General features: G+C 38.8%; 49 protein-coding genes and 1 pseudogene (1 of these 50 running past the window's edge). 30 read left to right on the top strand and 20 right to left on the bottom strand.

The window, feature by feature from the left end; all coding sequences use genetic code 11:
- On the bottom strand, nt 1-473 hold the 5' portion of the coding sequence (locus ACFIJ7_RS00250) for a TlpA disulfide reductase family protein (protein WP_375644330.1). The gene continues 223 nt to the left of window position 1, outside the view; only the first 473 of its 696 coding nucleotides appear in the window; its start codon is at nt 471-473; its stop codon lies beyond the left edge, outside the window.
- A gap of 32 nt (nt 474-505) precedes the next feature.
- Here ACFIJ7_RS00250 and argH point away from each other — a divergent pair, with 32 nt between their 5' ends.
- The 5 genes from argH to ACFIJ7_RS00225 all read left to right on the top strand — a co-directional run bounded on the left by argH (nt 506) and on the right by ACFIJ7_RS00225 (nt 6960).
- Entirely contained in the window at nt 506-1906 is a 1401-nt protein-coding gene (gene argH, locus ACFIJ7_RS00245; protein ID WP_375644329.1) for an argininosuccinate lyase, read from the top strand.
- Nucleotides 1907-1957: 51 nt separating this feature from the next.
- Nucleotides 1958-2137, top strand: a complete 180-nt coding sequence (locus tag ACFIJ7_RS00240) for an LPS translocon maturation chaperone LptM (RefSeq protein WP_375635319.1) — start codon at nt 1958-1960, stop codon at nt 2135-2137.
- A gap of 9 nt (nt 2138-2146) precedes the next feature.
- Nucleotides 2147-3421: a diaminopimelate decarboxylase gene (gene lysA, locus ACFIJ7_RS00235; protein ID WP_375644328.1), complete on the top strand. Its 1275-nt coding sequence runs from the start codon at nt 2147-2149 to the stop codon at nt 3419-3421.
- Nucleotides 3422-3537: 116 nt separating this feature from the next.
- A complete protein-coding gene (locus tag ACFIJ7_RS00230; protein ID WP_375644327.1) occupies nt 3538-5967 on the top strand; it encodes a TIGR02302 family protein in 2430 nt (809 codons plus the stop codon).
- A gap of 222 nt (nt 5968-6189) precedes the next feature.
- The gene (locus ACFIJ7_RS00225) at nt 6190-6960 is read left to right on the top strand and encodes a class I SAM-dependent methyltransferase (protein WP_375635316.1); all 771 of its coding nucleotides are present in this window, start codon (nt 6190-6192) and stop codon (nt 6958-6960) included.
- A 154-nt stretch (nt 6961-7114) separates the two neighbouring features.
- On the opposite strand, the gene ACFIJ7_RS00220 is transcribed toward ACFIJ7_RS00225, so the two are convergent.
- The 3 genes from ACFIJ7_RS00220 to tsaD all read right to left on the bottom strand — a co-directional run bounded on the left by ACFIJ7_RS00220 (nt 7115) and on the right by tsaD (nt 10736).
- Nucleotides 7115-7795 (bottom strand): response regulator transcription factor, encoded by a 681-nt coding sequence (locus ACFIJ7_RS00220; RefSeq protein ID WP_375644326.1) that lies wholly within the window; start codon nt 7793-7795, stop codon nt 7115-7117.
- An 802-nt stretch (nt 7796-8597) separates the two neighbouring features.
- Nucleotides 8598-9032 carry an EVE domain-containing protein gene (locus ACFIJ7_RS00215; protein WP_375635314.1) on the bottom strand — a complete coding sequence of 145 codons (435 nt, stop codon included), beginning with the start codon at nt 9030-9032 and terminating at the stop codon, nt 8598-8600.
- A gap of 609 nt (nt 9033-9641) precedes the next feature.
- The gene (tsaD, locus tag ACFIJ7_RS00210; protein ID WP_015857065.1) at nt 9642-10736 is read right to left on the bottom strand and encodes a tRNA (adenosine(37)-N6)-threonylcarbamoyltransferase complex transferase subunit TsaD; all 1095 of its coding nucleotides are present in this window, start codon (nt 10734-10736) and stop codon (nt 9642-9644) included.
- 385 nt (nt 10737-11121) lie between these two features.
- On the opposite strand from tsaD, the gene ACFIJ7_RS00205 reads away from it, so the two are divergent.
- The 4 genes from ACFIJ7_RS00205 (at nt 11122) to ACFIJ7_RS00190 (ending at nt 16247) form a co-directional block, all read left to right on the top strand.
- Nucleotides 11122-12306, top strand: coding sequence for a mitofilin family membrane protein (locus tag ACFIJ7_RS00205; protein WP_375635313.1), 1185 nt, complete (start codon nt 11122-11124; stop codon nt 12304-12306).
- A gap of 11 nt (nt 12307-12317) precedes the next feature.
- Nucleotides 12318-13877 (top strand): heme biosynthesis protein HemY, encoded by a 1560-nt coding sequence (locus tag ACFIJ7_RS00200; RefSeq protein ID WP_375635312.1) that lies wholly within the window; start codon nt 12318-12320, stop codon nt 13875-13877.
- A gap of 145 nt (nt 13878-14022) precedes the next feature.
- A complete protein-coding gene (locus ACFIJ7_RS00195; RefSeq protein WP_375635311.1) occupies nt 14023-14769 on the top strand; it encodes a glutamine amidotransferase in 747 nt (248 codons plus the stop codon).
- Between the two features lie 422 nt (nt 14770-15191).
- Nucleotides 15192-16247, top strand: coding sequence for a DUF2125 domain-containing protein (locus ACFIJ7_RS00190; RefSeq protein WP_375644414.1), 1056 nt, complete (start codon nt 15192-15194; stop codon nt 16245-16247).
- A gap of 860 nt (nt 16248-17107) precedes the next feature.
- On the opposite strand, the gene ACFIJ7_RS00185 is transcribed toward ACFIJ7_RS00190, so the two are convergent.
- The gene (locus tag ACFIJ7_RS00185) at nt 17108-21817 is read right to left on the bottom strand and encodes an NAD-glutamate dehydrogenase (protein WP_375644325.1); all 4710 of its coding nucleotides are present in this window, start codon (nt 21815-21817) and stop codon (nt 17108-17110) included.
- Between the two features lie 275 nt (nt 21818-22092).
- On the opposite strand from ACFIJ7_RS00185, the gene ACFIJ7_RS00180 reads away from it, so the two are divergent.
- From ACFIJ7_RS00180 to rpsP, 4 genes are all read left to right on the top strand, one after another.
- Entirely contained in the window at nt 22093-22749 is a 657-nt protein-coding gene (locus ACFIJ7_RS00180; protein ID WP_208439374.1) for a carbonic anhydrase, read from the top strand.
- Nucleotides 22750-22979: 230 nt separating this feature from the next.
- A complete protein-coding gene (ffh, locus tag ACFIJ7_RS00175) occupies nt 22980-24548 on the top strand; it encodes a signal recognition particle protein (protein ID WP_375644413.1) in 1569 nt (522 codons plus the stop codon).
- 24 nt (nt 24549-24572) lie between these two features.
- Nucleotides 24573-24902 carry a chorismate mutase gene (locus tag ACFIJ7_RS00170; RefSeq protein WP_273787741.1) on the top strand — a complete coding sequence of 110 codons (330 nt, stop codon included), beginning with the start codon at nt 24573-24575 and terminating at the stop codon, nt 24900-24902.
- 16 nt (nt 24903-24918) lie between these two features.
- Complete coding sequence (gene rpsP, locus ACFIJ7_RS00165) at nt 24919-25293, top strand: 30S ribosomal protein S16 (RefSeq protein ID WP_273787601.1); 375 nt, start codon at nt 24919-24921, stop codon at nt 25291-25293.
- Between the two features lie 136 nt (nt 25294-25429).
- On the opposite strand, the gene ACFIJ7_RS00160 is transcribed toward rpsP, so the two are convergent.
- The gene (locus tag ACFIJ7_RS00160) at nt 25430-25645 is read right to left on the bottom strand and encodes a DUF1674 domain-containing protein (RefSeq protein ID WP_375644324.1); all 216 of its coding nucleotides are present in this window, start codon (nt 25643-25645) and stop codon (nt 25430-25432) included.
- Between the two features lie 83 nt (nt 25646-25728).
- Between ACFIJ7_RS00160 and htpX the strand changes: the two genes are divergently transcribed.
- The 3 genes from htpX to ACFIJ7_RS00145 all read left to right on the top strand — a co-directional run bounded on the left by htpX (nt 25729) and on the right by ACFIJ7_RS00145 (nt 29997).
- Nucleotides 25729-26775: a zinc metalloprotease HtpX gene (htpX, locus tag ACFIJ7_RS00155; RefSeq protein WP_375644323.1), complete on the top strand. Its 1047-nt coding sequence runs from the start codon at nt 25729-25731 to the stop codon at nt 26773-26775.
- A 47-nt stretch (nt 26776-26822) separates the two neighbouring features.
- Complete coding sequence (locus ACFIJ7_RS00150; protein WP_375644322.1) at nt 26823-28187, top strand: RsmB/NOP family class I SAM-dependent RNA methyltransferase; 1365 nt, start codon at nt 26823-26825, stop codon at nt 28185-28187.
- A 64-nt stretch (nt 28188-28251) separates the two neighbouring features.
- The gene (locus ACFIJ7_RS00145; RefSeq protein WP_273787605.1) at nt 28252-29997 is read left to right on the top strand and encodes a heparinase II/III family protein; all 1746 of its coding nucleotides are present in this window, start codon (nt 28252-28254) and stop codon (nt 29995-29997) included.
- Nucleotides 29998-30908: 911 nt separating this feature from the next.
- Here the strand turns inward: ACFIJ7_RS00145 and ACFIJ7_RS00140 are convergent.
- From ACFIJ7_RS00140 to ACFIJ7_RS00130, 3 genes are all read right to left on the bottom strand, one after another.
- A complete protein-coding gene (locus ACFIJ7_RS00140; RefSeq protein ID WP_375635308.1) occupies nt 30909-31061 on the bottom strand; it encodes a DUF1127 domain-containing protein in 153 nt (50 codons plus the stop codon).
- A gap of 349 nt (nt 31062-31410) precedes the next feature.
- Nucleotides 31411-33030 carry a bifunctional phosphoribosylaminoimidazolecarboxamide formyltransferase/IMP cyclohydrolase gene (purH, locus tag ACFIJ7_RS00135; protein ID WP_375644321.1) on the bottom strand — a complete coding sequence of 540 codons (1620 nt, stop codon included), beginning with the start codon at nt 33028-33030 and terminating at the stop codon, nt 31411-31413.
- Between the two features lie 729 nt (nt 33031-33759).
- Complete coding sequence (locus tag ACFIJ7_RS00130; RefSeq protein ID WP_375644320.1) at nt 33760-34542, bottom strand: SURF1 family protein; 783 nt, start codon at nt 34540-34542, stop codon at nt 33760-33762.
- 297 nt (nt 34543-34839) lie between these two features.
- Between ACFIJ7_RS00130 and rpmB the strand changes: the two genes are divergently transcribed.
- The 6 genes from rpmB (at nt 34840) to ACFIJ7_RS00100 (ending at nt 38275) form a co-directional block, all read left to right on the top strand.
- On the top strand, nt 34840-35157 hold the full coding sequence (gene rpmB / locus ACFIJ7_RS00125; protein ID WP_015857048.1) for a 50S ribosomal protein L28: 318 nt from the start codon (nt 34840-34842) through the stop codon (nt 35155-35157).
- A gap of 118 nt (nt 35158-35275) precedes the next feature.
- On the top strand, nt 35276-35959 hold the full coding sequence (locus ACFIJ7_RS00120) for a VUT family protein (protein WP_375644319.1): 684 nt from the start codon (nt 35276-35278) through the stop codon (nt 35957-35959).
- A gap of 337 nt (nt 35960-36296) precedes the next feature.
- Nucleotides 36297-36476: a transposase gene (locus ACFIJ7_RS00115; RefSeq protein WP_375644412.1), complete on the top strand. Its 180-nt coding sequence runs from the start codon at nt 36297-36299 to the stop codon at nt 36474-36476.
- A 453-nt stretch (nt 36477-36929) separates the two neighbouring features.
- Nucleotides 36930-37268: a DNA adenine methylase gene (locus ACFIJ7_RS00110; protein ID WP_375644318.1), complete on the top strand. Its 339-nt coding sequence runs from the start codon at nt 36930-36932 to the stop codon at nt 37266-37268.
- 271 nt (nt 37269-37539) lie between these two features.
- Nucleotides 37540-37752: a HaeIII family restriction endonuclease gene (locus tag ACFIJ7_RS00105; protein ID WP_375635461.1), complete on the top strand. Its 213-nt coding sequence runs from the start codon at nt 37540-37542 to the stop codon at nt 37750-37752.
- A complete protein-coding gene (locus ACFIJ7_RS00100) occupies nt 37739-38275 on the top strand; it encodes a HaeIII family restriction endonuclease (RefSeq protein WP_375644317.1) in 537 nt (178 codons plus the stop codon). The genes ACFIJ7_RS00105 and ACFIJ7_RS00100 overlap by 14 nt, the downstream gene beginning before the upstream one ends.
- A gap of 50 nt (nt 38276-38325) precedes the next feature.
- On the opposite strand, the gene cobT is transcribed toward ACFIJ7_RS00100, so the two are convergent.
- From cobT to ACFIJ7_RS00085, 3 genes are all read right to left on the bottom strand, one after another.
- Nucleotides 38326-40221 carry a cobaltochelatase subunit CobT gene (cobT, locus tag ACFIJ7_RS00095; protein WP_375644316.1) on the bottom strand — a complete coding sequence of 632 codons (1896 nt, stop codon included), beginning with the start codon at nt 40219-40221 and terminating at the stop codon, nt 38326-38328.
- Between the two features lie 14 nt (nt 40222-40235).
- Nucleotides 40236-41216 carry a cobaltochelatase subunit CobS gene (gene cobS, locus ACFIJ7_RS00090; protein WP_375635300.1) on the bottom strand — a complete coding sequence of 327 codons (981 nt, stop codon included), beginning with the start codon at nt 41214-41216 and terminating at the stop codon, nt 40236-40238.
- Nucleotides 41217-41414: 198 nt separating this feature from the next.
- Nucleotides 41415-42035 carry a J domain-containing protein gene (locus ACFIJ7_RS00085; protein ID WP_375635299.1) on the bottom strand — a complete coding sequence of 207 codons (621 nt, stop codon included), beginning with the start codon at nt 42033-42035 and terminating at the stop codon, nt 41415-41417.
- A 124-nt stretch (nt 42036-42159) separates the two neighbouring features.
- Between ACFIJ7_RS00085 and ACFIJ7_RS00080 the strand changes: the two genes are divergently transcribed.
- A complete protein-coding gene (locus tag ACFIJ7_RS00080) occupies nt 42160-42432 on the top strand; it encodes a BolA family protein (protein WP_375635298.1) in 273 nt (90 codons plus the stop codon).
- Between the two features lie 20 nt (nt 42433-42452).
- Here ACFIJ7_RS00080 and ACFIJ7_RS00075 read toward each other — a convergent pair whose 3' ends face one another.
- Nucleotides 42453-43421, bottom strand: a complete 969-nt coding sequence (locus ACFIJ7_RS00075; RefSeq protein ID WP_375635297.1) for a tyrosine recombinase XerC — start codon at nt 43419-43421, stop codon at nt 42453-42455.
- Between the two features lie 3 nt (nt 43422-43424).
- Nucleotides 43425-44246: a SapC family protein gene (locus ACFIJ7_RS00070; RefSeq protein WP_015857041.1), complete on the bottom strand. Its 822-nt coding sequence runs from the start codon at nt 44244-44246 to the stop codon at nt 43425-43427.
- A 132-nt stretch (nt 44247-44378) separates the two neighbouring features.
- Here ACFIJ7_RS00070 and rimM point away from each other — a divergent pair, with 132 nt between their 5' ends.
- The 7 genes from rimM to ACFIJ7_RS00035 all read left to right on the top strand — a co-directional run bounded on the left by rimM (nt 44379) and on the right by ACFIJ7_RS00035 (nt 50495).
- Entirely contained in the window at nt 44379-44936 is a 558-nt protein-coding gene (rimM, locus tag ACFIJ7_RS00065) for a ribosome maturation factor RimM (protein WP_375644315.1), read from the top strand.
- Nucleotides 44937-45221: 285 nt separating this feature from the next.
- The gene (gene trmD / locus ACFIJ7_RS00060) at nt 45222-45920 is read left to right on the top strand and encodes a tRNA (guanosine(37)-N1)-methyltransferase TrmD (RefSeq protein WP_015857039.1); all 699 of its coding nucleotides are present in this window, start codon (nt 45222-45224) and stop codon (nt 45918-45920) included.
- Nucleotides 45921-46129: 209 nt separating this feature from the next.
- Nucleotides 46130-46570 carry a 50S ribosomal protein L19 gene (gene rplS, locus ACFIJ7_RS00055; RefSeq protein ID WP_375635295.1) on the top strand — a complete coding sequence of 147 codons (441 nt, stop codon included), beginning with the start codon at nt 46130-46132 and terminating at the stop codon, nt 46568-46570.
- 472 nt (nt 46571-47042) lie between these two features.
- Nucleotides 47043-47444 (top strand): succinate dehydrogenase, cytochrome b556 subunit, encoded by a 402-nt coding sequence (gene sdhC, locus ACFIJ7_RS00050; RefSeq protein ID WP_015857037.1) that lies wholly within the window; start codon nt 47043-47045, stop codon nt 47442-47444.
- 18 nt (nt 47445-47462) lie between these two features.
- The gene (gene sdhD / locus ACFIJ7_RS00045; RefSeq protein WP_375624899.1) at nt 47463-47849 is read left to right on the top strand and encodes a succinate dehydrogenase, hydrophobic membrane anchor protein; all 387 of its coding nucleotides are present in this window, start codon (nt 47463-47465) and stop codon (nt 47847-47849) included.
- 6 nt (nt 47850-47855) lie between these two features.
- Nucleotides 47856-49700, top strand: a complete 1845-nt coding sequence (gene sdhA, locus ACFIJ7_RS00040; protein ID WP_375635294.1) for a succinate dehydrogenase flavoprotein subunit — start codon at nt 47856-47858, stop codon at nt 49698-49700.
- A gap of 15 nt (nt 49701-49715) precedes the next feature.
- Nucleotides 49716-50495 (top strand): succinate dehydrogenase iron-sulfur subunit, encoded by a 780-nt coding sequence (locus ACFIJ7_RS00035; RefSeq protein ID WP_375644314.1) that lies wholly within the window; start codon nt 49716-49718, stop codon nt 50493-50495.
- A gap of 1354 nt (nt 50496-51849) precedes the next feature.
- Here the strand turns inward: ACFIJ7_RS00035 and ACFIJ7_RS00030 are convergent.
- From ACFIJ7_RS00030 to ACFIJ7_RS00005, 6 genes and pseudogenes are all read right to left on the bottom strand, one after another.
- Nucleotides 51850-52730, bottom strand: a pseudogene (locus ACFIJ7_RS00030) (integrase); the annotation flags it as partial.
- A gap of 1077 nt (nt 52731-53807) precedes the next feature.
- The gene (virB11, locus tag ACFIJ7_RS00025) at nt 53808-54869 is read right to left on the bottom strand and encodes a P-type DNA transfer ATPase VirB11 (RefSeq protein WP_375635292.1); all 1062 of its coding nucleotides are present in this window, start codon (nt 54867-54869) and stop codon (nt 53808-53810) included.
- Nucleotides 54844-56001 (bottom strand): type IV secretion system protein VirB10, encoded by a 1158-nt coding sequence (gene virB10, locus ACFIJ7_RS00020; RefSeq protein WP_375644411.1) that lies wholly within the window; start codon nt 55999-56001, stop codon nt 54844-54846. Before virB10 ends, virB11 begins: the two co-directional genes overlap by 26 nt.
- Nucleotides 56001-56807, bottom strand: a complete 807-nt coding sequence (virB9, locus tag ACFIJ7_RS00015; protein WP_375635291.1) for a P-type conjugative transfer protein VirB9 — start codon at nt 56805-56807, stop codon at nt 56001-56003. Before virB9 ends, virB10 begins: the two co-directional genes overlap by 1 nt.
- 13 nt (nt 56808-56820) lie before the next feature.
- Nucleotides 56821-57522: a virB8 family protein gene (locus ACFIJ7_RS00010; protein ID WP_375644313.1), complete on the bottom strand. Its 702-nt coding sequence runs from the start codon at nt 57520-57522 to the stop codon at nt 56821-56823.
- Nucleotides 57519-57662, bottom strand: a complete 144-nt coding sequence (locus ACFIJ7_RS00005) for a TrwH protein (RefSeq protein ID WP_375635289.1) — start codon at nt 57660-57662, stop codon at nt 57519-57521. The genes ACFIJ7_RS00010 and ACFIJ7_RS00005 overlap by 4 nt, the downstream gene beginning before the upstream one ends.
- Between the last annotated feature and the right edge of the window lie 9 nt (nt 57663-57671).

The following is a 57671-nucleotide window of genomic DNA, read 5'->3' as shown; positions in this document are numbered from 1 at the left end:
TGAATTTTTTCAGGAGAAGCAGTTTTATCGATATTAATAGCTATGACATCAAAGTTTTCTCCACCTAATTCGTGTTTTAATTGCGCAAGTTCGGGCATTTCTGTGCGGCAAGGTGCACACCAAATAGCCCATAGATTGATCAGCATCGGTTTTCCAATAAATTCGCTGAGTGTGTGCTCTTTTCCTTGAATATCCTTGAAAGAGAGTTTCTTCATATCTGAGGGCGTATCAGCAAATCGTATGTGGCTAAAAAAGCCTTTTGCTGCTTTTCGGATTGCCATCATTTTTTCTTCTCGTGTTTTATCAATGTTTATTTTTTGTGCTTTTGCTGCTGAAATGAAATTGAAAAGGAAAGACTCTCTTTTGTTATCGTAGTTTATGGTTGCGTATAAACTCAATGCAATGATAAAGAATGCAAGGGAGAATTGCCTTTTTTTATTGTTTTTTTCGCTGATGAAAATTTGAGAAATCATAATTTTGTCCTTTGTATGGGTGTTTTCAGAATATGACAGATGAGATGTTAAAGAACCAAATGTGGGGTGGTCGGTTTGCGGCAGGTCCTTCTGCAATTATGGAAGAAATTAATGCCTCAATTGATTTTGATCAAAAACTTTATCGACAAGATATTGAAGGTTCCCTTTCTCATGCGGCTATGTTAGCGCAAACGAAAATCATTTCACAATCAGATTATAAAAAAATTGTTCATGGTTTGAAACTTATTCGCCAAGAAATTGAAGACGGTAAATTTGTTTTTTCACGAAAGCTTGAAGATATTCATATGAATATTGAAGCGCGGCTGAGCGAATTGATTGGTCCTGTAGCAGGGCGTTTGCATACGGCGCGTTCACGCAATGATCAAGTTGCTGTTGATTTTCGCTTGTGGGTGCGTGAAGCAACGCAAAAGATAGCACAAGCTTTAAAAGGATTGATAGAGCAATTGCTTATTCGAGCAGAACAACATGTTGATACCTTTATGCCAGGCTTTACGCATTTACAATCAGCACAACCGGTAACATTTGGCCATTATATGATGGCTTATGTTGAAATGTTTGGTCGAGATTTATCGCGGATGCGTGATGCTCTTGAGCGAATGAATGAATCGCCTTTAGGGGCGGCTGCTTTAGCAGGGACAGGCTTTCCAATTGACCGTTTTATGACAGCAAAAGCGCTAGGCTTTCGAGAACCAACACGCAATTCGATTGATAGTGTTTCAGATCGTGATTTTGCATTGGAATTTTTAAGCGCTGGCGCTCTTTGTGCAACACATCTTTCACGTTTAGCAGAAGAAATAATTCTTTGGTCAAGTGAACAGTTTTATTTTATTCGTTTATCAGATGCTTTTTCAACTGGTTCGTCTATCATGCCGCAAAAGCGAAATCCTGATGCTGCCGAACTTGTGCGGGCTAAAGTAGGACGGTTGAATGGCGCATTAATGGGGCTGTTAACGGTGATGAAAGGGTTACCCCTTGCTTATTCGAAGGATATGCAAGAAGATAAGGAATATGTCTTTGATGGGGCTTTGAGTTTGGAATTATCACTAGCAGCAATGACAGGGATGATTGCTGATTTGAAAGTTAATAAAGAAGCTATGAAACAAGCCGCTGATTCTGGCTATGCAACTGCAACCGATTTTGCTGATTGGCTTGTACGCGAATCAGGGATTCCTTTTCGCGAAGCACATCATATTACAGGGCGTGCTGTGGCATTAGCAGAAAAAAAACAGTGTCGCCTTCAGGATTTATCATTGGATGAACTTCAAGCAATTTGTCCTAATATCAATGCGACACTTTTTGATGTTTTGACCGTTGAAAAATCTGTTGAAAGTCGCAAAAGCTTTGGGGGAACAGCACCTTCAGAGGTTCTTCGGCAAATTACGTATTGGAAAAAGCGTCTTGTGAGCGCTTGAGTGATTGTATTTTAAAGGTAAAAAAGAGATCGAGATGAGGAAAGAGGACAGATGAAAATTATATTAAAGGGGTTAATGATTGTCCTTTTAGGAGGCGTTTGTGTCGCTGGGTGTGGGCGTAAAGGGTCATTGGAAATGCCTCTTACAAGTGTGGAAAAGTCTGTGCAAGGAACATCTGTTACTCAAAGTGAAGGTGATAAACCTTTTATTCTTGATCGTTTGATAAAGTAGGAGGAAAGTGTGGATTTTTTCTCTTACCATCAAGGTATGCTTCATGCTGAGGGTTGTTCACTTGCTGTTCTTGCGCAGGAGGTGGGGACTCCTTTTTATTGTTATTCCGCCAATGCATTGGTTACACGTTTTAAAGACTATAAAAAGGCATTTCAAGGGATGCCTAGTCTGCTTGCTTATGCGGTTAAAGCCAATTCTAATCAAGCAGTTTTACGGCTTTTAGCGAACAATGGAGCGGGAGCTGATGTGGTTTCAGAAGGGGAATTACGGCGCGCCCTTGCTGTTGGTATTCCGGCACATCGTATTGTTTATTCTGGTGTTGGTAAAACCATGAGAGAGATAGATTTTGCTCTTGCTCAGGATATTTATTGTTTTAACGTTGAATCAGAGCCGGAACTTGAACAGTTATCTCAACGTGCTGTTGCGCTTTCAAAGATAGCACGTGTTTCATTGCGCATTAATCCAGATGTTGATGCGAAGACCCATAAGAAAATTACAACAGGAAAATCTGAAAATAAATTTGGTATTCCATTGTTGTTGGCAAGAGAGGCTTATAAAAAAGCGGACTCTTTACCTGGATTGCAGGTTTGCGGTATTGATATGCATATTGGCAGTCAGATTTGTGACTTAAAGCCATTTGAAGAGGCATTCCTTCTTATTGCAGATTGTGTGCGTCAATTGTGGAGCGATGGCTATGCAATAACGCATATAGATATCGGTGGTGGGCTTGGTATTGCCTATGGTTGTGAACAACATACTGTACCTTCTCCTTTTGATTATGCTGCGCTGGTAAAGAAATATATTGCTCCTTTAGGGATTAATATTGTTGTGGAGCCGGGGCGGAGCATTGTGGGTCAAGCTGGTGTACTGATGACATCTGTTCTCTATTTAAAAAGGGGACAAGGGCGGAATTTTGTTATTGTAGATGCGGCGATGAATGATCTGATGCGTCCAACGCTTTATGATGCTTGGCAAAATGTCGTCCTTGTGAAAAAAGCAGCAAAAGACGCTCCCCTTATTCGTGCAGATATTGTTGGTTCTGTTTGTGAGACTGGCGATTATTTAGCATTAGATCGTTACTTGCCGATTTTGGCACCCGGTGATCTTTTAGCAATTACGCAAGCTGGAGCTTATGGTGCTGTGATGGCGAGTACTTATAATAGCCGACTTTTGGTCCCAGAAGTTCTCGTTCAAGATACGTGTTATGCGGTTATTCGTCCACGTCTTGATTATGCTCAATTGATGGGATGTGATCATATTCCTGATTGGATTGAGAATTCTTAAGTGTTTTTGGTCTTATTTTTACTAAACTTTGATGAAACAATTTATTTTCTAGAAATTGTCTTGTATGGGGTTTATGATCTTAATGCACCACGATAAAAGGGGATAAATGCTTGTTTATGAAAAATAAAAACATCAAAGGCTTTGCAATGAAGCTTTTGTGTGTGCGCATTTTGATGTGGGGAATCCTTTCATTTGAACGGATGTGGGTACGGTTGTTGCCATTTTTCCTCGTTGTTAGTCTCTTTTGTTCGTTTAGCTGGTTGGGACTTTTTGGCATTTTGGGCTATTGGTCACATTTGCTCTTACTTGGGGTTATGCTTGTTTGTGCTGGAGCGAGTTTATTTTTTCTTGTTCGTTTTCGGTTTCCCACAATACGGGAAGTGAATTGCCGTCTTGAACGCGTCAATGATTTTAGACATCAGCCTTTGAATATTCAGACAGATCGTTTATGTTCTGAAAATGATGAAGATTTTAGTGCTGTTATTTGGCGTGAACATCAACGCCGAATGGCAAAACAATTATACCATTTAAAAACTGGATTTATCTCTCTTAATAGTGCGGATTATGATCCTTTGGCTTTGAGGGCTTTGTGTGTTCTTCTTTTTGTTTGCGCTTTTAGTTTTTCTTTTGGTTCACAAGGGGGGCGTTTGGCTGATGCCTTTGATTTTCGTCCTGTTGTTGATGAAAAATTCATGCGGATTGATGCTTGGGTAACACCACCTGCTTATACCGGTGTGGCACCGATTTATTTGACAAAAGATGAGAAAACACAACTAGAAATCCCTGAAGGGAGTAATGTTGTTGTGCGTGTTGTCAATGGGGCTGGCGTTACAGTAAAAGCAAAGTCTGTAGAAGATGGGAGGGAAATTTCGTTTTCAGAGAAAACGGAACAAACAGCTTTGAATGATCCAATCGCTCATTTTGAAACACATTTAAATCATTCAATGAATTTATTTGTATCATCACGTCGTAAAAAACAGCAGTGGCATTTGCAGATGATCAAGGACACGCTTCCGACAATTCATTGGCTGGAAAAACCAGGGCGGATTTTAACGGGATCGTTAGAGTTACGATATGTGGTGGATGATGATTATGGTGTGACAAAGGCTTTTGTTGAAATAGAGCCTTTTCTTCCTCAGAATAAAAGTGCTTCTTCTCTTTATAATGCTCCGGAAATAGAGCTTCTTCTTCCGCGTGGTGGAAAGGGGAAAATGCGGATGGTGCAAGATATATCAGCGCATCCATGGGCGGGTTCGCAAGTCAAAATTACTTTGGTGGCAGAAGATGGTGCGGGGCAGAAAGGGCGTAGCAAAACTTTTGTTATGACATTACCGCAACACGTTTTTTCAAATCCTGTCGCGCGTGCGGTGAGTGAAACGCGTCGTTTATTAGCGCTTGATGCTTCTGCGAGAGAGCGTGTATTGGATATGCTTTCTGCTTTGCTTGTGCGTCCAGAAAGGGGGGTGCAAAATGTAATGCATTTTCTTGTTCTACAAAGTGCGTGGACAAGACTTTCTTTAGCACAAACAGAAGAGGATTTGCGTGGTGTGGTGGATTATTTATGGCAAATTGCTTTGGGTATTGAAGACAATCAGCTTGAATCCGTGCAAAAAAATTTAAAACAAGCACAAGCTGCTTTACGTGATGCATTGCGTTACGGTGCTTCAGCGGCAGAAATTGAACGCCTTATGGCAGATTTACGTCAAGCTATGGATGAGTATATTCGTGCTTTAGCTGAAAAAGCACCAGATAGTCAAGTTTCTAAAAATTCTAAAAGCTCAAAAAGCACCAATCTTTCTGAAGCTACACTACAAGAAAAGCTAAATTTAATTGAGGAAATGGCTAAAACGGGCTCTTCTTTAGCAGCTGAACAACTCTTGGCGGAAGTTGAACAGACGCTTGATCATTTGCATGTGCAAAAAGGCAATCAAAATGAGGGAGAAAAAAGCCAATCTGCACAAATGAAAGAAAAGATGGACCAGCTTGGAGATTTAATGCGTCGTCAGCAAGAAATTCTCAATGAAACACATCAGTTAGAGATGGAACAAAAACGCGGAGAAAATGTGCCGGAAACACAGAAAAAATCTTTAAAAAAACGTCAAGCTGAATTGCAGTCTGAATTATCAACATTAGAAAAAGAATTATCAGAACAAGGATTTGAAACAGGAGGCGCATTGAAAAGGGCAGAAGAAAAAATGAATTCTGCGGAAAATGCTCTTGATAATGGAAATCATCAGGTATCTATACAAAATCAGTCTGACGCTTTGGAATCTTTGAGGCAAGGTGCACAAAATGTTTTGAAAAAAATGCGCGAGACACTCAAAGAAACGGGAAATGATCAAAATGCTGATTCTGGTCCTAAAGATCCGTTAGGACGTCCACTTTCTTCAAAAACAGATGAAGGACAAGAAGGTGAGGCACTACCACAAAAAAGTGATCAAATGCGTACGCGGCAGATTTTGGATGAAATCCGCAAACGTCTTGGTAAAGAGCATATTCCAGAAGAAGAAAAAAACTATCTTGAAAGATTGCTTCATTTTAATTAACCAGTGTTGGCTTTTTTCTTAATTGATGTCAGAAACAGTGTATGAAGAACCTCTATGGGGTTCATCTCCAAGAAAATGATTAAAGCGCTTGTAACGCAATAATCATCCTTTTGTACTGATTTTTTAATCATTTAAGTTTAAAATATGAAATATTGAAATATTCGCTATTGCGGAAAAAGAGCAGAAGTCCATATAATTTGGGTATATGAAAATCTGTAATGTTTGGAATTTGTTTCTACATGGTATGTTGAATTGGATATCGTTACGCTGAAAGATTTTTATGCTTCTGCACTTGGGCTGCGTGTGCAAAAGACGCTGTGTGACCAATTGAATTTATGGTGGCCTAATCTTACGGATAAACGGATTATGGGGTTGGGTTATGCACTTCCTTATCTTTCTACATTGCGTGAACGTGCCCAACAATGTTTTGCTTTTATGCCAGCTTCCCAGGGTGCTTCGCCTTGGCCTTGTGCTGAGCAAGTTGCTACAGCGCTTGTTTTTGAAGAAGATTTGCCGCTTCCTGATGCGTCAGTTGATTGTATTTTATTGGTACATGCATTAGAATATACAGAAAATTCATTTGAAACGTTGAATGAAATATGGCGTGTTTTAGCACCCAATGGCCACTTGATCGTTATTGTACCTAATCGCTCTGGCTTTTGGGCGCGCAGTATTACTACGCCCTTTGGTTATGGCGAGCCTTATAGTCGGCAACAAATTACACGTTTGTTCGAAAAAACAAATTTTGTTTCTGGGCCAATACAAGAAATTGTACATTATATGCCCTCTACGGGTTATGTTTCGCGGTTGTTCTCATTTTTTTATGAGCCATTTGCACGCTATCTTTTGCCTTATTTTGGTGGACTCTTAATGTGTCAGGCACAAAAACGTGTTTATCAAGGTTTGCTGGTACAGCGTCGTCAATCGCGACGTGTTTTTATTCCTGCTTTATCACCACAAGTGCGAAATATTTTAATTTATAAAGATAATTAATCATTCTGCCATTGGCATAAGAACCGCAAATATAGAAGGCTTCCCTTATTTCAATTTTTGCACATTATATGTGAATTATATGTGAAGGTTTTTTCATCTCGTTTTTGTTTTCATTTAAGATATTAAAATTGTTTTTGAAATAGTAAATCTCGAATTAAAGATTTAAACGATAACCATTTTGATCTGTCATGAGAATTTGTGCATTGGAGGGATCTTTTTCGATTTTTTGTCGCAAACGATAGATATGGGTTTCTAAAGTATGGGTAACAATATTTTCATTATAACCCCAAACTTGTTCTAACAATGTTTCACGGCTGACAATTTTATCATTAGCATAATAGAGACATTTAAGAATTGCTGCTTCTTTTTCTGTGAGACAGATTTTATTGTTGCATTGATCAAGAAGAAGTTTTTGTCTTAGTTTAAAAGTATAGGGGCCAATATGAAAGGTTGCGTCTTCATTTTGTTCATATTGGCGCAACTGTGCTCGAATTCTCGCTAATAACACCGCAAAGCGAAAGGGTTTTGTCACATAATCATTGGCGCCTGTTTCAAGATCTAAAATATTATCGCAGTCTGTATCATGATTTGTTATCATGATAATGGGGGCACGAAATCCTTGGATGCGTAATTTTTTCACGGCTTTGAAACCATCAAGATCAGGAAGTTCAAGTCCCAAAATAGCGAGATCAATATTTTCTTCTTGGATTATTTTCATTCCCTCTTCTGCTGTTTTTGCTTGGAAAATTTCAAACTCTTGATGCATTTGCAATTGTTCTACTAAAATGGGGCGTAGATTATCGTCTTCAACAATTAAAAGAGTATAGTGGTTCATGTTTTTCCTTATAGGCATGTTGAGGCACTGATTGGTAAAGAGTAGTTTCATGAAAAATGAGATTTCATGCAAGAAAAATTAAAAGAGGAAAATTAAAAAAGAGCGTTTCTAAAAAATAAACTTTTATAATTTCTATGGTTGCTTGCCGAAAAGAAGGTATTTCCGTCTGCAGAGTATTTTACGTATTGGTTGGAAGCGTTTGTTTATGCTCTAGAACGTGTTTTAGCTATTGAGTGTTATCATCTTTACGCTTATGGAGATAAAGCCGGCACTATCATACACTTTGCCAGCTCGTGGGTGTTGCGGATAGTCCTTGGCACTTGAGACTCTTCATAAGAGGAATTTTTAGTCCTTTCTTTCACGTTTTTTATCCATACGGGACTTTTCCTGCTTGTAATGTGCAAGAAAATAGCTTTTGATTGATTTAATATAAACAGGTTGGGAATGAGAGAATCCTGCGGTATGAGGGGCTCTCATCCAACATGTAAAACAATGAACACTCAATATGATGCGTTTTTTAAGCGTTTTTTAAGCGTGAAGATAACTGTGCAACACCTTACACATATGCACTGTTTAGGAGAATTTCACGGTTATTTTTATTGTTTTTTATCCACGTTCAGTTTTGTTTTTTCGTTGCATTTGTGTGCGAAGGGGTCTGTGTGTGATGTTTGTGGTGTTGCTTATTATAATCGTTGAGTAAGCTTTGCCTTTAGCAATGCCGAAAAGATGCATCATAAAGAGGTTTTTTATGCAATGCTATGAAGCATCTTTTTATATGAGCTAATGAATAAAAATTATTGTTTTAAGATAAAAGCATTTCCATCTTAAGGTTGCCCATCAAACAAACTTCTTTCCATTCATCTTCTGTCACGGGTTGCACTGATAAGCGGCTGGCATTAACCAGTACCATATTTGCTAGCTTGGGATTGGCTTTAATTTGTTTTAATGAAACAGGTGTTGGCATGTCACAAAGTGCACGGATATCCACACATTCCCAGCGTGGATCAGAGCTTGTAGAATCAGGGTGTGCTTCAGCACATATTTCTACAATGCCTACAATTTCTAAACCTTTATTTGAGTGATAAAAAAAACCTTTATCGCCATATTTCATGGCGCGCATATTATTACGGGCTTGATAATTGCGTACACCATCCCATTGTTCGCCATCAGCTCCTTTTTTCTTTTGCATCTCCCATGACCATTTATGGGGTTCAGATTTAAAAAGCCAATAAGCCATGAGTTCTCCTTTTTCATAGACTGTTATGCATTCATCATGTGCATTTTTATAAGCATCTTTGTAACACCATCAACGATGATTTTTAAAATGGGGTAAAGAACGGGCATTATTTGTTTTTTCTTGTTTCAAAATAACGTGTAGCAGAGAAACGCGATTCATTGATATTTCATGTTGTATAAGGGTATTTTGCTCTTTGCTTATCTTTTCAGCTATGGTTTGAAATGCGGTCACTATAAGAGTTTTTTGGAGAAAATTAAGAAAATTGATTCTAAAAAGCTTCAAGATTACAACGGCAATGAAACGAATAGATGATCAAAGATGATGAGGTCAAAGAATGGTTTTCATATCTATACTTCGTGGGAGAGAATAGATCTTATTATGCCGTAAAATACCGTCATTTGAAGTGTAATGATATAAGGCAGTTTTTTGAAACATGAAATTTTTTAGAATGTGTGGTGCATATTTAGGTTTGCGTGTCGAGCTTTGGATTAAGTGAATTGTGTGAGTGGGAAGCAGGTGGAAGCCGCTCGATAGGGAATTCGGACTATCTACAGACCGGATTGAGTAGAAATCTTCGTTCTTTAAGATGTGTGTGGGGCGTCAGTGTTATTATGCTTTTGTTCCACGGCGCCCCATCCCGATCAAGGGCGTGGCTTTTTCATCTAATGGCCAGCGTGAACGGGGTGCAATGTCAAGAGAGCTTGTTTCTCCTCGTGCGAGTTTTTGTGCACCGGCAAAAGCAATCATTGCAGCATTATCGGTACACAAGGAAAGAGGAGGAGCTATAAATTCAAAACCATGTTGATAGGCAAGTTCTTGCAACGTAGAACGAATGGCTTGGTTTGCAGCAACACCGCCTGCGACAACCAAAGCAGGAGAACGCTTTCCTTGATCATGAGAGAGAGGATATTGGTGGGTAAAGTGTTGTAGGGCTAGGTGAATACGATCATGTACTGTATCGGTCACGGCGGCTTGAAAACTTGCGGCAATGTCAGCAATATCATTTTCTGTAAGAGGAGCTATGGCTGTTGCGGCTTGTCGAACAGCAGTTTTGAGTCCTGAAAAAGAAAAATCTAACCGTTTTTCACCTTTTAAAGGGCGTGGAAGGGGGATGCGATTTTTATCACCAAATAAAGCTGCTTTTTCAAGTGCTGGTCCACCAGGATAAGGAAGACCTAAAAGTTTTGCAGTTTTATCAAAGGCTTCTCCTAATGCATCATCAATGGTGGTTCCTAAACGTTGGTAGTTACCTACTCCATGAACAATGATTGTTTGTGTATGACCCCCTGAAACTAAAAGTAATAAATAAGGAAAGCTAACGTTGTGCGTTAACACAGCTGTTAAAGCATGTCCCTCTAAGTGATTTACCGCAATAAATGGTTTGCCAGTGGCAAGAGAGAGAGCTTTTGCGCTCATAACGCCTACCAACAATCCTCCTATCAAACCTGGTCCACTGGTGGCTGCAATGCCATCAATATCTTTTAATTTTGTGTTTGCTTCTGTTAGTGCTTGCAGAATTAAATGATCAAGAACTTCAACATGGGCACGAGCAGCAATTTCAGGAACAACACCGCCGTAAGGTGCATGGTGATCAATTTGGCTCCAAACAACATTGGAAAGAATTCGGCTGTTTGATTCATTGTTATATTCAATGACAGCCGCTGCCGTTTCATCACAACTTGTTTCTATTCCCAGCAGACGCATTTTAAACAAAACCTTATATTGAAGCTTCTTTCCTGCGTGCGTACCATGAACAGAAAAAGATGCAAAGTATTTCTCTCAGAATTGATTTTTCTATGAAAAAATATGTGTTTTGGCATTTTCTTTGAATTTCATGATATTGTTGATTAAAAAATAAAGCTGTATTTTTGAGTATAAAATGCAAATGTGTTTTTTAAAACTTGTCTATTAAAGTCTATAATTGTAAATATTATTGAAAAAAATGAGATTTGGAAAATCTCTATAAAGTTATACTCTTTATAAAAAGAATGTAAAACAAACGAAGATATTTGAGAAAAGCTTCATTTTTAAAACTTTTTTCATTTTATTATTTTATCATTAAAAAAAGTGTGCACAAAAAGTGACAGAGATGGTCGATTCTTCAAAACCAAAAGTTAAACCACATTATGCTGGTACGCGCCGTAAGAAACCAGTTATTGAACATGAAGCTGTTCCCCATGATTCAGAGGAAAAAATCCACGATTCTGTAGAGTCTCATGCGCGAGAAAAACAGAATATGCAAGGTCAGGATAAAAGTAGCTCTCGTACAACTTGGTTTTTCTTGTCCTTTTCTGGGATTTTGGGGGGATTCATTGCTTTGGGAATTTTTATGGGGCTTCAATGGGCTGGTTTTTTTCCTTCTTCTTTTGTGGAAAATTCTGCTGGAGGGGAAAAAGCTTTGCAGATTGCTGAAGCCGCAAAAAGTCAAGGTGAAGACACAAAGGAACAATTGAGACGGGTGTTTCAAGAAATCGATGCGTTAAAAACAGAGTTTTCTTCTTTTTCATCACAACAGTTTAAAACAACGAAAAACGATGAACTATCGAAAGAAGAAATCAAAAAAGCTTTTGCGATTTTAGAGGAAAAAGTAAAAGCTCTTGAAGAAACTATACAAACTTTTGTTAGAGAGTCGAAAGAGATAGAGACGGCTTTGTCTGTTGGGCAGAGCAATGCAAATGATCTTGCTGCGTTAAAACAACAGTTAGAAGCTATACAGGAAGAAACTGCTGTTAAAAATAGTGAGAAAAAAGAAATAGATACCGCGCTCTTTACTGCAATTAGTTCATTAAAAAATGCTATAGAGCGTGGTGGATCTTATAATAATGAATTAAAGCTGTTACAGCAATTATCGCCTTCGATTGATAGACTTGATGTGTTGCAAAAAACAGCTACTGTGGGTCTTCCAAGTTCAGCACAACTTTCTGTTGATTTTTCTCATGTTGCCGATGCAATTGTTGGTACGCAAAATATTGTTGCGTCAGATGCTGGTTTTTTTGACCGAATTTTAGCGTGGATAAAAGGGCTCATTGTTTCGCGACCGATTGGCAATGTTGAAGGGACGACGCTGGGGGCTATTGCGGCACGCATGGAAGTTGCCATTCAAGCTGGTGATTACGAAAAGGCTTTGAGCGAATGGCAATCATTGCCTCAAAGTGCAAAAGATGTTTCAATGGATTTTGTTAAGCAGCTTGAAAGACATATTGCTATTCAACAGTTGTTGCAGCAATTGTTATTGTCTGTGCAACAAGGATCTTTTAAGGCAACAAAGATGTAAATAGGCCCAAGATGATACGTGTTTTTATTTATATTTTTGTTGTTTGTATCCTCGGTTTAGCTTTCGCGTGGGTTGCTAATCACAATGGTATTTTTGTTCTTACATTTTTGCATTTCAGATTTTCTGCTTCATTGCTTACAGTGTTAAGTGTGCTTATTTTGCTTTTTGTAACGCTGGTGCTTTTATGGTGGTTATTGTCTTTCTTTTTTTCCTTACCGCGTGCTCTTTCCAATTATTTGTATAAACGCAATCAAAAGCGCGGTTATGAAGCTCTTTCAAAGGGGATTCTTGCAACTTTTGCTGGTGATAGTATGGTTGCGCAAAAAATGGAAGCACAGGTTGCTAAATATCTTGCAGGAAAACAAGAGCCATTGGTAAAACTCTTACAAGCGCAAACCTTGTCTTTACAAAATAACTCTGTTCGCGCCATCGGTCTTTATGAGGGGATGAGAAAGGAAGATTCGACAAAATTGGTTGGACTTTATGGTTTGTTTCGTGAAGCGATGAAGAGTAAAGCTTATGAGGCAGCGCAACAATATGCCGAAGAGGCGCTGACTTTATCGCCAGCACTTTTATGGGCGCATCAGGCGGTGCTTGATCGGTTAAGTACTGAGGGTAAATGGGATAAGGCACTTACTATTTTTGAAAGAGCGCAAAAAGCTCTTCCGCGTTCTGTTCGCGCGACTCCAGAGCGGCAGCATATACAGGTTTTACTATTAAGTGGGCAGGCACTTTCTTTGTTTGATACACATCCTGTACACGCACGTGAAGCCATTTTGAAAGCCCATAAATTGGCACCTGATTTTGTTCCAATAATAGTTATTGCTGCTGATATTCTTTATAAGTTAAATGAAACGCGTAAAGCGGATAAAATGATTATAGCGGCTTGGCAAAAGGATCCTCATCCTGATTTGGCGGCGCTTTATCTCGAAAGAGAAGAAGGAGCTATTGGGCGATTGAAAAGGGCTAGGACACTTGCTTCTTATAATAAAGATGCATTTGAATCGGCTTTCCTTATTGCTAAAGCAGCTTTAGATGCTGGTGAAACAGCATTAGCGAGAGAGCAGGCAAAAAAAGCATTACAATGTCATCCACGGGAAAGTGTTTATTTATTGTTGGCAGATATTGAAGAGGCACAGGGAAACAATCAAGGTGCTGTGCGTCAATGGCTTTCTTTAGCACTTCGTGCTGAACGTGATCCAGTATGGATGTGTGATGGGTCCATTTTTTCTTCTTGGTCAGCGGTTTCTCCAATCAGTGGACGTTTGGGCGGTTTTGAATGGAAGGCGCCTCCCTGTATGCCTTCTCTCACATTAGAGGCGGACAATATTGTGCCGAAAAAGCAAGGCAAAGAGTATGTTATGGGAAAAAGTGATGGTGTTGAAGATAAGAAGCTTGAAAAATTAACACCCATAGACGATTCTCTTTTGCATAATGTGCAGGTGGAGAAACAAGATATAAAAGAACAAGATGTAAAAATGTTCAGTCAAACTCACTTAAATGTTGATGATCCAGGGGTGAAAACAGAAGAAGAAACATCTTTATCGAGGAAAAAATTTCGTTTATTTTAAATTGCGCCAATGTGATATATGAGTGTTTTCTAAGAAGAAATAATTAACCTAGAAGAAAAAACATCATTAGTCTTGTCCAATAAAATTATTCTCTTATGCTTTAAAAATGAAGTTTTGCTTAGTTGCAGAGGTGATTGGTTAAAAAATGTTTTTAAATCAGAGATGTCTTGATAAAAAACAAAAAAATAACAAACCAAGGATTGCTGTTGTTATTCATCGGCGGTCTACCTATACTGGTCGTTTAGGAAAATTTTTACAACAAAATGGTTTTGTTCTTGATATTTATCGTCCTATTTTTGGACAAAAACTCCCTGATACATTAGAGCATTATGCCGGTGTTGTTATTTTAGGGGGACCGATGAGTGTGAATGACAGCGAAGCCTATATTGGTGAGGAAATTGATTGGATTTCGTTATCACTAAAGGAAAATAAGCCTTTTTTGGGTATTTGTCTTGGAGCACAAATGTTAGCGCGAAATCTAGGGGGGCGCGTTGGTACAAGAAGTGATGGGACTGTTGAAGTCGGCTGGTATCCACTAGAAGCAACCCCTCAAGGGAAGGAATTGATGAATTGGCCAGAAATGGTCTACCATTTCCATGAGGAAGGTATTTATGATTTACCGAAAGAGGCAATGCTTTTGGCAACAGGGCATACATATCCTACACAAGCTTTTCGTTATGGAAACAATGCATGGGGTTTGCAATTTCATGCTGAGTTTACACGTGCTATGATGCGGCGTTTGGTCGTGCGTTCGGCACATAAATTGACTGAAAAAGGTGCTCAACCTGCTTGTGCACATTTGAAAGGTCGTTTAATTTATGATCAAGCTTTAAGCCAATGGTTTGAAGGTGCATTACGACAGATTTTTTGTGTACCGCCCGCATTTGTGTGAGTGTTAGAAACACTATTCATTATCGTTCTTGTTGTGCTGTAAAACAGTATCGTTTAAGGTAGAGATAGAAAACTCATGTAAAACTTTACACATGAGGTATTTTTTGTTAGAAAGTGTAACGGATTTTCTTAAAAAGATCTTGGTGGGTGGACTTATGAGATACTGTACTTTAGAACGATGTATAGGAACTCCTTGAAGTGATCAGTAGATAAAATCCGGTCGATTAAGAAGTTGGATTGTTTATAAACTGACTGTGGTTAAGAATCTTTGTCCTTTTTAGGGTGGGGAGGAAGTTAAGAGATAAAGAAAGTTTTAATGTTGTCTAAATCCTTTCAAATACCGTCATCACAAAAGAGATTTTCTTTGAGCTATTTAATTTGTGGGCTCGTTTGTCTTGCTCTGATATTTATTTATAGCGCACTCTGGTTTTTTTTTCACGTAAAATAGAAGAGCAAGTTTCTGATATATTTGCAAAAGCGTCTTCCTATAATATGGTGGCGGTATGTGAGAATGTGCGCAAGGATGGTTATCCTTTACGTATCGGTGTTGTTTGCGACAATTTTCAATTTTCTTGGCCTTTACATGGGGTTTCTTTATCGACGGGGCGTTTGACGGCTGGTGCACCAATTTATGCACCTCATTTGGTCGAGTTTAATGTTCATTCTCCTGCATCCATTGTTTTTTCCGGACAAACTTCTATAGTATCGCGTTGGCGCAATTTGGTTATTGAAACAGAACCTTATTGGAAAACAGGTAAAACATTGAAGTTTATAGCTGAAGGGCTTGAAATTTCACCACTTTCCTCTTCCCTTGAAGATAAAAAACCTCAAGAAGCATTAGGAGCACAAACAACAGATAAAAAAACGACACAGGAAAATGTAGAAGATCAGGCATCTTTGCAAAATACGCATGACATGATTACTCAGCCGTTAGAGACAAAAGATACGCCTCAAAAAATAACGGCAGAATTTTTGCGCTTTGATCTGAAACATGAAAATAATGATTTATTGGGAAATATAACTTTTGACGGTTTTGATGTTTCTCTGGTTTTTACATCTTCTTTTGTTGATGTCCCAAAAATTGATGGTAACTTGAAAGTGATTTTAAATGACATCTCTTTTTTGTCTGAAGATGAAGGAAAAAATTGGCAACAGCGACTGTATGGAAAAAGTGGGCTTTTAAAGCAAGGTGAATTGACTTTTCATACAGGCGGTGGGTTACGTATTAGTGGACCTTTTTCTTTTGATGAAGAAGGATATTTGACAGCAGAATTCGAACTTGTCCATATTCAGCCCATGAAGCTTCTTAACACTTTGCAGCGCTTATTTCCCGCGCAGGACAATAATCTTCAAGCGTTATTTTTTATTTTGGGTGCACTGCCTAAAAATGCCGATGGCGCTCCCGTTCTCCCCTTGCTCATTAACAATGGGTGGGTAAAATTAGGTTTTTTAAAACTTGGTCGTCTCGCTCCACTTTAGGTTTTATATCCAAGCCTTTTTTTATTTTTACCACCAAATTTCGATTTTTTCTGATTTTCACACTTTTTTGCAATTTTAGAGTGTCAAAATCTATTTTAACAAAATGCGTATTTAATGGTAAAAAATAGCTGTAAAAATAAAAAATTACCACTTACTCCTAACTAATCCCACCTCTTTTCACTTAGTACAAAATCTTATGTCAAACTACATATAGCAACAGTGTTTGTGTGGAAAAAGTGGCATTTTAAAGTATGCTGAATTGCCTTTTTATACAGGTAGTGTGGTGCCGTGTTAGGAACCTTTTTTCTTTATGTATGGAATTTGAGTATATTGCATATGTCTGTTTAGGGTGACCTTTGAAATAGGTAAAACAGCCTAGTTGGATGAGAATATGAAGTTGTAAAGGGGAAAATGGACGTCCATCTTTTCATTTATGGAGTAAGAAGCTAAGGGGGGCACCATCATATTTATATTTTCCCACTCCTAATGTTTATACAGCTTTTGGCATTTGAGGTGGTTTATGAGGGGCATTTAGTTCTTTCTTTAATATTTTTTATCTATACGGTTTTCCCATTTGCAATATGCAAGGGGAAATGCGTTTAGTTGATTGAATATAAACAGATTTGAAATGAGACAAACTTAGAATATCAGCTTTTCCTTCAACATAAAAATAATAAAATTATGATTGTAAATCAATATATTATATTTTTATGTTGAAGGATGTTTGACAGTAAAATTTGAATTTATTTTTTATTTTAAGTGCTTTGTCTAAAAATGCGGGATAGCGCTTCCGTTCTTTCCTTACTGATTAGTCATGGATGGATAGAACGGGAGATTGAATGGGTCGTTTTGTATTTGCTTTAGGTTTGAAAGCCGGTATTTTGTAGTTGAGAAATCAATCCTGCTGCAAAAGTAAAACGAGAAATATTGAGATCATTTTCAATAAGGGCACTAATGTGGTTTGTAATTTTGTGAATATGATCTTCTTCTGTTTTTTTCCAAGTGTCAAAAGGATCTTTTTTCTTTCCATAATTTTTGAGGATTTTCATAACGATTTGCCGTAAGCTTTCAGAAACATTTTCTTTTGCTTGGCTTAAAGCCATACTATCATAATAATCTACTACAGGAATTATACGACTTGCTTCGTTAATGCGGTTTATACGAATGATTTGCGCAAGTGAAAAATAGATCTCTGCGGTTTTAATAAGATCACTGTTGCTTTTTTTTGCAATTAAAGAAATATCACAGATTGTTGAAGCAGCTTCTAAGAGAGCTAATTGTTTCGCTAATGCTTTTGGTGCTCCCTCTTCGCTGTAGTGTAATGCTTTTTCTTCAATTTTTTGCTTAATATCGTTGTCGTGAGAATGCATAAGCTCTTGTTCAATAACGCTACGGGCTTGCTTTATTGTTTTTACAATTTCTTCTAATGGACGTGAGAGATCTATGTTGTGTAAACCCCAATTGGTTGTTTCAAAGAGCATTGGGGTCATTGCTGCGTAGAATTTGTTTTGGACAAGACCGGGTATTTTATTATCAAGCTTATCAATTTGCTCAGACAATTGAGGAATTTCAAAACCATCGCGAATGGCAATGAAAACGCGAATAATATTTTCAGCTTTTTGTTCTGTTGCATCGTGTAGTCTATTAACAAAAGTGGGGCCTCCACGATTTACAATATCGTTGGCAATCAGCGTTGCTATAATATTACGACGCAATTGATGGTTAATGACTTCCTTCTTAAAATTTTCTTGAATTTGTGTTGGAAAATAGTTCAGCAAGGTTGTATTGAAATAGTGATCATCAACAATGGGGCTATTAGCAATTTCTTCTTTTAAGGTTAATTTAGCATACGCAAAAATAACAGCGAGTTCTGGACGGAGAAGACCTTTGCCTTGGGTTGTTCTTTGTCGTAAAATTTGCTCATCAGGGAGTATTTCAACTCTACGATCTAGAAGCTTTTTTTGTTCTAAATCGTGCATAAAGCGTATTTGATAGGGCAAATCAGTAGTGCTTTGATTTTCCGCCAAAGAAAGAGCAAGGGGTTGTAGATAATTGTTGCGCAAGACGAGTTGCTCGACTTGAGGTGTCATTTTTTTCAAGAGCTTATTGCGTTCTTCGCGGGTTAATGTTTTGGCGCGTAGTGCTGATGCAAGAACAATTTTGAGATTGACCTCAATATCAGAACAATTCACACCAGCAGAATTATCAATGGCATCCGTATTGCATCGACCACCATTTAAGACATATTCAATCCGTCCACGTTGTGTAACACCCAGATTAGCCCCTTCGCCAATAATTTTTGCACGCACTTGCTCTCCGGTAATGCGTATCGCATCATTTGCACGATCACCTACTTGGGCATCATTTTCTGTTGCTGCGCGGATATAAGTACCAATGCCGCCGAACCATAAAAGATCAACAGGGGCTTTGAGAAGAGCAGAAATAATTTCAAAGGGTGTTCCTGTTTGTTTTTCAAAACCAATGGCTTGTGCTGCTTCAGGTGAGAGAGTAATGGTTTTTTCTTTTCGTGAGAAGATGCCACCGCCCTTTGATAATTTGCTTTGATCGTAATCTTGCCAGCTGGAGCGAGGAAGTTTAAAAAGGCGCATACGCTCTGCATAGCTTTCGTCTATGCTTGGAACTGGATCAATAAAGATATCGCGGTGATCAAAAGCGGCAATCAATTTTGTTTGTTTGGAAAGCAGCATCCCATTACCAAAGACATCGCCAGACATGTCTCCAACACCGACACAGGTGAAGGACGTTGTTTGAATATCCTGATCAAATGTTTCTCTAAAATGTCTTTTGACAGCTTCCCATGCACCTTTGGCTGTAATACCAATGGCTTTGTGGTCGTAACCTGCTGAGCCTCCAGAGGCAAAAGCATCATCGAGCCAAAAGTGATTTGCTTGGCTGATGGCGTTGGCGGTATCAGAAAAAGTTGCTGTTCCTTTGTCTGCTGCGACAACAAAATAGGGGTCAGGGTCATCATGACAGATGACATTGGGGGGAGAACTTATTTTGCCGTTAATCAGATTGTCTGTAATGGAGAGCAAAGCTGTGATAAAGTCTGTATAAGCTTGTCGTGCTGCTTCTACGATGAGAGCACGGTCATTTGTTTGGGGAAGCCGATGGGGATAGAAACCACCTTTTGCACCTGCAGGAACGATAACCGCATTTTTAACTTGTTGGGCTTTGACTAAGCTGAGGACTTCGGTGCGATAATCTAATGCACGGTCAGACCAACGGATTCCGCCACGAGCGATAGGTCCAAAACGCAAATGCACCCCTTCAACTTCCGGTCCATAAACAAAAATTTCTCGGTAAGGGCGTGGTTCAGGCAAACCCTCAATTTGGCGCGGATTTAATTTGGTGGCTAAAATACGCCGTGGACTTCCATCGTCAAGAGGCGTAAAGGCATTTGTTCGTAAACTCGCATCGATAAGGTTGCAATAACGGCGTAAGATGAGATCATCATCTAAACCAGATACTTTCCGTAATTTTTCTCCAATACGCTTTTGAATAACCTGTTGGCTTTTTTCCCGTTCTTTTTCTGTATGGCTTTGGTGAAATTTTAAATGAAATAAAGTATAAAGATCTTGGGTAATGTCAGGATAAGCATTTAAAGTTTGGGCAACGCGATCTTGCGAATAAGGAATACCAGCTTGCTGGAGATAGCGCCCATAATGGCGCAAAATAACAATTTCATACCAATCAAGTTCAGCTGTTTGGGTGAGCGCGTTAAAAGCGTCATTATCAGCATTTTGTGCCCAAATGGCCTCAAAGGTTTCGGCGTGTTTTTGACCGTTTTTTTCAAAATCGATACAGAGTTGGAAAGTGCTTTCTAGCTGCATATCATGAAGATACACAGAGTGCCCATAGCCATCTGGTAATTCAAGGGTTTGTTCAGCAATAACGCGAAATCCCATATTTTCAAGGAGTGGTACACGTTTGGAAAGGGCAAGAGCTTCATGGCGGTGAAAAAGCCGAAGAGAAATGGTACGTTTTTCTTTGTTTTGTGCGTGATAAAAGTTCACGAAAAGGGGCTTCTCATCATGAAGATTTAAAATATGTCCGGCATCGTTAATAGCGTCTTCAGCTGAAAATAAATCACGATAGCTGTTGGGGAATTCGCTGGCTAGACGTGTTTGTTGCTCTGTTGTTTTCTGAGCAAGAGCGATGGCTTGAACGCTGTCTTCCCAACTTCGTGCAATCGAACGTACATGTTGTTCAAGTGTGGAGCGCTCGTGAAGGGGAACAGTTTCGTTTCCTTTGCGATGGATGATATAATAGACACGTATAAGGGTGCTTTCCAAAAATAGCGGATAAGATTCAAAAAAGTCGCCTTTATAGAGCTCAACAAAATGTTCGCCAACTTTTTCACGCAGGCTGCTGCTATATTGGTCACGCGGTACGTAGACAAGGATAGAAACAAAGCGTCCAAAAGAATCAGTGTGGGCAAGAACCCGTAAACGTGGGCGCTCATCTAATTGTAGAATAAGTTTGGTGTTTTCTGTCAATGTATCAACATCAGAGCGAAACATTTCATCTCTTGGATAGGTTTCTAAAGCACTGATAAGTGCTTTTCCTGAATAATCGGCGTGATTGTGTCCAAGACGTTGAATAATAGTTTGGGCTTTTTCTTTTAAGAAAGGAATTTGCAAAATAGAACGTGTATAAGCTGAGGAGGTAAAAAGCCCTACAATGCGTAATTCTCCACAGAGTTGGTTTTTTTTATCAAAGATTTTAAGACCAATATAGTCGAGCCAAACAGAACGGTGAATTTTGGAGCGGCTGTTAGCTTTTGTCACGATAAACAGATTATCGCTTTCCATGAAGGATAAAACTTCTTGAGGAGGTTCTTTCATACTTTCATCGTCAACAATATGAATAGAAGCATCCGTGAGTATACCAAGTTCAATATTACTCGCTGTAAAGGATTTTAGGGGTTTTTGGTCTTTGATGAAGTTGTAGGTGCGCATACCAAGGAAAATGAAATTATCGTCCATTAGCCAGTGAAGAAATTCAATAGCTTTTTCGCCTTCTTGTTTGTAGTGCGGGGGAAGACTTATTTGGTAGGCATGAATATGCTTTTTAACTTCTTCAAGCATAGGCTTCCAGTCTTGTACAGCAGCATTCACCTGTTCAAGAACTAAGGTGAGTTCATTTTCAAGTTTTTGTATTTGCTGTTTGTTTAATGACTCGATGTGAATTTGCATCAGACTGATGCGTTTTCCAGAAGCACAATCAAGAATAGGATGCGCAATCAAATAGATATGGTTTTTGTGTTGATTGAAAACATTTAAAATAGAATCGAGAAGGAAGGGTTTGTTATCATTGACAAGCGTGATAGCGGTTATAGGCTTGTTATTACGGGTCAAATTTTGTTCAAAGTAGATAGTATTTTTTCCCGTCTGATGGAGATTAAAAGCTTTTACTGCGACGGCTGCGGCTTTTTGAAGTTCTTTATTTTCGTAATAAACAATATCTTCTTCATCGGTTTGAGCAAAAAGGATTTGTTCTATTTTATCTTGGGTGTTTTTTGTTTTTGTTTTTTTTGGTTGCAACACATCCACTCTCCCTTTTTGCTCTTAGGGGTCTTCTCTTCTCTTTATTGAAAGCTGACCATCATATTTTCGTATACTGTAACACCTTCTTCCTGAAGAAAACAGCTCTTTATTTGGAAAGAATGAGTTTGTTTTTGCTATTTTTTAGTAATAGTTTGTACTTTAAAGAAATATTTTGCGTCAGAGAAAGGGCATTTTTAGTATTTTTGTATGTTAATAGTTTGTTTTTTTAAATATACAAAATGTAAAGTAAAAAAAGAAGCAGAAGTAAAGAGAGAATGGCGCGTTTACCAGCAAGACTTTTAAGTGGTTACCAAAATTTTATAAACAATCATTTTTTATATAAAATAGCACATTATCAGCAATTGGCGATTGAAGGGCAGAAACCTGAAGTTTTGGTCATTGCTTGTTGTGATTCGCGTGCAGTGCCAGAAATGATTTTTGATGCTAAGCCAGGGGAAATCTTCACTTTGCGCAACGTGGCAAATGTGGTTCCTCCTTTTTCTCCTGATGACCAATATCACGCAACATCAGCAGCTCTTGAATATGCTGTGCAATTGCTCGAGGTGAAACATATTGTCGTTTTTGGTCATGCCCATTGTGGAGGCATTCGTACTGCTCTTAAGGAGACATGTAAATCTTTATCATCAAATGATTTTATTGGTCAATGGATAAGTCTCTTAGCACCAGCAGCAGAAATCGTTTTGAATAATAAGTCGCTGTCTTGGCCAGAAAAACAGACGGCATTAGAGCAGCTTTCTATTCGCCATTCGTTGAGAAATTTAGAGACGTTTCCGTGGATAAAGCTTCGAAAAGATCAAGGTTTTTTGACATTGCACGGGGTTTGGTTTGATATCTCTAGCGGGAAATTATGGAGTATGGAACAGGAAACAGGTTGTTTTATGCGTGTTGAAGTTGAAAGTTTTGAAGTATAGTATTTGCTGTTTTTATTTCTTCGTATAAAAAGACATTTTATGATAAAACTTGACAAAGCTGGGGTTTTATTGTTTGAAGGAGCAAGCTTTCAGTGACAAAATTAACTTGGAGCCACCGACTGAGACCCCAGTTTAAGGGTATAAAGAGATCTCAGAGGTCAACATCCGACGGCGCGATGCGTTCTCGGATGCTATTTTGGTTTGTTTGTTATGCAACAATGAGGTAAATGATGTTTGAATCCTTGCAAGAGCGACTTGGTTCTATCCTGTCTCATTTGACGGGACGTGGCGCTTTATCGGATCAGGATGTTGTAGAGGCGCTGCGTGAAATTCGTCGCGCTTTATTGGAAGCTGATGTTGCTCTTGATGTTGTACGCTCTTTTACCGATAGGGTTCGGGAAAAAGCCGTTGGGGCCGAAATCGTTAAATCAATTAAACCAGGCCAGATGGTGGTTAAAATTGTTCATGATGAATTGGTTCATATTCTTGGAAATGAAAGCGTTCTGAGTGATTTAAATGCACCAGCTCCAGTTGTTATCATGATGATTGGTTTGCAAGGTTCCGGAAAAACAACTACAACAGCAAAGCTTGCGAAACGGTTCACTGATAAGCACAATAAAAAAGTTCTTATGGCGTCATTAGATACACGTCGTCCCGCTGCACAGGAGCAGTTGCGCCAATTGGGAGAACAGGCGAAACTTGCAAGCTTGCCTATTATTGCGGGACAGCTGCCCGTTGATATTGCATCACGTGCCGTGCAGGCTGCTAAATTGGGTGGTTATGACGTGCTTCTTCTTGACACAGCAGGACGTAATCATATTGATGAAGCTTTGATGCTCGAATTGGCTGAAATTAAAGCATGTTCCCTTCCTCATGAAATTATGTTGGTGGCTGATAGTTTGACAGGGCAAGATGCCGTTCATCTTGCTCGTTCTTTTGATGAGCGTGTAGGGATTACAGGGATTATTTTAACACGTATGGATAGTGATGGGCGTGGTGGTGCTGCTCTTTCTATGCGTGCGGTTACAGGTAAACCAATTAAAGCAATTGGAACTGGTGAAAAAATAGATGCTTTAGAAGAGTTTCATCCCAGCCGTATTGCTGATCGTATTCTCGGAATGGGGGATATTGTTTCTTTGGTTGAAAAAGCTGCTGAAACAATGGATCATGAGAAAGCTGCTGCTTTTGCAAAAAAAATGCAAGCCGGAAAATTTGATCTGAATGATCTTGCAGAACAGTTGCAGAAAATGAAAAAACTGGGTGGAATGGGCGGTATTATGGGCATGTTGCCAGGAATGGGGAAGGTCAAAGAGCAGATTGCGGCCGCGGGGCTTGATGATCGTTTGTTTGATCGTCAATTGGCCATTATTTCATCTATGACACCGCAAGAGCGGGCGAATCCAGAGCTTTTAAAACATAGCCGCAAACAACGAATTGCTAAGGGATCTGGTACAACGGCAGCTGATATTAATAAACTTTTGAAAATGTATCGCCAAATGGCTGATATGATGAAAGCTATGGGTGGTAAAGGAAAAAGTGGTTTTATGGGAAAAATGTTGGGAGGACTTGGTTCCAAAATGGGTTTTGGTGGTATGGGAAATTTGGGGGGGGATTCTCCAGCTATGCCTGATTTGTCGGGATTGGATCTAAAGCAATTCTCAACACTTCAAAAGCAAATTGAAAATGGTAATGGAGGGAAGCTCTTGCCCGGACTTCCCAAGCGTGGACCTACATTTCCTGGTCTTTCCAATGACATTGCTGATAGGGGAAAATTTCCTCAGTATCCTAAGAAAAAATAAGATGTAAAGAGGGAAAGGAATATGATGCAGGAAACAGTATTAAACGAATTGGCACATTTACGAGCATCTATTGATAATTTTGATGCAACTTTGATTCATATCTTAGCAGAGCGTTTTCGTTGTACGAAAGCTGTTGGGCGCTTAAAAGCGCGTTATGATTTGCCTAAAGTAGATCCTCTGCGTGAGCAATATCAGGTAGAGCGTTTGCGGCAATTGGCTATAGATAGTCATCTTGATCCTGATTTTGCTGAAAGATTTTTAAAATTTATTATTAAAGAAGTTGTGCGTCATCATGAAGTTATTGCTGAAGAGCAAAAAACAAAAAAAGTTAATTTAAACGAAAGCCAGAGCTGACAATAGGAGATAAAATATGGCATTGAAAATTCGTTTGTCCCGTGGAGGTTCAAAAAAACGTCCTTACTATCATATCGTCGTTGCAGATGTTCGTAGTCCGCGCGATGGGCGGTTTCTTGAACGTGTTGGTGCATGGGATCCAATGTTGCCTAAAGATGGACCGAGGGTAAAACTTAATGAAGAACGTATCCAATATTGGCTTGGACAAGGGGCTCAACCAACAGATCGCGTTTTACGGTTTTTAGATGCAGCTGGCTTGAAAAAGCGTCCAACCCGTAATAATCCACATAAAGGTGAACCGGGTAAAAAAGCACAAGAACGTATAGCAGCAGCAAAGCAAGCGGCAGAAGAAGCAGCGGCAGCGGCTGAAGCAGAATCTGCTTCAGCATGAGAAGCATGATTGTTTAATCAACGTGTCTTTAAAAGCTTTAGAAAAATAAATATTATCCGTTTTTGTCTATCAAAAACGGATTTTCTTTAAAAAGCTGCTTGTTTAAACAGCGCTGGTTTTATAAAAATCAATGGTTTTAAAAGTCAATAGCGCGGCCTTTAATTTCCCAGTCTCCATAGCGGGAAGGGTCTTTGCCGCCGCGTCCGCCGTTTTCTAAAGGTTGTTCTTTTTTGGCTGCGTTTTTTCGCCTTTCTTCAGCTTCTTTAAGGGCGCGTTGTGCTGCGGGAGAAAGAGATTGCTGTTTAACAACAGTTGCATTTTTTTTGCTTGTTTTCTCATCTTTTTTATTCATTTTACACCTATTCCATTGAAGAAGCAGAAAGAAAACACCATCATATAATATTGATTGGCTTTTATCATGGAGTTTTTTGAGTAATGAATATAATGCGTACAGCCATGCTTTTGGCTTTTTTAACTGCTCTCTTTATGGGAGTTGGTTATCTTGTTGGAGGGGGTGGTGGCATGGTCATTGCTCTTTTGATGGCAAGTGGTTTAAACTTTTTTTCTTATTGGAATTCGGATAAAATCGTTTTACGCATGTACGGGGCGCGTGAAGTTGATCAGCATTCAGCACCAGTTTATTATAAGATTGTAAGCGATTTAGCACAAAGGGCTTCTCTTCCTCAACCAAAGGTTTATGTTATTGAGAATGCACAGCCAAATGCTTTTGCGACGGGACGTAATCCGCAAAATGCTGCTGTTGCTGCAAGTACTGGGTTGTTAGAGCGGTTGAGTTCAGAGGAAATTGCCGGTGTTATGGCGCATGAGCTCGCACACATTGAGCATCGTGATACCTTAACAATGACTCTAACCGCAACGATTGCAGGGGCAATTTCAATGCTTGGTAATTTTGCTTTCTTTATGGGAGGACCGCGTAACTCTTCAGAAGATTCTCATGGCGCTGGGGCAATTGGAGGATTTATTGCACTGCTCGTGGCACCTTTTGCAGCAATGCTGGTGCAAATGGCGATTAGTCGTACGCGGGAATATGCTGCGGATCGGAGAGGGGCTGAAATATGTGGTAATCCTTTATGGTTGGCTTCGGCATTGCGTAAGATTGCTGATGGGGGACGTGGGGTATATAATGAAGAAGCAGAGCATAATCCAGCAACCGCGCATCTGTTTATTATTAATCCTTTGAGCGGTGAGGGAGCGGATAGTCTTTTTTCTACACATCCAGCAACTGCAAACCGTATTGCTGCTCTTTATCAGCAAGCAGAAGAGATGAAAGGGGCTCTTGCCAAAAGTGTGGGATGGAATAAAGAAGATACTATACATGAAAAAAGCAACGGGATGAACTATGGAGATTTTCATAGTGGTCGGGCTCATGCATTAGGTGAGCAAGAAAACAGTTCTTTTCAGCGTGTTACAAAACGTCCTTCTTGGCTTCGTTATGAAAATTCAAAAAGATCTCGTTCATAGAGTTACTGAGGGAGTTTTTAAGGAAACAGTGATATAAAGGTGGTGTTTTGAAACACAAAAAAGCGGGGCATGTGTCTGAAAAAAATGTTCCAGGATTAGCTGTTCGACAGGTGTGTGTGCGTCTTTTGGGGGCGGTAGTTGATAAGCACACGCCTCTGTCTGGTTTGACGGATAATGAACACGGACATCCACAATATTTAAAGCTTTCACAACGAGATCGTTTGTTATGTCGGGCTATTTTAACAGCTTCATTGCGTCATCGAGGGCAGATTACGGCAGCTCTCTCACGCCTTTTAGCGCGTCCTTTGCCTTCACAAGCACTTTCACTCCAGCATCTTTTGCATATCAGTGTTGCACAAATTCTTTATCTTGATATTCCAGATCATGCGGCTATTGATTTAGCTGTGCGTGTGGCGAAACTTGACCCTCGAATGCGCCGTTTTTCAGGGGTGGTGAATGCTCTTTTACGCAATATTGCACGTGAGGCGGTGTCTTTACGCCAACAAATTCCTTCCATTGAAGGTGTGCCAGCGTGGTTTGGACAGCTTTTAATGTCAGCTTATGGAACAGAAAAGGCGCATCAGATTATAGCAATTCAAAGTGTAGAACCCCCTTTTGATTTGACAGTGAAATCTGATAGTGTTGGATGGGCTGAAAGGCTTGGCGGTTTGGTGTTGCCCAATGGTTCTGTTCGATTGAATCGTCTGGAGTGTTCTGTTTCTGATTTACCAGGCTATAGTGAAGGAACTTGGTGGGTTCAAGATTTTGCTGCAGCGTTGCCTGCTTGTTTACTAGGAACACTTCGGGGTAAGCGAGTTGCTGACCTTTGTGCAAGCCCTGGGGGAAAAACAGCACAATTGGCTTTGCAAGGAGCGCAGGTGACAGCAATTGAGCTTTCTGCTAACCGCGTAAAGCGTTTAAAAGAAAATATGGAACGGCTTCATTTTTCAGTTCACATTTGGCAGGGCGATGTGAGAAATTTCCATCCCACACAGCTTTTTGATGCGGTTCTTCTCGATGCTCCTTGTTCTTCTACTGGAACGATCCGTCGTCATCCAGATATTTTATGGACGAAATCGAGGGATGATATTGTCAAGTTAGCGGCGTTGCAAAATGATTTACTTGTCGCAGCAATTTCCTTGGTAAAGGTGGGGGGACGGATTATTTTTTCCAATTGTTCATTGGCAAGAGAAGAAGGTGAAGATCTTATTGAAAAAATTTTATCGACACGCAATGACATTGTTTTAGAACCTATTTATCCAGAGGAAATGGGAGCACTGGCACATTTGCTTTGTGGGGGGATGTTACGTACAACGCCTGCGGATTTTTGTCATAAAAATTTTGATGCTGAGAAAACCGCATTTTTAGGAATGGATGGTTTTTTTGCTGCACGCTTACGAAAAATTGCTTAATTAACGCTTCATTTACAAAAATGGTCGAAATTGTATTTGAATCAGCATAAATGGAGATGAAATTTTGGCGGTTGCGGTAAAAGCTCCTCAGGTAAAAGTGGCAGCCTGTATCGATACGATACAGAATGTTATGCGGCGTTTATGGGTTGGACCATTGTTTCGTTGGCGGTTTTCAGGGTTTCGTCCTCATAAAATTTTAGCGCATCCCATGGATTTGCATGTGGCTGATCCTATGATGGCGCATGAATTTTATCATGGTCGTTTTGCTTTTGCTGGTCACATTGTTCATTCTGGTGCTGTTTCGCCGTTTGCATTGGTTCCACCAACGCTAGAATGGGAAGCAGCTCTACATGATTTTCATTGGTTGCGCCATATGGAGGCAGCAGGAAGTGATTTAGCTTCTGCACACGCACGTTCTCTTTTAGAAGATTGGTTTGACCATGCTGGCAAGAAGGTAAAAGGGCTTGCTTGGAGTGGTCCTGTTGTGGCGCGGCGCTTGATTTCATGGATTTGTCACTCGAAAATGTTGTTAGAAGGAGCAAGTGAGCGGTTTGAAAAACGCTTTTTACGTGCGCTTGGTTTGCAATTTCGTTATTTGCGCGTAACAATTTGCAGTATGGAGCATGATGACCGACGTTTACAAGCAGCAGCGGCTTTGACGTTCGCATCTCTTGCTTTGCCTGTTTCTGTGGCAGTGAAAAAAAAGGTACAAACCACACTTATAAAAGAGCTTTCCCGTCAAATCCTAGTTGATGGTGGGCATATTTCTCGTAGTCCTGTTATTTTGCTGAATTTGTTATCGGATTTATTGTCGTTACGGCATCTTTTTATGCGTAGCAATGAAACAGCACCACGTATTTTGATTGATTCTGTTGAGCGTATGTTGCCAGCTTTACGATTCTTTATCCATGAGGATCAAACGTTGGCTCATTTTAATGGGGTTGGTCCCCTTGTGTCGGAACGGTTATCGTCCCTTTTGGAGCTTGATGAAACAGGAGGGCATCCTTTTAGTTATGCCCGTTATTCAGGATTTCAGCGCTTAAAAGCCAATCAAACAACAGTGCTTGCAGATACAGGAAAGTTTCCACCCCGCTTTGTAGCACAGCAGGCTTGTTCGGGATGTTTGTCTTTTGAAATGTCTTCACAAGGGCACCGTTTTATTATCAATACTGGTGTTAATCCTGATGGTCGGGAAGATTATCGACATTTAGGGCGTGTTACTGCAGCACATTCAACAGCTACGCTTAATGATTGTTCAGTGGGTGCTTTTTATCAGAAAAAGAAAAATGGCGCGCCATTTTTGTTTGATGGACCAACGGATGTTCAAGTGCGCCGTATAGAGGATTCAGAGAAGACGGGTTTTATTGCGAGTCATAATGGTTATGTGCGACCCTTTAATCTTATTCATGAGCGTGGTCTTATTTTGGCAACAAATGGAGATATGATCGAAGGTTTTGATCGCTTTTTTATGCCAAATAAAGGGGGAAAGAGACACAAGAGTGTGCAAAATGAACAAGATCATGTTGCTGTTCGGTTTCATCTTCATCCACAAGTTGAAGTTAACTATGATGGCAAACGTGTGTGTTTAGCTGTAAAGAACGAGAACGTGAAGAGCGAACAAGTATGGTATTTTGTATCGCCTGACGCAGATATTTGTCTTGAAGATTCGATTGATTTTGCAGAATTAACAGGTCCACAGCGGACACAACAGATTGTTTTATATTTTCGTCCTGCATTTCAGGAAAAAGTTCGTTGGCGTTTTATCCGTAAAGCGTTTGATAAAAAATCAGAACATTATTCCAACCCATAGTATATTGCGTTTTATCTTCGTGTCGCAAAACATCATCGTTTATTGTGGTAATATTCTCAAAATTTGAAGATCATATAAATTTTATACATGAAGCATTTTATTAGAGTATAGGTTGGATGTTTTTAGGCAAGGTTTGCTCATAGAATCTCATGAGGTGATGCTAAGAGGGATTGGCTCCCGAAAAAAGAGTTTTTGATAGACCATTGTTGACAGATGAGTACTGGTTAAGGATCTTCATTCTTTAAAGATGTGGAGAGAAAATAAAGCTGTTGCTTATCTTCTATAAGTTCTTAAGTGTGCTGTTGGGATTAATATTTATCTCTGAGAGAGTTGCATTAATAGGGTTACGCTCCCTCACGAAAAACAGAGCGCTATTTATTGCGTATTCACGGACGTATATTAAAGAAAAATCCCTTAATACTTCCAAGCCTATTTCGTGATGATGTCTGTGATGGGTATAACGGTAAATCCATGAAGCACCCCATCTTTACGCAAGGAGCAATTTAGCATCATCACACTATTTATTAGTGCCCAATTTTTGTAACAGCTCTTGGCACTAGAGATGATTCATAAGAGGCATTTTTAGCCTTTTCTTAATAGTTTTTATCCACACAGGATCCCCCGCTTGTAACGTGCAAGCGAATGGTTTTTGTATTCAACATACATAGATTTTAAATGGGAGAATCTTACGGTATTCGGGGTTCTAATTCAATATGAATAACGCTAAATTATCATTATAAATCAAATGTTTTACATCATAGAAGCACTGAGAATTCAAGAAACAACACATAGCAACGTCCGAGAAAAACAACCCTTCTGCTCTTTGTTATTATAAATGAAGTCATAATAACAAGCCACAAAATGCACGTTTTTTCACAGCAAAGCACTCTCTCAAATGCTTCAAACAACGTTTATAAAGATTTACGCGAATAACGTCGTGCAATCAAATTAATATCACCGCGACAAATTCCAAGATCGCTGAGTTCATATGTTGAAAGACACCTTAATGCATTAACGGTTCGACGATAACGGCGCCAATTACTATAAAAACGTAGAATATTCATATCCTCTACTCAAACTTTTCATTTCACTCTTTGGTTTAAGAATAGAGCATATTACTAAAAAGAGTTGTGTTATAATATCATAACAGGTATGCATCTACATACAAGATAATATCCCTTTAACATTTTGCTCATGTGAAAGGGAAGCCATTAAAGTATTAACAACAACGATATCTTATCCCTAAATAATGGTTAAATTATGTGCATTTTCTGTGGTGATAAACGTCTTCACAAGTAGATTCTTTGGATTGAATAACTGCTTCCATTTCAATAGTGATCAATAGTCATACGATGATTATGAAAAATTCCTTGAAACATTTGTCTCATATAATAGAGAGAATCAGCAAAATTATTAATGGCGGAAGTGTCGTGTTCCTGTGAAAACCATCGCTAAACCCTGTGCATCAGCAGCCGTGATAACTTCTTCATCACGCATGGAGCCTCCTGGTTGAATAACTGCTGTTGCTCCTGCTTCAGCTGCTGCTAATAAACCATCTGCAAAAGGAAAAAATGCATCTGATGCAACAACCGATCCTTTTGTGAGAGTTTCTGTTAAGCCTGCTCTTTGCGCACTTTCTGCTGCTTTACTTGCAGCAATTTTTGCTGAATCGATGCGGCTCATTTGTCCGGCTCCAATTCCAACTGTTGCGCTATTTTTCGCGTACACAATAGCATTTGATTTAACGTGTTTTGCTACACGAAAAGCAAATTGAAGATCACGCATTTCATCTTGAGTTGGTGCCCGCTTTGTCACTACTTGCAATTTAAGATCATCAACCACTACGTTATCACGCGATTGCACTAAAATGCCTCCTGCAAGTGTTTTCGCAAGAAGTCCTCCACAGCGTGGATCAGGAACTCCACCTGTAATGAGCAAACGAAGATTTTTTTTCTTGGCAATAATTTCACGTGCCGCCATTGTGGCATCAGGAGCAATAATCACTTCTGTGAAAATTTTAACAATCTCTTCAGCACATTCCTCATCAAGGGTTTGATTTAAAGCAACAATTCCACCAAATGCCGATACATTATCACACATAAGAGCTTTCAAATAAGCTTCTTTCAAATTTTCTCCTTCCGCAACACCACAAGGATTGGCATGTTTAATAAGAGCGACAGCAGCGGTTTTTTGCGGATCAAATTCTGCCACAAGCTCAAAGGCTGCATCTGTATCATTCAGATTGTTATAAGAAAGCGCTTTGCCTTGTAAAAGTTTTGCTGTTGCAATACCAAAACGTTTTTCATTATTGCGATAAAATGCTGCCTGTTGATGTGGATTTTCCCCATAGCGCATAACACTCTCAAGATGACCAGAAAAACTCTGCCACGATGGAATTTCAATTTTTAAATCCCGTGCAAACCACGATGCTATTGCCGTATCATAAGCGGCGGTGTGTGCATAAGCGCGCATTGCTAGCTGATGACGCATAGATAAGCTTAAACATCCATTATGCTGCTTTAATTCAGCTAGAATCGAATCATAATCTTTTATCGTTGTTACAACACCAGTATAAGCATAATTTTTTGCCGCGGCGCGAATCATCGCCGGTCCACCGATATCAATATTTTCAAGAATCGTTTGCCCATCGGCTCCCGATAGGATCGTCTCTTCAAAAGGATAAAGATTCACCACCAAAAGATCAATTCCATGAATGCTGTTCTTTTCCATAGCTTCCCTATGGCTAGGATCTTCTCTTACCCCTAACAAAGCACCATGAATCAAAGGATGGAGTGTTTTTACACGCCCATCCATTATCTCAGGAAATCCGGTAACTTCAGCAACATCTTTTACGGGTAAACCAGCTGCTATGAGGGTTTTGGCTGTTCCCCCTGTTGAAATCAATTCAACATTGTAAGTAGCATGAAGGGCTTGTGCAAAAGCAACCACACCCGTTTTATCAGACACAGAAAAGAGAACACGACGAACCCGATGAAGATCAGGTATGGGAAAATTTTTGGCAACAACACCCATAACAGAAGCCTTAAAAATGAAAGAGTTAAAATTCTAGTAAAACACGCTTATAGATTTATAGCATAAGCCTTTAGCAAAATACACTGAAAGGATAAACTGTCTTTTTAGAATATGGGATGACTCACCTTTTTTTATTATTCTGTAAAAACACTCTCATTTGGGGTGTGGTGGTGGGTGTATAAAGTCTCATTGAGACATTAAATGTTTTTTTGTTGCTTATAACTCAATATTTCATCTTCATAGCAGTTTTGAAACAAAAAACGCATCCGTATGTTCTCTGCTATATTAGCTTTTATGCTAGATGAAGGCGAAAGTATTGCGTATATCAATTGGAGTAATCTCTGAAATGGGAAACAACCTAACGAAGCAAGAATATAAAATTATAAAGGCAAACAATGAGTGCTCATCTTTCCTATCATTTTTAAATTTGGCTGTATGTTTTTCAAAAGCGTTTATGATAATGTTTTAGAGTGAATTTTTTTAAGAGTGGAGATAATGCATTGCTTCACATTTTTGTGCATTACAATTTTTAATGAATTAACCTGTTAAAGCCCTCGTTTTATGATGGTTTTTTGAAGAGTATCGCGTAAATCCTTTGTGGATGGTATAAAGTCCATTGTATGCCTATGATCTTTATTTAACAAAGGCGCAAGTTAGTAGATTCTGTTATCTTCATCAGTTTCCAAGATTCTAAAAATTTTTGTTACTTGAGATGGAAGAGGTCTTTTTTTAGTTTTTTTGCCGTAGCAGAAAAAGAAAAGCTCCTAACACACCAGCAGCTAAAATAAACCACGTGATTGCATAAACGAGATGATTATTTCGAAAATGTACAATCGTAAGACCAACGACAGGAAGGTTTGCTTGTGGAGATGTTTTGCTGGCATCAATGAAATAAGGGGCAACAGTGGACAAACCAAGTTTTTGTGCCATAGCGGGGAGATCGCGTGTATACCATAAATTCTTGTCCGGATTATTTTTACGCGGGAAAAATCCATTTTTTTCACTCATGCGTAATAAACCTATAATTGTTGTTTGTTCTGTGTCTGTGGTCGAATTTTGCTGAGATGAGGCATTTGTATGCGATTGCTCTGAGTTTCGAAAATTGTTACGTTCATCCATAGGGATAAAGCCACGGTTGATAAAGATCAGTGTATTATCAGCAGTTTGTAAAGGAGTCAAAACCCAATAGCCTGTAGTATTTTGAGCGGCAGCAGTGACTAAAATATTTTTATCTGTTAAAAATTTTCCTGTGGTAACAACAGGTTGATATTCGTTTTTTTCAAAAGTAACATCTGACCATTGATTTTTTGGGGGGGCTTTTATGGGGGGCAAATGAATGCGCTGATTGGCACTGGTGATGAGATTTGTTTTCCAGTTCAACCGTTGTACTTGCCATATACCTAATGCACTGAAGAGAAGAAAAAAACAAATACATAAAGTTCCAAACAAAAAAGAAGAAAAACGGCAAGAATCTTCCTGAAGCTTTGTCATGGGGGGCTCTTTTTTGCTCATGATTTATGCTTCCTTTCGGGACAATAAGTTTTTATTCTAACATGGTATGTATTTAAAAAAAACATTTTGTACGCTTTTTGGTGGAATTTGCACGCCTTGTTGAGGAAAAAGATGAAGAATGAGCTAGTAAGATATGAAAAAGGTTTTATAAAAGACTTGACCTTTTGTTGTCGACCCCCTATTAGAAAGAGACTTCCTAATGATGCCCGTTCAAGGTTGCATTGTGCGTGTTTTGCGTTCATTGTGTCCTTTGGGTATGGGGATTTGAAAGTTTCTTAGAGTTTAAGGGTGAAGTTTATGTCTCGTGCATGTGAATTGACAGGGAAGACGGTTCTGTATGGTAATAATGTTAGCCATGCGAATAATAAGACTCGGCGTCGTTTTTTACCAAATCTTTGCAATGTGACATTGATTTCAGAAGTGTTACAGCAAAGTTATCGCTTGCGCATTTCAGCAAGTGCATTGCGTTCTGTTGAGCATCGTGGTGGCCTTGATGCTTTTTTGGTCAAAGCAGATGATAAAGAGTTGTCGCAACGTGCGCGTTTGCTAAAACGACAAATCATTAAGAAAAAAGCTGAGCAAGAAGGTGAGCAAAAGGCTGAACAAGCAGCGTAATTGTTAGCGCCATTCTTTTTGGTTTATTGACGCTTTTATTCCGGTTTTCTGTTCTAGAAGTTAAGTTTTTTTAGGTTGATCGTTTAATTTTATTGGTTCCGTATCATAGGTTAAAAAAATGCCCTCAAGCAGTCCTTTACGAGAACAGCAAAAGAAGAGGTACATTGTTTTTTCTATTTTAGCAATGTGCCTTGCTGTCACTGCTTCTAATATTTTTGTTCAATATCCTGTCTACTGGTTTGATTTAAATGAGCTGTTGACTTATGGGGCTTTTACCTATCCATTTGCTTTTCTGATCAATGATTTGACCAATCGTTTTTATGGTCCATCTGCTGCGCGGCGTGTGGTTTACGCTGGTTTTTTTGCGGGTGTCTTTGTTTCTTGGATATTGGCGACACCACGGCTTGCACTTGCTTCTAGTTTTGCATTTTTATTTGGGCAACTCATTGATATTGTTGTTTTTACTCCTTTGCGACGTAAAACATGGTGGAAAGCACCTTTAGCAGCAGCGTTGGTTGGTTCGGCTTTGGATACAGTACTGTTTTTTGCTCTTGCTTTTTCTAGCTCTTTTGCTGTTCTTGATAAGATAACAGGCTATGCTGATAGTTCACTGGTGGAGAGTACTGTTTTGGGAGGGGTAGGCATGCCAGTTTGGCTCTCGCTTGCTTTTGGTGATTTTTCGGTAAAAATTGTTATGAGCCTGTTTATGTTGATTCCCTATGGAACAATTCTTAATATTGTAAAGCTTCCTCTTTATCAAAGTCATTCAAAGGATGATTCTTCTTTTGTTTGTAACAAATAATGATCTTTGTCCTTTTGTTTTGCTAAAGAAGAAAAGGTTGTGCGTTATGTCTTCTAAGAATAGAATTTGAGTGGATTCAAAAAAGGGATTTTGCTTCTTTTCTCAAGTTGTATTTATCCATACATCATCTATGCTTATGATGTGTAAGGAGATATTTTTGACTGATTCAGTATGAGATAAGAGCATCTTATCAGTATTAAAAACAGGTAATAAAGCTCTTATAAAGGCCAAAAAATGTCTTGTTAAGAATTGTGATGTCTTACTTATGATTATTTGAGCTATAAGAAACTTGGTTCTTATATAGGAAAAAACATTTCGATATACATTTGGGTAGTATATAAATAGAAAAATAAATACCAATGGTATCAAGTCCTTTTTGACAGTTTTAAAATTTGGCTATACTGCTATTTATCATTATTTTAGTAACAAATGTTTGTGCAGATATGTTAATGAATTTACAATTCGTTATAATGCGATCTCTGTAGAATTTGGCAAACGCTTCGAGTATTTATTTTAGATAATTGTAGGTTAGAAAATGTGATACTTGGAGCTGATAATATGAACAAAATGATAAATCAAAGAGATCATACAAAGGCTTTATTGGATAATTTGGTATTAACTTCCTCGAAAAAACAGAGAGAGACTAGGGAGTTGCCTATTGTAAAATCACCTCTTCGTTATCTGGGAGGGAAAAGTCGTGCTGTTCCTATGATTATTAATAACTATATAAGGAAACAAAAAACTTTATGCTCTCCTTTTGTAGGATGAGGTTCAATTGAATTAACCTTAGCAAAAAGAGGAACAAAGGTTTATGCTTCTGATGCTTTTAAGCCGCTTGTTATTTTTTGGCAGATGCTTTAGAGAGATGCTTTAGCTCTTGCAGAAAAAGTGAGAGAATATGAAGATATGACTCCCGTAATGTTTTATAATCTCCAAAAAACTTTTGGGAATATTAAAAATCAATTAGAAATTGCTGCCGTTTTTTCTTACTCTTAATCGCTCTTCTTTTTCAGGAACAACACTTTCTGGCGGGATGTCTCCAGGACATCTTCGATTCAAGTATCGTTCTATTGAACGGCTTAAAGATTTTAAGATTGAAAATTTCACAGTGGAACACAGAGATTTTACAGAAAGTATTCCTAAACACTTTAACGATTTTCTTTATTGTGATCCTCCATATCTTATTAATCAAAAACTTTATGGTCAAAAAGGCGATAAACATAATTCTTTTGATCATCAATCTCTTGCTGAACTTTTAAGAAAGCATCACAGATGGGTTTTATCTTATAATGATTGTGTTGGAAGTTAGAGAACCTTATAAAGGACATATAATACTTAATCCTGAATGGATTTACGGTATGGGAAACAATAAAAAATCAAATGAACTCGTAATTTTGAGTAAGGATCTTTAGGAAATTGCATGAAACAGGTAGAAAATGGAAAAGCCTTTGAATATGCTTTGCTATGGGTTTTAAAAAAGCAACAAAGGCTTCTATAGAGTTTAACTCGTCCTTTCAAATAGCGGAGTCTTTTTATAATTTATTTAATGATACTGAAAAAAGCTTTTAAATCTTGCTTCTATTGAAGCAGTTGTTTTCTTACAGTTACATGATAAAAATATTAGAAACACGAAAACTATTGTTCTTCAGGAAGATTTTGTTGGGATCAAAGGAGATGTCCGTGATATTATTTTAAAAGTTCCTGAAAATCACATTGGTATTTCTGCAAAACATAATCATAGCGCTATCAAACATCCTCACCTTTCCGGTAAAATAGATTTTGGTAAAGAATAGACAGGTTACCCCGTGTAGCAGCGTTTATTTCAATGAAGTTAGGCCTATTTTTGATTATTTAGCAGAGCTCAGAGATAAGAAGACGTTCTTTAGAGATATAGAGGATAAAGACAGCAGAGTTTATCTTCCAATCCTAGAAGCTTTTTCTAAAGAACTTCAAAGGCTTTGTTTAGATTATCAAGATAAATTTGTGAAGCTATTGTTTCAGTATGTTATAGGTTCTTATGATTTTTATAAGATTATGATAGATACAAGATCTAAACAAAAACGGGTTATTATTCAGTCTTTTAATTTGAATGGCACTCTGGGATATGGTCGTAAATGGAAAATTCCAAGCAAAGTTTTATCAGTTGCAATAAAACCAGAAAGTAAAAACAAACTCATTATAATTTTTGAAGATGGTTGGAGCATTTCTTTTAGGATTCATAATGCATCCAGTAAAGTAGAAGCTTCCTTAAAGTTCGATATTCAATTTGTGGGATTATCTTCTCAGGTTGTTAGTCATCAAATTCCGATGGTTTAATGATAGAGATAACTTTTTAAAATGTAATTGTTGGCTGTTTCAAGGCAGGTTTATTTCTTATAAATATGAGGCATTTTATCACTAAAAAGTATTTCTAATTGTTTTGTTATGGCGTCGGCAAGTTCTTCAGCATTCATAATTGTTACAGCACGCTGATAATAACGTGTGACATCATGACCAATTCCAATGGCAATGAGTTCGATGGGGGAATGTGTTTGAATTTCTTGAATCACTGCGCGTAAGTGTTTTTCTAGATAATTGCTGGCGTTGACCGATAGTGTCGAATCATCAACAGGAGCACCATCAGAAATGACCATGAGGATGCGACGTTGTTCACGCCGTGATAAAAGGCGTTGATGAGCCCAAATTAAAGCTTCTCCGTCGATATTTTCTTTTAATAATCCTTCTTGCATCATCAAACCTAAATTGCGTCGTGCGCGACGCCATGGGGTATCAGCACTTTTATAGATGATATGGCATAAATCATTAAGGCGTCCAGGATTATGGAGTTTGTTTTGGGTAAGCCATTGTTCGCGCGATTTTCCTCCTTTCCAAGTTTTAGTGGTAAAACCTAAAATTTCAACTTTGACACCACAACGTTCAAGAGTTTGTGCCAAAATATCAGCACAACTTGCGGCAACGCTAATGGGGCGTCCGCGCATTGAGCCCGAATTATCAATGAGGAGTGAAACAACCGTGTCCCGAAATTGGGTGTTGCTTTCCATTTTAAAAGAAAGGGGTTGCATGGGGTCAATAATTAGACGTGGAAGCCGTGCTGTATCAAGATATCCTTCTTCAAGGTCAAAGTTCCAGTTGCGATTTTGTTGCGCCATCAAGCGGCGCTGGAGACGGTTTGCTAAACGTCCAACGATGTTTTGAAGATGATTGATTTGCTTATCAAGATAACGGCGTAAGTGATCTAACTCGTTTTCAGAACAAAAATCTGTTGCTTCCAAAATTTCATCAAATTGATGGGTGAAGATTTTATAATTGCCAAGTCTTTCCATTTGTTCCGAATCGGAAAAAAGGTGTTTGGGTCTGCTCGGCTTTTCTTGCCAAGGTCCATTTTTTTGCTCGCCGTCAGCTTGATCATTGTTGTTTGATTGTGTCGCTTGTGTTTTTCCGTCGTCTTGCACATCACTTTCTTGTTCAGTGCTGGTTTGTTCTTCACTTTGAGCGTGTTTTTTGTTTTTACTCTCTTCTTCTGCTTGGTCTTGAGGTGCACATTCGTTTTTTAATTTTTTATTGTTTTTACTGTTAGAAGCTTCAGCTTGTTGCACTGTCATTTTGAGTGTAACAAGCATTTGGCGAACAATCTGTGCAAAAGCTTGTTGGTTGTAAATATGATGTGGGAGCTCATTGAGTTCTGCCGCTGCTTTTTGTTCGAGTTCTTGACGCCACAATTCTAAGACAGGACCTGCTTCTCTTGGAGCTGTGCGCTTTGTTACTTTTTCACGTAATAAAAGTGCAATCGCTTCTTGGATGGGGGCTTCACTTTGGTTGCTAATTTTATGATAATGGGCTCTTTTGTATTTATCGGCGAGCATGATATCAAGATTTTTTGCAAGTCCCTCCATGGCTAAAGTGCCAATTGCTTCAACACGTGTTTGTTCGAGGGCATCAAAGACAGCACGTGCTTCTGATTCTAGTGGAGCAAATTGCATGTGAATACGGTTATCATGCCATGCTTTGCGTAGAGCCATGGAATCACCTAATCCGCGAGTAATGGTGATGTCTTTATTCGTTGCGTATTGAGGTAATTCTGGTAAACGTGCACAACTTTCGCTTAAAGATGGTCGGTTATGACTGAAGGAAACTTCAAGGTTGTTTGTGCCTGCAATTGCACGCATACAGGTGGAAAGTGCTTTTTTAAAAGCTTCAGCATTAAGAGTGTTGTTGGAAGAGTCCTTTACCGGATTTTTGTTGTCGCCAATATTGGTAGCCATGAGTGACAAATTCCTTAAGGCGAAACACCATGAATGAGTGATTCGGGAAGCTCTTGTCCAAAGGCGCGTTGATAAAATTCTGCAACAGTGGCACGTTCGAGTTCATCACATTTATTGAGAAAGGTTAATCGGAAGGCAAAGCCGACATCTTGAAAAATTGTTGTATTTTCTGCCCAAGTAATAACGGTACGTGGACTCATGACAGTTGAAAGATCTCCATTGATAAAAGATTGGCGTACCATATCAGCAACATAAACCATTTGTGAAATTGTCTTTTTCCCCTCAGCCGTTTGAAAAGATTTGACCTTTGAACAAATGATATCAACCTCTTTATCATGGGGTAAATAATTGAGTATCGTAACAATAGACCAGCGGTCCATTTGAGCTTGATTGATCTGTTGGGTACCATGATAGAGACCGGTTGTATCACCAAGACCAATGGTGTTTGCTGTTGCAAAAAGACGAAAGGCTGGATGTGGAGAGATGACACGGCTTTGATCAAGTAAGCTTAGTTTTCCAGAAGTTTCAAGAACGCGTTGGATAACAAACATAACATCGGGACGCCCCGCGTCATATTCGTCGAAAACAAGAGCAATATTATTTTGATAAGCCCATGGCAAAATGCCTTCTTTAAATTCAGTGATTTGTAAACCATCTTTTAAAACGATAGCGTCTTTTCCTACAAGATCGATACGACTTACATGACTATCGAGATTAATGCGAAGACAAGGCCAGTTGAGACGTGCAGCAACTTGTTCAATATGCGTTGATTTCCCTGTACCGTGATAGCCAGAAACCATTACACGACGGTTAAAGGTAAAACCTGCGAGAATCGCTAAAGTTGTTTGCTGATCAAAAAGATAATCAGGATCGATATCAGGAACATGGGAACTTTTTGTGCTAAAAGCAGGGATTTCCATATCTGTTTCAATATGAAATAGATCGCGAGCACAAAGTGTAATATCGGGCAAATTTTCAACGGTAAGATTTGTCATTGTGTTTTTAGAAGGGAGGGACGCTATTTATTCATTAGAAAACGATACAAGAGTTAGAGCATTTATGCAATGCTCTATAATGAAAGCCTTAGATGTGAAGGAAGATTTTTACGTATTCTATAATGTTTTGCAAAAAAATAATATCTTGCGCAAATAATGATGGTCTAAATGAAAATAGGCTCATATAAGTACATGTTTTTAGCACAAACCAGATTTTTTTAGCAAATTATAAGCATGTAAAACATCACGAAAGCGCTCTTCTGAAGCACGATTACCACCATTGGAATCAGGATGGTGCTTTTTTACCAACTCTTTATATTTCATTTTGATGTCTTCTGCTGAAGCGTTTGCCTGTAGTCCCAGTGTATCAAAAGCTTTTGCTTCTAAGGGCTTTAATTTTCGTGAGAAATTATTGGTTGAATGCCGCTCAGTAAAAAGCGTGAAGGGATCGCGCATGCGATTTTGATAGGCAGCTGTTCCAGAGCGAATCTTTGCATAATTAGCGGCTGTTTTTTTCGATGTACCATTGCTCAGATCTGTAGGCCATGTCGGACGATGTCCTGTGAGAGCATCCTTTTGAAATTTTGCGATATCTTTATTGCTAAGACCAGAGAAGTAATTAAAATTTTTATTATAGGCGCGTACGTGTTCAATACAAAAATATAAATATTGTCCTTCGTGATTTCGACCTGCTGGTGCTTTATGGGACCCTGTTTTTTCACAACCTTCCCACTGACACTGTTGCGCTTCTGGCTCAGCTTTTTGTTTTTTATTTGAGCTTATGCGAATTGAATCGAATAATTTAGATGTTATTGTCATACTCTTGGTTTATGCAAAATTGATTAATTTTACAAGAATTGACTTTTGAAAAATTTGTTTTCACACTTATTTTATTATGAAAAAGGTGTATTTTTGCACGTTCATTTTGTTTGAGGAATGAAAAATGTTTATAGAAACAATAATCAAGAGAAAGCTTCAGGATGCTTTTCATCCGCAAAAGCTTGAAGTGATTAACGAAAGTCATCTTCATGAGGGGCATCCTCACAATGAACATGCTTTTGATGGTAAAGGAGAAACACATTTTCGAGTGAAAATTTTATCTTCTTCTTTTTCCAATATGACACGCGTAGAAATACATCGAGCGATTTATAAAGTTTTACAAAAAGAGTTAGCTACTTGTGTCCATGCCTTGGCACTTGAGGTTGAAACACTCTAATTTTTTTGATGAGACGTTTTTTAGGAACGGGGATGGGCCTTTTGATAAATTTCTAACAAATGGTCTGTATCGACATGGGTATAGATTTGTGTGGTGGAAAGACTAGCGTGCCCAAGAAGTTCTTGAATCGTGCGTAAATCTCCTCCCCGTGATAAAAGATGGGTGGCAAAAGAATGGCGCAGTGTGTGAGGCGTTGCAGTTTCTGGTAAACCAAGGCTTGCTCGTAAGTTGCGTACAGTTTTCTGAATAATGGCGGGCTGTAGGGGGCCGCCTCGTGCCCCGCGAAATATGGGTTGGTTATCCACTAAAGGATATGGGCAACATTTGAGATAATTTTGTACAGCTTCGTAAACAATTTTGATGAGAGGAACAAGGCGTGTTTTGCCGCCTTTTCCTGTTATAAATAAACTTGTTTTTTCAGGATCAGAAAATTGTTCTGGTGTGAGGCTTAAGGCTTCTGATATTCGCATTCCACAGCCATAGAGAAGCATGAGGACAGCCGCATTACGAGCGTTAATCCAAGGTTCATTTTCTAGCTGGTTTTCTTGTTTGACTATGTGAAGTGCTGATTTGATCGCTAAAGGTTTTGGGAGTGATTTTGGGTGTTTGGGGCTTCGGATAAGTTGAGCCGCGGGAACATTGACGATTCCTTCACGTGATAGGTACTTGAAAAAAGAACGTATGCCTGCCACTCCGCGGCTTAAAGAGCGAGCACTTACATTGTTTGTACGCCGATAAGCAAGATAAGCACGCAAGTCACTGATGCGTAAAAGAGCAAGATCTGTAAGGGTTGGTGTATGGCTTAAGTGTTGACAGAGAAAAGACAAAAATTGCCGCGTATCACGTTCATAGGCTTGCACTGTTTGTGCCGACATACGACGTGTTTGGACGAGACACTCTAACCAATTTTTCCTTGCGTTTAAAATTGCATGGTCTGCTGGAATGAGAGGAATATTTTCATCTTTTCTCTTGTCGTTTTTGATAGGCATTATCTAGTTGAGAGTTTCTTTCTTTTTAGATTTTTCATCGTTAGAATGACCATTCTTGTTTTGGGGTTGCTCTTCACGATTGATAAGTTGCTTTTCACCTTTGAGAGAGAGTATTTTTAAGAGATTGTGTGTTGACATCAAATGCGCAAAAATTAATCCTAAAAAGCCATTTTTATGAAGTTTGGCAAGTTGGCTTGCTGATAATTTATTCAATTTTTCTTCATCAACAACCCAAAAATGTTCCAATTGCGCTGAGAGTCCTTTATCGTTTTTCACATTGATAGATTTCTGGCTTAGAAGATCCATTTCCACAAGAGCATCAATAAACTCAGAGGTTTTCTCCATAGCGATTTTAAAACTTTCAAGAAAACGAATACGTTCTTCCATAAAAGGAGAAATAGAGCCGTCGGAATTAAAAAGTTCTGTTCCTGCAACTTCATTAAACATACCTGACTGTTGATCAAAGCAAACAGAAAGTTCTTTTTCATTGCTAATTTGTGCTAGAACAAAAGGATAGCGACGGACAAAAGCAGGGACATAAGTATTGGTTTTCCAACTTTTATCAGAAGCGATATAGTCATTTTCGTCATTAGAAAGACCTACAAGAGCCGCGGATGTGTAGTGCCGTTTTTTTTGTTCATCTTCGGCGCACATAAATAAAATGGGATAGTCTAGTGCTGCTTGAAAATATTCAGTACTTGCTAAAGGAACCCAGTGAGTATCCTTGGCAAAAGACATATCACTTGGAGGAGCAAATTTTAGATTTTTATGGGAAACTTTGTTGATTGGTGTGATATCTTTGTAAAATAGCATAATATTTGCCATAAGACTTTCTCCTTTATTAATTTGTTTTTTGTTACCAAGAAAGTTCTTTTAGAAGATTGTCTCATATGGCAACAAGATTGAATAGAAAACTATAAGATTGAAGGGTTCATTTTTGAGAGATAATATTTTCGCATGAAGTATAATAAAGAAAAGCTTAAAAATAAAGTCTATCTTGCCATTATTGGTATGCCTCATGGTATAAAAGGAGATGTTTTTGTTAAAATTCTAAGTGCTGAGCCACAGCGTTTCAAGTTCTACAGCACTCTTTATGATGATATGGGGCGTTCTTATGAAATTGTAACTCTTCGTATACAAAAAAATAAGGCGATTGTACGTTTTAGAGGGGTAGAAAATCGTAATGTTGCTGAGTCTTTAAAAGGTATTCGCCTTTATGTGATGCGTGATCAATTAATTGATGATCTGGATGAGGATGAGTTTTATCAAGTTGATTTAATAGGCTTGCGTGTTCAAGATTTTGGGGGAAAAGTCGTGGGTGAAGTGTGTGGTTTCTTTAATTTCGGGGCTGGTGATTTGCTTGAAATACGTTTGAATACGGGTAAAAGAGTTCTTATTCCCTTTAGTAAGGTGGCGGTACCAGAAATTTGTATGGATTCTGGTTTTCTTGTTGTTGATCCCATGGCAGCTGGTTTAAGTGATGGGGGAGACAATGATAAAAAGGAAATAGCTTGAATCTAAAAATAAAGATGAAGGGAAAAATAACTGATGAATTTCGTCAATAAAAAGTGGAGAGTGTGGAAATATTAAAAATGTACTTTTGAGTAGATATTGTAAACACTTTATCTTGAGATAGTCCTGAATTTTTAGAGTCTTTTTTTAGTGCAAGTATTTAGAAGGATCGTATTGAATATGACGCAGATCAAGGAGATTTATATTAACGCTATAGCGTTAAAAGTCTTGTTTGTGCTATTTTTGCTATTATAGAGTCTGTTTAAGAAAATAAGGATGAGAAATAAAATGAAGTTTCAGGCGCGCGTTTTAACCCTTTATCCTGAAATGTTTCCTGGTTTTTTAGGGTATTCTTTAGCAGGGCAAGCTTTGGAGCGCGGAATTTGGTCACTGGAGACGGTACAGATTAGGGATTTTGCTTTGGACAAACACCATAGCGTTGATGATACACCTGCTGGTGGGGGGGCTGGTATGGTAATGCGGGCGGATGTATTGGCGGCTGCTCTTGATTTTTGTCCACAGGATTCGCCAAGATTGTTGATGAGTCCACGTGGGCGCCCTTTTGACCAAGCTTATGCGCATAGCTTGGCTCGTGATACGGGTGTAACGTTAGTTTGTGGACGTTTTGAAGGGGTTGATGAGCGAGTCATAGAAGCACGAGAATTAGAAGAAGTCTCTATAGGTGATTATATTCTTTCAGGGGGTGAAACAGCTGCATTGGTTATCTTAGATGCTATTATACGTCTTTTGCCTGGAGTGATGGGGAATGCAGCTTCTGCGAAGAGTGAAAGTTTTGAAAATGGCTTGCTGGAACATCCGCAATATACACGTCCTTCCCTTTTCGAAGGGCGGGGTATTCCGCCTGTGTTGCTCTCAGGTCATCACAAAGCGATCGCAGATTGGCGTCAAAGTCAAGCCGAATTGTTAACACGTCAACGTCGTCCTGATCTTTATGCGCGTTATGATAAAAATCATCAGAAAACTTGATTCATATGATAAGGTGGTGTATTGCATGGCTCTCTTTTTAGAGAGTTTTTTTATAAAAGGTTTTCTGTAGTTCCAAAATTAAATGAAGGAATGGTGTATTCGCTCCTGTGTAAGGCATAGCCTAAAGAGCTCCTTATTCTTAATAAAGGCTTTTTTGGTAAGAGTTGAGCGCTCTGACTGTTCGATAAAGAACATGAAGGATAAAAGAAATGAATATTATCGCACAACTTGAAGCTGAACAATGTGCAAAAATTGAAGAAAAGCGCCAATTTCCAGCCTTTCAGCCAGGAGATACAGTCCGTGTCATGGTGCGTGTGACGGAAGGTACGCGGACGCGTGTTCAGGCTTACGAAGGTGTTTGTATTGCGCGTTCAGGCGGTGGGTTGAATGAGACCTTTACAGTACGCAAGATTTCTTATGGTGAAGGGGTGGAACGGGTGTTTCCTGTTTATTCTCCGTTGATTGAAGGTGTTGAGCTGGTGCGCCGTGGTAAAGTGCGCCGTGCAAAACTCTATTATCTTCGTGGTTTGAGAGGTAAAGCTGCGCGTATCGCTGAAAAGAGAGATTATCGGAAAAAAGCTGAAAAGGTTGTTGAGAAAGTAGAAGCAGCAGCTGTAAGCACAGATGTTGAAAAGCAAGTTGCTGAGTAAAGATTATATCGGCTAAACTTTATGCAAAAGCGGCATAAAAGCCGCTTTTTGTGTCTTTTGTGATTCGTTTTGTCTTTTAAAAGGCTTGGAGGGGACATAAAAATGTTTAATCTATCAATTTTTGCCTCTTTTTATTCTTAATAACGGGTGAATTTAGATATCATTGCATATATCGTGGATACTCAAAAAGATAAGTTTAATCTGAAAAAATGCCTATTTATATTTGAGAAAAGATGTTAGACCTTTGACGTGAAGATAAAATTGTATTAGATTAAGGCGAGTTTTGCGGATTATATCCGTGGAGTAATCGGTTTTTTTATGCGTGACCTTTAATCCGTTATTTGAGACAACCGACCTGTAATATTGGTATCTTGAGATGCCAAACAAGTAAAAACGAGATAATATATTTAGTCGTTTTATGCGGACTTTCTCGTTCATTGCGGTTGCAGTAAAAACCAGGTCAGGATATTTTATGACAGAAACAACTAGGATAAAAGAGCGCCCTCGTTCCCCTCATATAAGTATTTATCGTTGGACAATTACTATGGCTATGTCCATTGCGCATCGCGTTACGGGTATGGCACTTTATGTTGGAATGGTCTTTCTTGCTGTTTGGTTAATTGCTATTGCTTGTGGGGAGGAGACATTCAGAACGGTTCACGAGATTTATAGTTCTTGGTTTGGATTGTGTATCTTGTTTCTTTATACTTTGGCAGGGGTTCATCACATGGTTGGTGGTATTCGCCACATTGTTTGGGATATGATGCCTTGCCTTTTGGCAAAAGAAAAGGCAACAGTTACTGCTTGGGCGACAGTGTTTATCTCTCTTATTGTTACTTTTGTAATTTGGATTATTGGATATAGCGTTGTTTAGCTGGGGGTGAAAAGAGATATGAAAAAAGATTTTCGAACGGAACTTGGAAAAGTACGGGGGCATGGGAGTGCTCATGAAGGAACAGAGCATTTTTGGCTACAGCGTTTGACTGGGCTTGTCAATCTGCCGCTTTTGATATTTTTTATTGTTCTTATTCTTTCGCTTGTAGGCAAGGATTATAGTATTGTGCGTGCACGGCTTGCACATCCCGTTGTGGCTATTTTGATGGGATTGATGACTTTTTCAGTCCTTTATCATATGAAACTTGGTATGCAAGTGGTGATTGAAGATTATATTCCACGTGAAGGTTTCCGAATATTCTTTTTGACGTTAAATATTTCATTTTGTTTTCTTATAGGTGGTGTCATTATTTTTTCTCTTTTGAAAATTGCATTAGGGGGTTAAACAAGTATGGCGGGTACAGGATCATCTCTGGGCGCTAGAGCAGGTAACGCCCCTTATCGCACTGTAGATCATAAATTTGATGTTGTTGTTGTTGGGGCAGGTGGTGCAGGATTACGTGCAACACTTGGTATGGCGGAACAAGGATTAAAGACAGCTTGTATTACGAAGGTTTTTCCAACTCGCTCACACACGGTTGCAGCACAAGGGGGGATTGCTGCATCGCTTTCAAATATGGGACCTGACAATTGGCAGTGGCATTTATATGATACCGTGAAAGGTTCTGATTGGTTGGGTGATACCGATGCAATGGAGTATTTGGTGCGTAATGCACCTGCTGCTGTCTACGAATTAGAACATTATGGCGTTCCTTTTTCGCGGACGCAAGAAGGCAAAATTTATCAACGTCCTTTTGGTGGACATACGACACAATTTGGTGAAGGTCCACCTGTTCAGCGTACTTGTGCAGCAGCTGACCGTACAGGCCATGCCATTTTGCATACGCTTTATGGACAAAGCTTAAAGCATAATGCGCAATTTTTTATTGAATATTTTGCACTCGATCTTATCATGACGGATGGGGTTTGTACGGGGGTTGTGGCATGGGATCTCGATGATGGTACAATACATCGTTTTTCTGCCAAAATGGTTGTGCTTGCAACCGGTGGTTATGGACGGGCTTATTTTTCTGCGACATCGGCGCATACCTGTACGGGTGATGGTGGTGGAATGGTCGCACGCGCTGGATTGCCACTTCAGGATATGGAATTTGTGCAATTCCATCCGACAGGGATTTACGGTTCTGGCTGCTTAATTACAGAAGGAGCTCGTGGTGAAGGAGGCTATTTAATCAATTCTGAAGGTGAACGCTTTATGGAGCGCTATGCACCTTCCTTTAAGGATTTAGCTTCACGTGACTTGGTTTCGCGTTGTATCACACTTGAAATTCGTGAAGGACGTGGCGTTGGACCTAAGAAGGACCATATTCATTTGGTTCTCAATCATATTGATCCTGCAATCTTGCACGAACGTTTACCGGGAATTTCGGAATCAGCACGGATTTTTGCAGGTGTGGATGTAACAAAAGAGCCTATCCCCATCTTGCCAACGGTTCATTATAATATGGGTGGGATTCCTACCAATTACTATGGGGAAGTTCTCAATCCGACGGCTGATTCGCCTGATCGTATTCAACCAGGGCTGATGGCGGTAGGAGAAGCAGGATGTGCTTCTGTTCATGGGGCTAATCGCTTGGGGTCAAATTCATTAATTGATCTTGTGGTGTTTGGTCGTGCTGCTGCCATTCGCGCGGGCGAAGTTATTGATCGGAATGCAGAAATTCCACCCATCAATGAAGAAGCTGTTGACGAAATTATAGCGCGTTTTGATCGTTTACGTTTTGCACAAGGGGCGATACCAACAGCTCTATTGCGTGAAAAAATGCAACGCACAATGCAAGAAGATGCGGCAGTATTCCGTACAGAAGATTCTTTGCAACAAGGATGTCAACGGATGAATAAAATCTGGGGGGAATTGTCTGACCTCAAAGTTACAGATCGTTCTCTGATATGGAATTCTGATTTGGTTGAAACATTAGAGCTTGAAAATCTCATGGCGAATGCAATTGTGACTGTTCATTCTGCACAAGCTCGTTTAGAAAGCCGTGGCGCTCATGCTCGTGAAGATTATCCAGAGCGTGATGATAAAAACTGGCGTAAACATACGCTTTCACATTTGTCAAAAGAGGGTAAGGTGACGTTATCATATCGACCTGTCCATGTGGACCCGTTAACATCTGAAGCTGATGGTGGGATCGATTTAAAGCGCATTGCACCTAAAAAACGGGTTTATTAAGGGGAGACACGAATTATGGTACAAATTAAGCTTCCCAAAAACTCTCAAGTCAAACCGGGGAAGGTTTGGCCTAAACCTGAAGGTGCGACAGAGCTGACAGAATTTCATGTTTACCGTTGGTCACCAGATGATGAGAATAATCCTCGTCTGGATACTTATTACGTAGATCGTTCTGCTTGTGGTCCAATGATTCTTGATGGGCTTTTGTTTATTAAAAACCATATTGATCCAACTTTGACACTTCGTCGATCTTGCCGTGAAGGCATCTGTGGTTCATGTGCGATGAATATTGATGGAATCAATACATTGGCTTGTACCAAAGGGATGGATGATGTAAAACACCCCATTAAAGTCTATCCTTTGCCTTCCATGCCGGTTGTTAAAGATTTGGTTCCTGACTTGAAGCGCTTTTATGCGCAACATCGAGTCATTGAGCCTTGGTTGCAAACAGTTTCTCCTGAACCTGCGAAAGAATGGTTACAAAGTCACTCCGATCGCCAAAAAATCGATGGCCTTTATGAGTGTATTTTGTGTGCGTGTTGTCAGACTTCATGTCCAAGTTATTGGTGGAACGGTGATCGTTATTTGGGCCCCGCTGTTTTGCTTCAAGCTTATCGCTGGATTGCGGATTCACGTGATGAGATGTGTGGTGAACGTCTTGATAATTTAGAAGATCCTTTCCGCCTTTATCGTTGCCATACGATTATGAATTGTGCGCAAACTTGTCCAAAGGGATTAAATCCAGCGAAAGCGATTGCTGAAATTAAAAAACTCATGGTTGAACGCCGCATTTGAAAATTTACTGATTGATGAAAATAAAGAGCAAGGTAGAAAATTGTATCTCCTTTTAGCAATTAAATCTCCAAAAGAGGGTCGGCTGCTTATGAAGACGTAGTAGCTATAATCATTCTAAAAGCGAAGTAATCCCTAAAAATTAAGCAATCCTTGTAGAAGCAATCCTTGCAATGGCTGAGTAGAAAACTCATAGTTGAATATTACTTTGAAAATTGACAGATTAATGAACAGTAAAAAGAAAAACAGAAAATTGTACGTGTTTTTTGCGCCTATTGAGGTTTGATCTCTAAAAATTTATTGGCTTTTATGAGGCGGTTACCACGGTTATTATTGCCTTTAAAAAGTCATTAGTCTTTCGGGTAAACTATATTTTAAATAGTGTTCTGTGTAAAAACAATAAAATCAATATGCCATGTGTTTTTATTTTTATTAAATTCGTATCAGAATTTGCACTTTAATACAGATTCAATTAATCATTTTTTATAAAAAAGATAACTCTGTATAAACATAGCACAAAAAATAAATGCTGATACAGATATTATAACGCATGTAAATTATTCATATGAAATACAAAGGAGTGATCATTATAACAGTTCGTCATTTTACGATACGTTTATTATAATATTGAAAACATTGCTAATATTCAGGGATTAGGAATTTTTGATAATATCATTATATATATTTAAAGGTCATATTTTTTATTTTAAAGATTGGATTGTTAATAGCATTAAAAAACAAAATTTATAGTTTTCAAAAAATCGAGAACGTAAAATCCCTATCTATTGTAGAGATAGATCATACAGTTAAGGGGGAAGTAATTTAAAACTATTGTAACGTCATAGATTTAAATTCATTAAAGAGCAGATAAGACGTTTGAAAAAATAGCAAATTTATAGGTTTTTCTAAAAATTTAGAAAACGGTAGTAAGAATTTTAAGAACACGTGTTGCTAATGTGGAATAAGGAATCTTTATAGGTTTGTTTGAGTTGAATGAATTCAATCATCAAAGAAAACATGTTGTATTTTGATGAGTTTCGTAGGTTTTGATTTTATATGTTTTTATCTATAAAAATAGACATTTCTAGGTTTAGGTTTTATTTATATTTCATTTTTTCTTGTATGTATGCTTAAGAAAGTTGTTTAAGCAGTAAAAGTGTTTTTTATTTTTCAGCATAAAAGATATTTCTTAACATGAAAGAGAGGTTTCCAAGAATTAACGGTATAATCAGTCATTGTTTTGGTATTTATTCTGTTGTGCCATAAAACACTATCGTGTTTAGTATGTGGTAATTAAAGTAGTTAGAAGGTGAAATCTGCTAGGCGAGGGGTGGATTGTTTGCAGGTTAGTTGCGTGTTAAGAGGCTTCGTCCTTTAAGGTATGATAGGTGGAGTCTGTTAGCCAATTACGTAAACTAGAGCGAAATCTACGTGGACAGGTTTTTAACCTAATCTCTCTTATATATTGTGATAGAAAATTCATTTTAATAAGGAGCACGACCGGTTACAGAAAAAAGAAATCATTGCGAAAAAACAAGCGTGCTTGTTTTAAAATTTTTAATGCGTCTGATCATAAGGGCACGCGAAATCTCCTGTAGTATCACGCAGACCTTTCATATTCTCGAGCCAAGAATTGTCCATATATCCTCTTCAATCTGATCTTCACGAATTGATGCAAGAGATGGGTACGAGTACCTGTAAGAATAAGCAGACGCAAAGCCAGTTGTATCATTATTGTTGCTTTGCAGAGTGTTTGATAAAAATCTGGAATATTTTTCCAATTCATTGCCGGTTTATTAATGACTTTATGGCGTTGTTTTTCTAAAAGAGCTTTTGCTGTTGTAGCTTTTACCTATCAGATGGGAGTTGAGAGTATTACTTATCTCTCTGTTGGCGTAATCTCTGAAACCGCTACACAGTCTCCTAATTTGGGGGGAATATGAAGCTGTAAAGGTGCAAACCAGTTTCCTTTTTTCAGTCATTTTTTAGTTCAGTTTTATGACTTTCAAAAGCGCCTAGAGTAATGTCTTTTAAATAATAGAGATTACGCATTGCTTTACGCTTTTGTTTCTTTCGTTCTTTAATAAGATCGCAAATAAGATCACAACCCTTATGCAAAACAGAACGCCCCAAACCAAATACACTTGGCTTGTCAATTTACGCGCTTGTTTTAAAGAAACCTTTCTTTAAGGTTCCCAAGCTCATTTCGCGACAGTGCTCGTGGATGGTATAATGGTATGGTATAATGGTAAAGTCCCGATGAATAATATAAAATTTATAGAGCATCTCCATCTTTACACTTCATAAAAGAGCAAGCTGGGTGCCATTAGACACTTTTCCAACTCCCAATGTTGCGACAGTTTTTGGCATTTGGGACGGTTTATAAGAGGCATTTTTAGTGCTTTTTTATACAGTTTCATTCTACACGGCTTTATTCGCTTGTAATGTGCAAGAGACATGAAATGAGAGAATCCTACGGTACTAAGATCTTTTATCCAACATGCAAAATAATGAACACTCTTTATAAATCAATGTGATGCATCTTAAGAAGTGGGATTTTAGATCTGTGCTTTTAGGAATTTTCGTTTTTTGAGGCGCAGAGAAGAGAGCAGGAATATTCAGAGTAGAGCTTACCTTGTGTAATCTATGGATATCGTCTTTAGGATGGGGACATAAGACACGTGATATGGTTAGCAAAGCTTGCTTAAGAGAAATTTGGTTGTTTACGAACAGTCGGAGGTTAAGAATCTTTCTTCGTCCGAAGAAGACGTTGATATGCCACTATACTTTTTATTACCAAATAGAATGTGGTTTATAGATGCTAAATCGAAATGATAGTTTATTTCGTATGAGGTTTTCCGTATCTGGAGATTGTTTGGTTAAAAAACATATTTATTAATCACTTGAAAATAGCACTTAGAATTTTAAACGATAAGTTTTGGTCTTGATGACGATAATTATTTGTGATGATCGAAAGTACCCATTTTACGAAGCTTTCATTGATAGGTGAATCAAAATTTATTCTTTTCTTTTGTTGAAATATTTATTTTATAGCTATTTCTTTTTGCATCAAACATATCGTTTCAAAAGATAAATGGAAAAAATGATCAAAGGTAAGAAAATAGAGAGAGCCTTATGTATAATTTGGTTTTCTCATAAAGTTGTTGTCTATTAACTTTTTTCTTCTTTTATTCATGAAGAGTGTAGAAAATGCATTGGAGAAGCAAAGAAAATAGGGAAAGTTAAAAAATAGCCGTAACAATTAGTTACGGCTATTTTTTGTTTGCATCATATTACCGAGAGAGGAAGCTCCCCTTAAGCAATTTTTGATTTAGCAAAAATCGGGTCGTAAAAGACTTCAGAGAGTTTTCTATCTCTAAAGAACAACACTACGTCAACTGTTGTATAGAGAACGATTTTTATCATTTCTAACTCGAGTTGCCGGCCAACTTCTGATCTTTTAATCAAGGTGGCACATCGTTCAAATGTCTGCAAAGCGCTGTTGGCATGCGTTGTTGTAATCGATCCGGGATGACCAGTGTTGAGTGAATTGAGATATTCCCATGCTTCATTACCTCGCAATTCAGCGAGAAAAATTCGGTCGGGCGACTGACGCATACACGCATCTAGGCATTCTTCAGCTGAAACACGGCCTACATTATTACCATAAATCATATGTACATGATTGGGATGATTGGGTAGAAAAAGCTCATGAACATCTTCAATTGTGATAATACGCTCCTCTACAGGGACCTTTTCAATTAAAGAGCGAGCAAATGTTGTTTTACCAGATCCTGTCTTACCTGCAATAATAATGTTGCGTTTGTGAAAGACGCATTCTTGTAAAAAGTCAAGAATTTTTCCATCACGTTTATGTTGCAAAAGTTGAACTTCAAATGGCTCCAACCGTGTGAAGTCCTGCTTCGATAACAAGTTATTTGCTTCTTTTTGCGAAGGTTTGTTAAAACTTACGTCGGAGAAATCATCAAATGCACCTTCTTCTTTGAGTTCTTCTAACGTCTTAACTATAAGAGAATGTTTACGAATTACAAAGGAAAGAGCACCATCAACGACAGCTGGCGTTTGTATAATTGTACCACGTTGTCCACCAGGCAATAGCACATAATTAATACTTTTGGGAGCCATACCGTTATAAACGATAATAGCTGTAATGAGCGTTTGCAAAAAAGTGGTTGTTAACTCTGGTACGCTATGTACTTGCCAACCCTTAAAGCTTTTCGTCCATACTTCACAGGGGCGGCAAATCGATAATTCAGTGATCGAGGGATCTTCTAAGAAACAATCAAGCGGTTGTAGAAGCTGAAAAACTGCTTGATCTTTCTGTATTGGGTTAACGTGTGACAAGACTGTAGACATCGCTGAAATCCAGATCACGAGCAACAAAAATATTTACTCGTTCGCCTTGGTTTTTGTAAAGTGTTGGTGTGATATTGATGGAATTTTGAAGAACATCGATTGCTATAGATTCAGGATCCTGAGCACCTTTATTTTGTGAGTTTTCTTTATTTTTTTTGCTGATTTTACTAACATTTCCTTTTACCCATTCTCCTAAATCACCGATAATGCTTACCATAATTGCACCACCAAATCTCTCCCAAAAGTGTCTATCAACCCAGCCACCAATACCCGCTTCACCCAGAGGACCTGTGCCGGGTGAGTCAAGATTGACAACAACACCAGAAGGCGTTTCGATGCGTAACCATTGCACAAACACACGCGTTTGTCCTTGTTGTATGCCACTTTGGTAAAAACCAACGACTTTAGAACCACGGTCAAGCAAAACAACACGACCACTTGTGGAATAAATATCGCGTGTTAAATGACAGGTCGTCATTCCGGGTTGTGATGTAATGATCTTTGTTTCTAACGTGCAATCTATTTGTGTTCCTTGCGTAATCAAAAAGTCACGGTTACGAAGTTGCACCGCATGTGATTGACCTAAACGTACGGGCTGAAGGTTATCAAATAATACGCCACTACCTCTATCATTATTCGATGCTTTATTATTTGTATCTGTAGATCCTTCGCTACCACCGCTGTTAAGGCTAGAACTGAGCATACGTTTGCGTGCTAATTCTTCAGAATCTTGGAGCATATGTGGAGGAATGGCTGTTTGAAGAAGCTTACTCAAAGCCGGTGGAATATCCAGGTTTGAATCTTCTATTTGTGCTGATTTTTCTGCTTCTTCTACAATCTTCGGCTCTTCTATAATCCGAGGGACATAGTTTGGTATAATTTGCTGTACTATTTGTTGTGGTTTTTCTTCCTCAACTTCCACGGTATTACGCATTTTAAAAGCTTTCCAAGTCAAGGCAATCGGTATCGTTACTATGACAATAAGTCCTACCACTAACAATGCACGGGTACCTGGAATTGTCGGACGACGTTCAGAACCTAGTTCCGACCCTCCATAAGTACCTTCAATATGTTTTTGCTCGACGTTATCCAGTTTTGTACCTTTTCCCTCTCCTTCCTTATTGTCAAACATCATTTTCCTCCTTTATTGATACGATAAACCACCGAAGATACTGTCCCTGTTGTGTTTGGTACGCCATTGGGGTCATAGGCTTCATTAAAAACAGCTAGAGCGCGTTTACCAAGTCGTATGAGCCATTTAGGATTGACCTTATGAACGGCGATAATATCATTAGAACTGCCGATAACGGTGCGTGGTATTAAGCTTTCATTGCCTTCAGCATCTACGACATAAATCGATGGCATATCCATGTTAGCGGGAAATTTGAAGTAAGTAATACGCCCATTGTCCCAAGCATTTATCGGAGCAATATCTTGATGACCGCTCATAGTATAACTGAGATTATAGCCTTTGACGCTTTGGTGAAAACCACGTTCAATCGCAAGGCGTCGGTTGTTTTCTTCTGACTTTTCATCATTTGAATCGGGATAATGGAAAGCTAATTCATATGTTGATCCTGCACGGTCATTTCGAAACTGTAGTCGGAATTTGTAACTCCGTTTGTCAGTTACAACGATGAGATTGGTATTGGCAAGTTCTGCTTTTGGTTTAATAAAAATATGCCGCCCTTTATGAGCAAAGGCATAGGCTTCTGAATCGCCAAAGGCATGAGTGATATACTGTTCACCTTCTTCAAGAATAATATGTGTTGCCACACCAAGAACTGTTTCAATTTGAACCACATCGGCTTCGTTATATGTTATATAGCGAATGCGGTGATCATATTGTGAATTTGATGGACTTTTGAGCGCCTGCACAGGTACCGTATAAAGAGAAGAAAACGAAGACAATAGAACAACGAACGCAAGTTTTTTCATAACAATCAATTCCTTAATCATTTAACAGTATTTCTGGGTCAGAACGGTAACTTGTTATTTGAAAACCAAGGGGGTTAAGCAATCGATCAGATGATTTCATGGGTGCACCGACATAGGTGTAACCAATTGTTGCAATCTGGTGCTGTTTTGGTCCGGTAGTAGCACCGCTGCTGTCAAGTTGCTGAGTCGTAAAACGTACAGTTGCTTGACCGAGTCCATTAAGCTGGATTGATCGTACTTTGACTGTGATACGTGCTTTATTGGAAAGCACTTTGTCCCGTGCATTTTCTCCATCATAGATTTTATAATATTCTTGTTGAACAGATGCCGCACTTAAAAGTGCTGTTGTGTCATAGTTCAGTTGAATCGTATCGTAGTCGTAATTTTCGCGGTTAAGCACATATTGGTTTAGCCAATATCTATCTACAACTTCACCATAGCTTTCTTTGTGTTCACGCATGACTGAGATAACATCAACTGCACCCGTCGTGTTATCAACGCGCAATACTAAGGGAGTTGGAGCTGGTTGAGAAAACCCAACGACTCCACATATCATACCGAATAAGCCAAAAAGACCAACAGTACTCGCTACACGCCATGCCGTTCTGCGCGATCTTATAAATTCATTAATAAGATCACGTTCTAAGCCACGGCTTTCTTCATAATAACTGCTAAGTTGTTCGGCTTTCACTGGTTTTACTTGTTTTGTTTTCATCTGTCTCCTCGCTTAATTTCGGCAGGGATTGTTTTATTAATAGGCACACGGTTCCTATCATTGGGCTGTTTGAGCTTTGGTGCTAATACACAAGCCGATAAAAGGTTTGCAATCAAAATTACAAGAATGATATTTTTCATTTTAATATG

The organism is Bartonella sp. MR100HLJHH (assembly GCF_042194215.1).
Classification (GTDB): Bacteria; Pseudomonadota; Alphaproteobacteria; order Rhizobiales; family Rhizobiaceae; genus Bartonella; species Bartonella grahamii.
Note: the sequence above shows the minus strand (reverse complement) of the source record. Positions and strands in the feature narration are given on the sequence as shown.

Coding starts and splice junctions, on each gene's coding strand:
- rpsP (WP_273787601.1), top strand. CDS start 24,919: ATGGCATTGAAAATTCGTTTGTCCCGTGGAGGTTCAAAAAAACGTCCT.
- virB9 (WP_375635291.1), bottom strand. CDS start 56,807: ATGAAAAAACTTGCGTTCGTTGTTCTATTGTCTTCGTTTTCTTCTCTT.
- ACFIJ7_RS00215 (WP_375635314.1), bottom strand. CDS start 9,032: ATGGCTTATTGGCTTTTTAAATCTGAACCCCATAAATGGTCATGGGAG.
- ACFIJ7_RS00085 (WP_375635299.1), bottom strand. CDS start 42,035: ATGACAATAACATCTAAATTATTCGATTCAATTCGCATAAGCTCAAAT.
- ACFIJ7_RS00160 (WP_375644324.1), bottom strand. CDS start 25,645: ATGAATAAAAAAGATGAGAAAACAAGCAAAAAAAATGCAACTGTTGTT.
- ACFIJ7_RS00230 (WP_375644327.1), top strand. CDS start 3,538: ATGAAAAATAAAAACATCAAAGGCTTTGCAATGAAGCTTTTGTGTGTG.
- ACFIJ7_RS00035 (WP_375644314.1), top strand. CDS start 49,716: ATGGTACAAATTAAGCTTCCCAAAAACTCTCAAGTCAAACCGGGGAAG.
- argH (WP_375644329.1), top strand. CDS start 506: ATGACAGATGAGATGTTAAAGAACCAAATGTGGGGTGGTCGGTTTGCG.
- ACFIJ7_RS00010 (WP_375644313.1), bottom strand. CDS start 57,522: ATGAAAACAAAACAAGTAAAACCAGTGAAAGCCGAACAACTTAGCAGT.
- ACFIJ7_RS00070 (WP_015857041.1), bottom strand. CDS start 44,246: ATGGCAAATATTATGCTATTTTACAAAGATATCACACCAATCAACAAA.
- sdhA (WP_375635294.1), top strand. CDS start 47,856: ATGGCGGGTACAGGATCATCTCTGGGCGCTAGAGCAGGTAACGCCCCT.
- virB10 (WP_375644411.1), bottom strand. CDS start 56,001: ATGTTTGACAATAAGGAAGGAGAGGGAAAAGGTACAAAACTGGATAAC.
- ACFIJ7_RS00130 (WP_375644320.1), bottom strand. CDS start 34,542: ATGAGCAAAAAAGAGCCCCCCATGACAAAGCTTCAGGAAGATTCTTGC.
- rplS (WP_375635295.1), top strand. CDS start 46,130: ATGAATATTATCGCACAACTTGAAGCTGAACAATGTGCAAAAATTGAA.
- tsaD (WP_015857065.1), bottom strand. CDS start 10,736: ATGCGTCTGCTGGGAATAGAAACAAGTTGTGATGAAACGGCAGCGGCT.
- ACFIJ7_RS00205 (WP_375635313.1), top strand. CDS start 11,122: ATGGTCGATTCTTCAAAACCAAAAGTTAAACCACATTATGCTGGTACG.
- ACFIJ7_RS00195 (WP_375635311.1), top strand. CDS start 14,023: ATGTTTTTAAATCAGAGATGTCTTGATAAAAAACAAAAAAATAACAAA.
- ACFIJ7_RS00180 (WP_208439374.1), top strand. CDS start 22,093: ATGGCGCGTTTACCAGCAAGACTTTTAAGTGGTTACCAAAATTTTATA.
- ACFIJ7_RS00200 (WP_375635312.1), top strand. CDS start 12,318: ATGATACGTGTTTTTATTTATATTTTTGTTGTTTGTATCCTCGGTTTA.
- cobS (WP_375635300.1), bottom strand. CDS start 41,216: ATGACAAATCTTACCGTTGAAAATTTGCCCGATATTACACTTTGTGCT.
- htpX (WP_375644323.1), top strand. CDS start 25,729: ATGAATATAATGCGTACAGCCATGCTTTTGGCTTTTTTAACTGCTCTC.
- ffh (WP_375644413.1), top strand. CDS start 22,980: ATGTTTGAATCCTTGCAAGAGCGACTTGGTTCTATCCTGTCTCATTTG.
- sdhC (WP_015857037.1), top strand. CDS start 47,043: ATGACAGAAACAACTAGGATAAAAGAGCGCCCTCGTTCCCCTCATATA.
- ACFIJ7_RS00170 (WP_273787741.1), top strand. CDS start 24,573: ATGCAGGAAACAGTATTAAACGAATTGGCACATTTACGAGCATCTATT.
- purH (WP_375644321.1), bottom strand. CDS start 33,030: ATGGGTGTTGTTGCCAAAAATTTTCCCATACCTGATCTTCATCGGGTT.
- cobT (WP_375644316.1), bottom strand. CDS start 40,221: ATGGCTACCAATATTGGCGACAACAAAAATCCGGTAAAGGACTCTTCC.
- ACFIJ7_RS00240 (WP_375635319.1), top strand. CDS start 1,958: ATGAAAATTATATTAAAGGGGTTAATGATTGTCCTTTTAGGAGGCGTT.
- trmD (WP_015857039.1), top strand. CDS start 45,222: ATGAAGTTTCAGGCGCGCGTTTTAACCCTTTATCCTGAAATGTTTCCT.
- ACFIJ7_RS00220 (WP_375644326.1), bottom strand. CDS start 7,795: ATGAACCACTATACTCTTTTAATTGTTGAAGACGATAATCTACGCCCC.
- ACFIJ7_RS00120 (WP_375644319.1), top strand. CDS start 35,276: ATGCCCTCAAGCAGTCCTTTACGAGAACAGCAAAAGAAGAGGTACATT.
- virB11 (WP_375635292.1), bottom strand. CDS start 54,869: ATGTCTACAGTCTTGTCACACGTTAACCCAATACAGAAAGATCAAGCA.
- rimM (WP_375644315.1), top strand. CDS start 44,379: ATGAAGTATAATAAAGAAAAGCTTAAAAATAAAGTCTATCTTGCCATT.
- ACFIJ7_RS00080 (WP_375635298.1), top strand. CDS start 42,160: ATGTTTATAGAAACAATAATCAAGAGAAAGCTTCAGGATGCTTTTCAT.
- rpmB (WP_015857048.1), top strand. CDS start 34,840: ATGTCTCGTGCATGTGAATTGACAGGGAAGACGGTTCTGTATGGTAAT.
- sdhD (WP_375624899.1), top strand. CDS start 47,463: ATGAAAAAAGATTTTCGAACGGAACTTGGAAAAGTACGGGGGCATGGG.
- ACFIJ7_RS00075 (WP_375635297.1), bottom strand. CDS start 43,421: ATGCCTATCAAAAACGACAAGAGAAAAGATGAAAATATTCCTCTCATT.
- ACFIJ7_RS00140 (WP_375635308.1), bottom strand. CDS start 31,061: ATGAATATTCTACGTTTTTATAGTAATTGGCGCCGTTATCGTCGAACC.
- ACFIJ7_RS00005 (WP_375635289.1), bottom strand. CDS start 57,662: ATGAAAAATATCATTCTTGTAATTTTGATTGCAAACCTTTTATCGGCT.